The sequence below is a fragment of the Brevundimonas sp. genome (assembly GCF_035999125.1).
Classification (GTDB): domain Bacteria; phylum Pseudomonadota; class Alphaproteobacteria; order Caulobacterales; family Caulobacteraceae; genus Brevundimonas.
Window position 1 is genome coordinate 328,635 of the sequence record NZ_DASYGX010000007.1, and the last position, 52,974, is coordinate 381,608.

Below are 52,974 nucleotides of genomic sequence, written 5' to 3' on the forward strand. Positions count from 1 at the left end.
GCCGTAGTAGCCGGTCTCGCTCTCGGGCTCGACGTGGTCGATGGGCAGTTCGTCGACGAAGCGGCTGGGCAGCTGGCTGGTCCAGCGGCCGTAGACCAGGCGGTTGGCGGCGAAGGAGATGCGGGCGTCGCGCTTGGCGCGGGTGACGCCGACGTAGGCGAGGCGCCGCTCCTCCTCCAGGCCCTTCTCGCCCTTTTCGTCGATGCTGCGCTGGCTCGGGAAGACGCCTTCCTCCCACCCTGGCAGGAAGACCAGCGGGAACTCCAGCCCCTTGGCTCCGTGCAGGGTCATGACCTGCACCGCGTCCTCGCCCGCGCCCCGGTCCAGATCGAGCACCAGCGACACGTGCTCCAGATAGGCCAGCAGGCTGTCGAAGCCCTGCATCGACTGCACCAGCTCCTTCAGGTTCTCCAGACGCGTCTGCCCCGAGGTGCGGTCGGCCTTCTGCATCTCCGTGTACCCGCTCTCCTCCAGGATGGTCTCGGTCAGGGTCCAGTGCGGCGTGTCCTGCGCCAGCGCCCGCCAGCGGTCCAGATCGCGCACGAAGCCGGCCAGGGCCGTGCGCGTGCGGGCCTGCAGTTCGTCGGACGTGATCAGCTCGCGCACCGCCGTCATGGCCGAGACGCCGGACAGGCGGGCCATGTGCAGGATCTTCTGCACGCTGGTGTCCCCGATGCCGCGCTTGGGCACGTTGACGATGCGCTCGAACGCCAGGTCGTCGTCTTCCGACAGGATCAGGCGCAGATAGGCGTGGGCGTCGCGGATCTCGGCGCGTTCGAAGAAGCGCGGGCCGCCGATGACCTGATAGGGGATGGCCAGCATGACGAAGCGTTCCTCGAACGCCCGCATCTGAAACGACGCGCGAACCAGAACGGCCATGTCCTTGTAGTTCAAGCCGGTTCGACGCGTGGTCTCGATCTCGTCGGCGATCAGTCGGGCCTCGGCCTCGCCGTCCCAGACGCCGCGCACCCGCACCTTCTCGCCGCTGTCGTCCTCGGTCCACAGCGTCTTGCCCAGCCGACCCTTGTTGGCGGCGATCAGGCCGGACGCCGCGCCGAGGATGTGGCGGGTGGAGCGGTAGTTGCGCTCCAGCTTGACGATCTTCGCGCCGGGGAAGTCGCGTTCGAAGCGCAGGATGTTGTCCACCTCCGCGCCGCGCCAGCCATAGATCGACTGGTCGTCGTCGCCCACGCAGCAGACGTTGCCGTCCGACGACGTCAGCAGGCGCAGCCACAGGTACTGGGCCACGTTGGTGTCCTGGTACTCGTCCACAAGGATGTAGCGGAACCGTCTTCGATATTCCTCAGCCACGTCCGCATGTTGCGACAGGATCGTCAGGTTGTGCAGCAGCAGGTCGCCGAAGTCGCAGGCGTTCAGCGTGCGCAGCCGCGCCTGATAGAGGCCGTACAGCTTCTGCCCCTTGCCGGCGGCGAAGTCCTCGCCCGGCGGCAGCTTCTCGGGGGGCCAGCCGCGGTTCTTCCATCCGTCGATCACGCCGGCGAACGAGCGGGGCGTCCAGCGCTTCACGTCGACGTTCTCCGCCTCCAGCACCTGCTTCAGCAGCCGCTCCTGATCGTCCGTGTCCAGGATGGTGAAGGTCGACTTCAGCCCGACCAGTTCGGCGTGGCGGCGCAGGATCTGCGCGGCGATGGAGTGGAAGGTGCCCAGCCAGCGCAGCCCCTCGGCCGAGGGGCCGATCAGATGGGTGATCCGCTCGCGCATCTCGCGCGCGGCCTTGTTGGTGAAGGTGACGGCCAGCAGCTCCCACGGCCGGGCGCGACCGGTGGCCAGGATGTGCGCCAGCCGGGTGGTCAGGACGCGCGTCTTGCCGGTGCCGGCGCCGGCGAGCACCAGCACCGGCCCCTCGGTCGTCTCCACCGCCTCGCGCTGCTCGGGATTGAGGCCGGCCAGCCAGTCGGAGGGCGCACCCTCGGGCGGGCGGGCGCGGGCGAGGTCGGAGATGCGGGGGGCGGAATCGGTCATGCGAGCCCCCGGAACATAAGGAGCACGACGGCAAAAGTCAGCCGAAAGCCCGCGCCGGGCTGCCGGGGAACCGTGGCCGTCCCCTGCCGTTACGGCGGACAGTCAACATCTGGAGGGAGACACCCCATGGCGGAACAGTCCAACAGCAGCGGCGGCGGCAACACCGGCCTGGCCTTCATCGTCGGCGCGGTCGTGGTCGTGCTGGCCATCGTGGCCTACTTCGTCTTCGCCCGCGGCGGCATGGGCGGCGAGACCAAGGAGGTCAACGTCGACGTCGACCTGCCGGAGGTTTCGGCCCCGGCGGTTCCCGGCGGGAACTGATCCATGACCGATCCCAACGTCCCCCCGCCCCGCGACGACCGGCCCGAGGTCGTGCATCACACCACGATCAACAATCCGCCGCCTTCGAGCGGCGGCGGGGGAGGCGGCGGCTGGCTGGCCTTTCTGATCGGCGGGATCGTGGTGGTGCTGATCATCGTCGCGGTCGTGCTGTTCAACGGCGGCGGAATGACCGCGCCGGACGAAACCAACGTAGACCTCGACGTGGACGTGCCCGCGCCCAGCATGCCGGACCTGCCGGAGCCCAAGCTGCCGGAGGCGCCCGAATTGCCGACGGTGGAGCCGCCGACCGCGCCGCAGGGCTGAACGGTCAGCGCAGGCCGTAGGTGATGGTCGTGACGACCCGCACCTTCTTGTCCGGGGTCGAGGTCTCCGCGTCGATCTCATCCCGGGCCAGAATCTCGAACGATCCCTGCGTCGCCTGGCGGATCGGCCCCAGCGACGCGCCCGAGTCCTGGGCGAAGCGCTGGGCGCCGGTGCGCGCGGCCGTCGTCGCCTGGCCGATCATCTCCGGCCGCACCTTGTTCAGGCCGGTGAAGACGTAGGTCGGACCGGCATAGTCCTGAAGCACCACGCCCTGACGCACCAATTCGCTGAGGGCGCGGCTGGTGGTCTGGACGCGCGCGACGTCCGACGTGCGGACCACGACGGTCTGACTGAGGATGAAGCGAGGACCGCCCTGCGGGCTGCCCCACTCGCGCGACTGGGTGTCGGCGACCGACAGCTGACCCAGGGTCACCGCCTCGGCCGGATAGCCCTGCGCCGCCAGGAACCGGCGCACCGTGACCAGATCTGCGTCGATCCGGGCCTGAACGTCGCCCAGCACGTCGCCGGACGCCGCGAACTTCAGCGGCAGGACGGCGAGGTCGGCGCGCACGTCGCGCTCGGCCAAGCCGCGGACGGTGACGGTGCGGTCGCCGACGCGCGCGTTGACCAGTCCCTGGCCGATCAGACCGCCGGCGACGGCGGTTCCGACGGCGATGGCGCCGCCGACGGCGAGCGCGGGAAGCAGGCGTGGATCGGTCGGCATGGTCAGTCTCCCCCAGACCCGCCGAGAGAGCGCCCGAAAGTCGTCGCCGTCAATCGTCCACGAAACGTCGATCGCCGGAGGCCCAGGCCAACGCCAGCAGACGACAGGCCGAGGCAAGCGGCGTGCGGCCGCGGCGTTCGTCGACGCGCTTCATCAGACCGGAAAGCGGCAGCGCCATCTCGGCTGCGACGACGTCCAGAACCGCCCAGAACTCGGGCTCCAGCGCCACGGACGTGGCGTGGCCGGACAACAGGATGGAGCGCTTGCGGAGCATGTCGATGGATTTAGCACCGACGGCCGACGGCGAAAGCCCTGTCCGATCAGACATAAGGCAGGCTTGTGCCGGGCGTCCGCCGATCCAGGTTGCCGGTCCGGCCGCGCGGGCGCATGTCCCGGATCATGACCTCCCTGTCCGACAAGCTGGACCCCGTCCGCGCGCCGCGTCTGCCCAAGGCGACCCTGATCGCCATAGGGGCCGTAGGCCTGTGCGCGGTCATATGGGGCACGACCTGGTACGGGATCACCTGGCAGCTCGGTGTCGTTGAGCCGATCGTGTCCGTCACATGGCGGTTCGGTCTGGCCGCGCTGGTGCTGTTCGCCGGCATCGGGATCGCGCGGCAGCCGATGGGGTTGGGCCGGCGCCAGCATCTGGAGGCCGCGGGGCAGGGAGCGTTCACCTTCGCCGTCTCCTATGCCTTCACCTATCAGTCCGAGCAGCACGTGCCGTCGGCCATCGTGGCGGTGATCTTCGCGGCGCTGGCCTTCCTGAACCTGAGCCTGTTCCGCGTGGCCGAGCGGCAGAAGGCGCACGCCTTGTCGTGGGCCGGGGCGGCGCTGGGCGTGGTCGGGGTCGCGGTGCTGTCGGGATCGGAACTGCTGAGCGCGAGACTGGGCCCGCAGGCGGCGCTGGGCATCGGCTTCGCCGTGATCGCGGTGACCAGTTCGGCGTTCGGCAACCTGTTCGCCTGGCGGGCGCAAAGAGCCGGAGCGCCGCTGCTGGCCTCCACGGCCTGGGCCATGGCCTACGGCACGGCGATGCTGGCGATCTGGGGCCTGGCCACGGGAGCCGAGTTCCGGGTCGAGCCGACGGCGGGCTATCTGATCTCGCTGGTCTATCTGGCCGTGCTGGGCTCGGTCGTGGCCTTCGTGGTCTATTTCTGGATCGCCCGCACTCGCGGCTATGCCTTGGCCAGCTACATTTCGGCCCTGACGCCGCCGATCGCCATGCTGGTGTCGGTGACGTTCGAGAACGCGCGGTTCGGGATATGGGCCCTGGTCGGCCTGGCGGTCGTGATCGCCGGGCAGGCGCTCATGATCCGCGCGGCGCGGGCCAAGGCCGCCTGAGCGGTCACCAGATCCAGCCTCGCCTCTTCTTCGGCCGCGGTTCTTCGTCGGCGCCTTCGGGCAGAGGGACCTCGGCGGCCTCGCGCCGGCGCTGAGCCTCCAGGAAGCGCTTCTTCCGTAGCACGGCCATCAGGGGGATCAGGCCGTGGACGATGCGCGGGTCCTTGCGGGGATCAGTCGCCATCGGGTCGCTCCGGGTCGCGGTCACGACGGTGTCCGTCCAGGGCGCGCTCACGGGCGAGGCGTTCCAGCAGGCTCTGCTGCGTCTCCGCCTTGGGGCGGCCATGCGCGGCGCGGTTCTGAACGGCCTGCGCCTTCGCCGCCGCCTTGTCGCGCGCCTTCTTCGCCTTGTTGAAGTTCACGATCTCGGCCATGCGGCGAAATCTAGACCAAAGTGTCCGCGAATTCACTGCAACCGTGTGGGGCGTGATCGTATTCGTCCAGTGCGGGCCATCGGGGTCCGCATGAGGAGACCGAGTTGATCGCGCTGATCCTGAACGTCCTGTGGCTCATCTTCGGCGGCCTGATCGCCGGCATCGGCTGGCTGATCGGCGGGGCGATCCTGGCGCTGACGATCGTCGGCCTGCCGTGGACCTTCGCCGCCTGGCGCATCGCCGCCTACACCTTCTGGCCTTTCGGGCGCGAGGTGGTCTGGCGGACCGACGACGGCGTCGACCCCGGGCGCGGCCCGCTGGGCACGGTGCTGAACGTGATCTGGTTCGTCTTCGCCGGCTGGTGGATCGCCCTGACCCATCTGATCGCCGCCTTCTTCGAGGCGATCACCATCATCGGCATCCCCTTCGCCCTGAAGGACCTGGAACTGGCCAAGTTGGCGCTGGCGCCGGTGGGACGGACGATCCGGGACAAGTGAGGGATCAGTCCTTCATCAGGACGTCCAGCATCATCTCGCGACGCAGCAGGAAGTTGCGCGTGACCTGATAGTGGTCGGTGTCTTCGTACTCGATCCGGTCCACCCCATGCTCGGAGACCTGATAAATCCAGGCGTTCGGGTAGCCGAGGATGATCGGCGAGTGAGTGGCGACGATCAGCTGCGAGCGGGCCAGCACCAGTTCATGCATCTTGGCCAGGAACGACAATTGGCGGCTGGGCGACAGCGCCGCCTCCGGCTCATCCAGGATGTAGAGTCCGTCGCCGATGAAGCGGTTTTCGAACAGGGCGAAGAAGCTCTCTCCGTGCGACTGCTCATGCAGGCCGCGGTCGCCGTAGCGCTGGGCCCCGGCGGCCTCGAGATAGCTGGCTGTCGTGAAGAAACTCTCCGCCCTGAGAAAGAAACCGTCCTGAACCCGCGCGGGCGAGCGGACGGGACGCACGAACCGATGCAGGGGCGAGTGGCTGTCGCGGGTGCCGAAGCGATGCTCGCGCCCGCCGCCTTCGGGGTTGAACCCCCAGGCCACGGCCAAGGCCTCGATCAACGTGGACTTGCCCGACCCGTTCTCGCCGACCAGGAAGGTGACGTTCGGATGGAAGGTCAGGCTGTGCAGGCCGCGGACGGCCGGGAGGCTGAACGGATAGACGCCGTCGTCCCATCCCTCCCGCCGCTCGAACCGCGCCTCGATCCAGTAGGGGCGGTCGAGCGCCGTCATCAGAAGCCGGTGAACAAGCGGTCGAGCGCGCGGCGGATCTCGAATTCTTGGTTTCTAAGGGAGGCGACACGCCGCCGGAGTTCACCTGCCCGGAGCGTCGACAGCTCCACGACGACCAAGGTAAGGGCTTCGCCGGACAGGTCGACCGCGATTTCCAGATCGGAAACCAGCCGGGTGGCGTCGTTCACCAAGGGAGCGACGACCGCGTCGTCGAAGTCCATCAGCAGATGCGACGACAGGACCACGACATAGGGAGCGTAGTGCCGCGCGCCCGACGCGGGGTTCTCGAACACATCGAACTGTTTCAAAGCCAGCGAGGCCGGATGTAGTCGGACAGCAATCCGCGCTCCGCGATGCGGCGATTGTGATCGGCGATCGCCTCGGCGTTCTCTTGGGCCCAGCGTTTCGCCCGTGTCTCGGCCCCGGTGGGATCGACCTTTTGCAGGTGCAGCCGCAATGCGCGCTCGTCCATGCCGGCGGTGGATATTCCCAGGGCCCTGGCCTGTTCGATCAGTTCGGGGTCGATGCCGAAGTTGGGTTCGATTTTGCCCATGGGCGCAGCCTACCGCGAAACCCTCACCCCGGCGAGATCATCTTCTCGGGCCGCACGGCCTCGTCGAACTCCGCGTCGGTCAGATAGCCGCCGCCGACCGCCTCCTGGCGCAGCGTCGTGCCGTTCCTGTGCGCCGTCTTGGCGATCTTGGCGCAGGCGTCATAGCCCAGCCTGCCATTCAGGGCCGTGACCAGCATCAGGGAGTTGTTCAGGCCGCGTTCGATATTGTCGATCCGGGGCTCGATGCCGACGACGCAGTTCTCCGTGAACGACACCGCCGCGTCGGACAGCAGCCGCACCGACTGAAGGAAGTTGTAGGCCATCACCGGGTTGAAGACGTTCAGCTCGAAATGCCCCTGCGACCCCGCGAAGGTTAGGGCGGCGTGGTTGCCGAACACCTGGACGCAGACCTGGGTCAGGGCCTCGCATTGGGTCGGATTGACCTTGCCGGGCATGATCGACGACCCCGGCTCGTTCTCCGGCAGGGCCAATTCACCCAGTCCCGAACGCGGGCCGGACCCCAAAAAGCGGATGTCGTTGGCGATCTTGAATAGGCTGGCCGCGACCGTGTTGATCGCCCCGTGGCTGAACACCATGGCGTCGTGGGCGGCCAGGGCCTCGAACTTGTTCGGGGCCGTGGTGAAGTTCAGACCGGTGATCTGGGCGATCTTCTCGGCCACGCCTTCCGCGAAGCCGATGGGCGCGTTCAGGCCGGTGCCGACGGCCGTACCGCCCTGGGCCAGCTGCATCAGGTCGGGCAGGGTGCTTTCGATGCGTTCGATGCCCTTGGTTACCTGCTGAACGTAGCCCGAGAACTCCTGACCCAGCGTCAGAGGCGTGGCATCCTGGGTGTGGGTGCGGCCGATCTTGATGATGCCCTTCCACGCCTCGGCCTTGTCGTTCAGCGCGTTCCGCAGCTTGGCCAGCGCCGGCAGCAGGCGGTGCGTCACCTCCTCGGCGCAGGCGACGTGCATGGCCGTGGGATAGGTGTCGTTGGACGACTGGCTCATGTTGACGTGGTCGTTGGGGTGGACGGGTTTCTTCGACCCCATCTCGCCGCCCAGCAGTTCGATCGCCCGGTTCGAGATCACCTCATTGGCGTTCATGTTGGATTGGGTGCCCGAGCCCGTCTGCCAGACCACCAAAGGGAAGTGGTCGTTCAGCTTGCCCTCGATGACCTCGTCGGCGGCCTGGATGATCGCCTTGCCGATCGCGGGATCGAGCCGACCCAGCGCCATGTTGGTCTCGGCCGCCGCGCGCTTGACGATGCCCAGCGCCCGCACGATCGGCACAGGCTGTTTCTCCCAGCCGATCTTGAAGTTCCCCAGCGACCGTTGCGCCTGGGCCCCCCAGTAGCGGTCGTCGGCGACCTCGATGGGGCCGAAGGTGTCGGTCTCGGTGCGGTGGGCGGTCATGGTCGGCGGGCTCTTCAGGCGTGACGGAAAGGTGCGCGGGGGTGTAGCACGGAGGGATGGTCGGACAAGGCGGAGCGCGGGCGATGCGGGGCGTGATCTTGGGGGTTGTGGCGCTGCTTGCGGCGGCGCCGTCGGCTGTGGCGCAGGACGCCGCGCACGATGTGCTGCTGGACACGGACGCGGGGGTGATGATCCTCGATCTGGACTATGGCCGCGCGCCGATCACGGCCTGCAACTTCGCGCGCAACGTCCAGTATGGCGACTACGGTCACGGCAGCTTCTTTCGCTCCGTCGTGGCGGCGACCAACGCCAATCCCAACCCGATCGACGTCATCCAGGCCGCGACGCCGCGCGGATCCGACGACGCCCTGCGTCCGGCCATTCCTCTGGAGCGGACGTCCGTCACCGGACTGCGGCACGTGGCCGGAGCCGTGTCGATGGCGCGGGACGGGCCGGACACGGCGACGACCAGCTTCTTCATCGTGACGCGGGACACGCCGTCGCTGGACTTCGGCGGCGGGCGTAATCCGGACGGTCAGGGTTTCGGCGTCTTCGGCCACGTCGTGGTCGGGCTGGAGGTCGCGCGGGACATCCAGATGCGCCCGACAGACGGTCAGGAGGCGCTGACGCCGCCGGTGCGCATCAGTGCGGCCGTCATGCTTGCGCCCCCGCCCGCGGTCTGCGCCGCTTGACCGCCGGCTGGATCGGGACGGGTAAGGTCCGCGCGCGCGAGGTCGGCGAAGCGGTGGAGATCACCATCGAGGGCCTGACCACCCAGGCGAAATACTACAAGCCGCTGGTCTATGAGTTCATGCGCAAGGAGTGGCGCGGGTCACGCCCCTCCTACGGCGACTATTCCGTCGAGATCGTGATGGAGCACGTCGGCGATCCGCCGTGGATGGACCTCGACAATCTGGCGAAGGCCCTGCTGGACGCCATCAAAGGGTATCTGTTCCACGACGACGCCCAGGTGGCGCGCCTGCTGGTCGAGCGGCACGAAGGCGAGCGCGAGCGGATCACGATCCGCGTCCACCCGCGTCAGCCGTCGGGCATCGGGGGATAGCGCTCGAAGCTGGGCCGGTGATGCAGGTCGGCCATCCAGCCGATGCGCTCCGCCGTCTGGATCTGGCCCTGCAGCGGAATGGAATCCGGATCGTCCAGCGTCGCGCTCTGCACATCGGTCAGGCCGGGGAAGATCTCGGCGTTGGTGTAGAACAGGCCGGTCCCGCATGTCGGGCAGAAGTGCCGACGGCCGTTTTCCGACGAAGCGTACTCGGTCGTCCGGCCGGTGATCTTCACCTGATCGGTAGGCGCCAGAGCCCAGGCCACGGCCGGCGCCCCCGCGCATTTGCGACAGTCGACGCAGTGGCACAGCGCGTGGTGCGCGACCTCGACCGGCATCGAATAGCGCACGGCGCCGCAGTGACATCCGCCCTCGGGCATGCCGACCTCCCTGAATGTTCCGTCTATGTTCACGCCTCACGACGGCGGCGTCAAGACCGGAAGATCAGCCGCGGAAGGCGTAGGTCGTCGTCAGCAGCGGCCGGATGTCGCCGCCGACGAAGACCTGGGGCTCGGACGCCGGGCGCAGGCCCTCGGCGGTCTCTCGTCGCGACACGCAGGCGCGGGTCATCTCGGCCAGGTTGATGAAGTCCGTCGCGTTCGGCAGGCTCTCGAGCACGCAGCCGTCGAAATAGGGGTAGACGGCGTCCTGACTGCAACCGAACGACGAGCGGTCGCGGCGGGCGGCGGTCATGATCATGCGGTTGGGGCCTTGCAGCTCCGGGATGAAAACGCCGGAGAAGCAGGCGGAGACGACGACCACGGTCGGGCGCTCGCCGCACCATTCGTCGACCAGCTGGCCCATGCGGGTGGGACTCAGCTGACCCTCGGTCCCCCAGGTGATGCCGCGCGTGTTGCCGTGCGAGGTGAAATACAGAAAACACCCGACCGTGGCGCGGCGGGCCGCCTCGCCGATGCCGGCCAGCACCTGAGCGCCCGTGGCGGCGTCCGACGCGGTGGGGCGCAATGTGTAGTCGACGAAGTGCCGACGCTCGAAGCCCTCTTCCAGGAAGGACGCCGTAAGGTCGCGACGGGAGTTGTCGAAGGCGACGATGGGCTCGCCGCGGCTGGTGCGCCAGTCGGCGGCGACCACGGCGCCGGCCCAGCCGTCGAAGGGGCTGCGCGGTCCCTGAGCAGCGGGCGCGGTGGCGCAGGCTGAGAGCGTCAATGCGGCGACGGCGGCGACGGCGAACGTGCGGATCATTAAACGGCCCCTTCAGCTTCCGGGACCATTGATCGCGACGCGGGGGCGGGGGTCAAGCCGCCCGAACCTGACGGCCCTATTTCTTACGGAATTGGTCCAGCGACACGACCTTGGGCCCGTCGTCCCCGGCCGGCGGCGGCGGCGCGGGTTCGGGCTCCGGCTCCGGCGCGGCGGCCGGCGCTTCGAACTGCAGGATGAACTGCACCGACGGATCATAGAAGCGGGTGACCGCCGCATAAGGCACGGTCATGACCTTGGGCAGGCCGCCGAACTTCAGCATGACGGTGAATCGGTCCGGCTCGACCGCCAGATCCCAATACTGGTGCTGCAGGACGACGGTCATCTCCTCCGGGTACTTGGCCAGGATGTCCGGCGGCAGGGCGACGCCCGGGGCCCGGGTCACGAAGGTGATGTAGAAATGGTGGGCGCCCGGAATGCCTTCGGGCAGAGCGGCGCGTTCCAACGCGGCCCGGATCACGCCGCGCAGGGCGTCCTGGGCCAGGCCCTCATAGTTCATCTCGTCGACCGGCGGGGTCTGGTCGGCCATGCTCACCTCGGCTGGGATGCGCACGACATAGCGGGCCGCGCCCGACGAAGGAAGCGCAAGAGAGCGGCAATGGGGGGAGAAAGTCCCGGGCTTCTGTTGCCAGGCGCCCGGGGAGCCCCGCCCCGGGATCTGAACCCCGAGGACTTAAGTGTTCGAAATCACCCGAACCGCTTACGCGGCGAGAGCGACTTCTCCAGCGAAGTTATCGTTCGCAGTTAGTCAAAGGCCCGATACGGTGGGCCAGGACGGGCGAAAGCAACCTCTTTACACGTCCGTCGATGCTGGTCGGCCCCGCGCGCCCCTTTGATGACGAAGGGGAGATTGGTGGAGCCGCCGGGAATCGCACCCGGGTCCGGTCCGCTTATTGCAGGCACGTTTATCGCCATAGTCCGGGCGAACCCGAACAGGAGGAATATAGGTTCAGCGGCTTAAGGTTCCAATAGCGGGCGTCGCGCTCACGCGCGCGGCCAGTCCGGCGCCTGGTTTCGGAACCAGGTCAGTTGGCGCTTGGCGTAGTTGCGGGTGGCCTGACGGACGGCGTCCATGGCGTCTTCAAGCGCGACCTTGCCCTTGAGATGCGCCTCGAAGTCCCGGACGCCGACGGCCTTCATCGCAGGCAGGTCGGGGTCAAGGCGGCGGCGCATCAGGGCGCGCACCTCGTCCAGGGCGCCCTGTTCGACCATCAGGGTCACGCGGCGGTCGCAGCGGTCGTAAAGCGCCGCGCGATCCGGTTCGATCACCAGCCGATCGTAGCCGTCGGGAGAAAGAAGCGGCCGGGTTTCGGCCTGCCAGTCGGTGAGGGCCCGTCCAGTGGTCTCAGCCACGGCCAGGGCGCGGGTCAGGCGCTGACGGTCGCTCGGCGCGATGGTGGCCGCCGCACGGGGATCGCGCTCCGCCAGGCGCGCGCGGAAGGCGTCCTCGCCCAGGAAGTCGTAAGCCTCCTGCGTCGCTTCGCGCGCGGCGATGGGCACGTCCGGAATGTCGGCGATGCCCTTGGTCAGGGCGGTGAAATACAGACCGGTGCCGCCGACGATCAGGGCGTGGCGATCCTGCGCCTTCAACTCGTCCAGCAGGGGCGCGACCGAGCGGGCCCAGCGACCGACGGACCAGGCGTCGGCGGCGTCCGCGACGCCATACAGGCGATGCTCGGCCAGCGTCTGGTCCTCCGGCGACGGCCGGGCGGTCAGCACGCGCAGGTCGGCGTAAAGCTGCTGACTGTCGGCGTTGACGATCACCGCCCCGGTCTCCTGCGCGCGCTCGAGCGCGAGGGCCGACTTGCCCGAGGCCGTCGGGCCGGCGATCAGGGTGACGAGGGGGGCGGGCATGGCGACGGCTTAGCCCCTCCCGCCGTCGCGGGGAAAGCGCTAGACGCGGCGCATGTTCAGCAAAGACGACGTCCTCGCCGCCCTCGACCGGATAGTCGACCCCAAAACAGGCCAAGGGCTGGTGAGCTCAGGTCGGGTGCAGGGGCTCGTGGTCGCCGAGGACCGCGCCGGTTTAGCGCTCGACGTGCCCGCGGCGGACGCGGCGCTGTATGCCCCGGTGCGCGACGCGGCCGAGGCGGCGCTGAAGGCCTTGCCGGGGATGGCGCGGACGTCGGTCGTGCTGACGGCCGAAGCGTCGCCCGCGTCCCCGCGCCGCCGGACGGCGTCGCTGTCGAACGAAGCTGTGGACCAGACGCGCCCACGCGCGCCCGTCCCCACCGAGCGGCCCGCCCACGTCCGCAAGGTGCTGGCCGTCGCCGGCGGCAAGGGCGGCGTGGGCAAGTCCACCGTCGCGGTGAACCTGGCCGCGGCGCTGGCGGCGCGGGGGCTGTCGGCAGGCGTGCTGGACGCCGACGTCTACGGCCCGTCGCTGCCGACGCTCCTCGGCATCTCGGGCAAGCCGGACTACGTCGACGGCGCCATCGAGCCGCATCGGGCGCACGGGCTGAAGGCCATGTCGGTGGGACTGCTGACCCAGGCGTCCGACGCCATGGTGTGGCGGGGGCCGATGGCGTCGCAGGCTCTGACCCAGATGCTGACCCAGACGCGCTGGGGCACGGAAGCCGAGCCATTGGATGTGCTGGTCGTCGACCTGCCGCCCGGCACCGGCGACGTACAGCTGACCCTGATCCAGAAGACCCCGCTGGACGGGGCCGTGATCGTTGCGACGCCGCAGGAGCTGGCCCTGGCCGACGCGCGACGGGCGCACGCCCTGTTCGAGAAGGTCGGCGTGCCGACGCTGGGCCTGATCGAGAACATGACCGGCGAGGTCTTCGGTCGTGGCGGCGCGGAGGCGGAGGCGGCGCGTCTGGGCGTCACCTTCCTCGGCGACCTGCCGCTGGACGGGGCGCTGCGCCGGGCCAGCGACGCGGGCGGGCCGCTGGTGGTCGTGGAGCCGGGCGGCGAGACGGCGCGGCGGTTCGCGGCCTTCGCGGCGGCGGTGGCGGTGGCGGGCCAGCTTGGGCTTTAAGCCGCCTCGGTCTTCACCGCCGTGCCGTAGCACAGCACCTCGGTGATGCCCGGCATGATCTCGTTGGCGTCGTAGCGCATGGCGATCACCGCGTCGGCGCCGGCGGCGCGGGCCTGTTCCAGCAGGTGGTCATAGGCCTCGGCGCGGGCGGTCTCGGCCAGTTTGACGTAGGCGCCGACGCGGCCGCCCAGCATGGACTGGACGCCGCCTATGGCGTCCGAAACCAGGTTGCGCGAGCGCACCGTGATGCCGCGCACCACGCCGATCGTGCGGGTGATGCGCAGGCCGGGCAGGTCGTTGGCGGTGGTCACCAGCATGGCGAATGTCCTCTAGCGGCGTTCCAGGGTGCGGAAGGTGAAGGCGTGGTCGTCCTTCTCGCCCGGTTCGTGCCGTTCGGAAAAGATCTCGACCCAGGCGGCCTCGTCGAACGCCGGAAAAAAGACGTCGCCGGAGGGTTCGGCCTCGACCTCGGTGACGTGCAGAAGGCGCGCGCGTGGCAGGGTCTCGGCATAGATTTTCGCCCCCCCGATGACGCAGATCTCGTCGACGACGTCCTCCGCCGCCTGCTCGCGCGCGATCTCCAGCGCCTCCTCCAGCGAGCGGCTGATGAGGGCCTGCCCCATGGCGGTCCTGGCCTCGCCGTCCTCGCCCCAAGCCTCGTCGCGGGTCAGCACGATGTTCAGCCGACCGGGCAGCGGCTTCAGCGGCAGGCTCTCCCACGTCGCGCGCCCCATCAGGCACGGCTTGCCCATCGTCAGCGCCTTGAACCGCTGCAGGTCCGACCGCAGCCGCCACGGCAGGCCGCCGTCCCGCCCGATCACGCCGTTGCGGGCGCGCGCGACGACGAGAGCTAGCCGCATTCCAGCACCTTGAAGTGGCCACCACGACGCATCATCAGGCGAATTTCGGTGTAGGTTTCTGGCGAGCTGCAGTGCTCGCGGAAGCATTTTTGGAAAGCTGGTCCGTCCCAGTTCCGAGACAGTGTCTCGACCATTTGCTGAGTTAGCCCTTTTAGACTTCTTGACCGCATTACACGCACGCTGTTCACGTACATCGCAGCCCGCTCGTAGTGATTTAGAACGTCCACCAAGCGGTCGTAATACTTTTCAGAGTCGGATTCAGCATGGAGCAAGTTCCAGCGCGTCTCGATCTCTTCCGACAGCCCACGACAGAGCGTGAAATCATTGGTGAGATAGGTTCGCCGAAAGGCGATTGCCGCAACGAACAGCGACAGCGACGTCACAATCGCTGATACTATGGCAGCCACATCTCTTGCTTCCAACGTCAACCGCCAGATTTGGTTGGCGGCTTAGCAATCTGGCTCGTCGTGGATACGCTCCCCCTCACCTCGACAGGTGAGTGTTGGGCGGCAGGTTTGGGCCCGATCGCCGTCTGACGTGCCGTAGATACGGAGTCGCCGACAAACACTCGATGTCCATAGGAACTAGTTGGGGTCTTCGCCAAATCAGCCTCCAAGTTTCTTGCTTTGTTCTAACACAACCTCGTGCAAAGCGCCATACACGTTCGAGTCACACCGCCACCGCGGCCTTGATGTGCGGCCAGGGCTCATAGCCGTCGATGGTCACGTCGTCGCGCGCGAAGGCGAACAGATCGTCGCGGGGCGTGAGCGACAGGCGGGGCAGGGGGCGCGGCGTGCGGCTCAGCTGCTCCCGCGCCTGCTCGACGTGGTTCAGATACAGGTGGGCGTCGCCGAAGGTGTGGACGAACTCGCCGGGCTCCAGCCCCACGACCTGCGCCATCATGTGCGTCAGCAGCGCATAGCTGGCGATGTTGAACGGCACGCCCAGGAAGACGTCGGCCGAGCGCTGGTACAGCTGGCAGCTCAGCTTGCCGTCGGCGACGAAGAACTGGAACAGGCAGTGGCAGGGCGGCAGGGCCATGTCGTCGACGTCGGCCGGATTCCACGCCGTCACGATGTGACGCCGGCTGTTGGGGTTGGTGCGCAGCGACTGCACGACCTTTTCGATCTGGTCGATCACGCGGCCGTCGGGCGCCGACCAAGACCGCCACTGCTTGCCGTAGACCGGCCCCAGCTCGCCCTCGGCGTCGGCCCACTCGTCCCAGATGCGGACGTCGTTCTGCTTCAGCCAGGCGATGTTGGTCTCGCCGCGCAGAAACCACAGCAGCTCCACGATGATGCTGCGCAGATGCAGCTTCTTGGTGGTCAGCAGCGGGAAACCCTTCGACAGATCGAACCGCATCTGGCGGCCGAACACGCCCAGCGTGCCGGTGCCGGTCCGGTCGCCGCGCTCGGCGCCGTTGTCGAGAATGTCGGAGAGCAGGTTCAGATACTGCCATTCCGGATGGTCGGCCGGAGCGGCATGGGTCTCGGCTTCGATCAGGGCACGGGGGGCGAGGGCGGTCATGGACGAGCAGTGTGGCTGAGATTCCCCGCACTGGCGATGATCCGCCACCGGGTCTTCCACAAAAGCTTCGCAGAACGGCAGTTGACTCATGCTCGGCGAATGATGTGATTTCATTCAGGCTGCAGGGGGGGGTAACTGTGTTCAATGGGATTTTGGCGCGCGCATGTGCGCCACTGATGCTGTTTGTCTGGTCGGCGCCGGAAGCTGCCGCCCCGTCCCCCGTCGCCGACGCGGACGTCGAGTACAGGCGCGACCAGGACGCCTGCGAGCGAGATACCGGGCGAGGAAGGAACCGAAACGACCGGGGTCTCGGCGGGCTGGTCGGCGACATCGCGGGAGACTGGGTCGGCAGAGAACTGCGCGGAAGCGGCCTGTCCTACTCGACGCGCCGGAACGTTCGATCCTTCGTTTCGGACTCGATCGCCTGCATGCTCACTCCGGGAGAGCGACAAGCTGCTGAAGAGGCGACCACGCGGGCTCTGGAAGGCGGCGTCGGCTCCAACGTCGGTTGGGAGAGCGCCGACCGCGCGGGAGTGTCGGGCAGCAGTTCTGTGACGCGCGAGAGAGTGCTCAGAAGTGGGACGGTCTGTCGGGACGTCACCGAGGTTGCGATCGCCGACGGCGAAGAGGTCACGGTGATCGAGAACTACTGCCTGGGCGAAGGTGGTCGCTGGCTGAAACAGGAGCGGGCGTGAGCGCTCGGTGGAGCGCGGCCGCCATTCTCGTCCTCTGGGGCAGCCAGGCCGTCTGCGCGGGGGCACAAGCGTGGCCGAATTGCCCACAGATGCCGGCCTCCCAGTTCCCGAGCGGCAACTCGACGATCTATCGAATCGACTACAGGACGGGCCAGAAGATCTTGATCGTTGAGGGGAGGGTGGACGCCACCGCCTCTTTCAATCTCGACGCCGCGATCAGAGCCAACATTCCGATCGATGAGATCTGGTTCAACTCGCCCGGCGGCATCGCCGTGGAAGGCCCGCGAATGGGCAAGATCATCCGCGATTGGGGAATTCCGACGCGAGTTCCATCCGGTTGGTGGTGCGTCAGCGCGTGCAATTTCGCGTTCTTGGGCGGACCCATCCGAAGTGTCGACGAAGGCGGCCAGTACGCAGTTCACATGTTCTCCGCCACCCGCAACGACATCGAGACCGGGCGAACCGAGCGCGCCATTCGCGAGCGAGGCCAAGCCGGTTTGGCCGCTTCATTGACGGAGTACGAGGAGTCGTCGGCGCTTCTGGCGACGGATCAGAACGACTTCATGATCAGGATGGGGGTTTCGCGCCGGCTTCTCAGCGAAGTCATGTACCAGCAACCGGCCGCCGGAATCCGATGCCTGACACAATCCGAAATGCGGTCGTACAACGTCGTGAATTTCTGAACTCAGCCTCTGAACCCATCGCCTTCCAGAAAAGCCGCCTCTTCCGCCGTCGTCTCGCGTCCGAGCGCGGCGTTTCGGTGGGGGAAGCGGCCGAAGCGGGCGACGACGCCGTGGTGATGCTCGGCCCAGCGGTCGTCCGGCTTCCGCTCCATGCGGGTCTGGAACAGCTCCACCTGGCGCTCCTGATCGACCATGTCCTCGGAGTGCTGCAGCGGCAGGTAGAAGAAGCGGCGGACGTCGCCCTCGATTTCGAGGTCATGGCCGGCGTCCAGCGCGCGGCGGGCGAACATGCGGGCCAGCGGATCGGTGGCGAAGGCGTGGCCGGTGTCGCGGAAGGCGTTCCGGGGAAACTGGTCCAGCAGGATCAGCAGGGCCAGCGATCCCTCCGCCGTGTCGGCCCACCCGTCCAGCTCCCGCCGAGCAGCCGCGACGTGGGCGTCGTGGAAGCGGCGGCGGAACAGGGCGTCGAAGGCGTCGTCCTTCCTGAACCATTTGGCAGGGCCCGCCTCTTTCCAGAAGGCGACGACGTCGGAAGGCGATATGTCTGGGGTCATGACCCATTACCTAGACGCCCCTTTGCCCGTCTTCCATGACCGCGACTGCGATCTCTCGATCGTCAGGAGCAAGCGCGTCGCCGTGATCGGCTATGGCAGCCAGGGACGGACGCATGCGCTGAACCTGCGCGACTCGGGCGTGAGCGACGTCGTGGTGGGGCTGAAGGCGGGATCGGCGACGCGGGCGAAGGCCGAGGCGGACGGCTTCACGGTCATGACCGCCGGCGAGGGTGCGGCGGGGGCAGACGTCGTCGCCGTCATGGTCTCGGACGAGGCGCACCGCGACCTGTGGCGCGACGAGCTGGAGCCGGCGATCAGGCCCGGCGCGGCCCTGGTGTTCGCCCACGGCCTTTCGGTGCGGTTCGGCTTGGTCGACCCGCGGCCGGATCTGGACGTCATCCTGGCCTCGCCCAAGGGCATCGGCCCGCGCATCCGCGACCTGTACGAGGCGGGCGAGGGGGTGTTCTGCCTGTTCGGCGTGCATCAGGACGCGACCGGCGGGGCGCACTCGCTGGGTCTGTCCTATGCGGCGGCGCTGGGCTGTGGGCGCAAGGGCATTCTGGAGACGACGTTCAAGGACGAATGCGAGAGCGATCTGTTCGGCGAGCAGGTGGTGCTGTGCGGCGGGGTGGCCGAACTGATCGACGCGGCCTTCGTGAAGCTGGTCAACGCCGGCTATCCGCCCGAGGTGGCGTGGTTCGAATGCTTCTATGAGGTCAAGCTGGTGACCGACCTGATGTTCGAACGCGGCGTGGCGGGGGCGTTCGAGAAGATCAGCAACACGGCGGAGTACGGCGCCTATCTGACCGGGGGGCGCGTGATCGGCGAGGCTTCGAAATCGGCGATGGATCAGGTTTTACAGGAGGTTCAGTCTGGCGACTTCGTGCGTCGCCTGATGACGGATCGGGACGCCGGATCGCCCGACCTGCTGGCCCGTCGCACCGCGCTTCGCGAGCGCCGGATCGAGGCGGTGGGGACCCATCTGAAGGCCGTGGCGGAAAGGGCGAAGTCGCCTTAGGAGCGCGGACCTCCAGGTCCGCGAAGTCGCGTATGACTGACGACCTGCCGGCGACGCCGCCAAGACGCGGACCTGGAGGTCCGCGCTCCTGTTCGAGGTCAATCGGCAACCACTGTGGCCTTCGAAAGATCGGCCCGGATCCTGACCACGTCGCCGGGGCGGGCGATCACGCCGGGGACGTGCAGGTGCACCCGGTCGTCGCCAAGGCGGGCGCCGACCTCGCTGAAGGCGCCGCCGAAGCGGGTGGTCTCGACCGTCGTCTCCAGGCCTTCGGCGCCCGGCGTCATGTGCTGCGGCCGGATCAGCAGGGCGGCGGGGCCGTCCGGCAATCCGGGTGCGGGCACCGGGCCCAGCGGGGTGCGGGCCACGCCGGCTGCGACCTGGGCCGGCAGGCGGTTGACCTCTCCCAGCAGGCGGGCGGCGGCGGTCGAGGCGGGCCGGGCCCAGCACTCCTGCGGATCGCCCGACTGGATCACCCGTCCCCCGTCCATCAGCACCAGATCGTCGGCCATCATCAGCGCCTCGCCCGCGTCGTGGGTGACCAGCAGCACGGCAGCGCTCGCGGTCTTCAGCGTCTCCAGCAAGCCCTCGCGGACCTCCGACTTCAGATGGGCGTCAAGGCCCGAGAAGGGCTCGTCCAGCAGGACCGTGTGCGGTTCGCGCACGAGGGTACGCGCCAGCGCCACGCGCTGCTGCTCGCCGCCCGACAGAGAGTGGGGCCAGGACTTCGCCCGGTCGGCCAGCTTCACGTCGGTCAGCGCCTTGTGGACGCGGGCCTTGCGGTCGGCGGCAGGCAGGTGGCGCAGGCCGAAGCCGACGTTGTCGCGCACGGTCAGATGCGGGAACAGGGCGTAATCCTGGAAAACCAGCCCGACGTCGCGCGCCTCCGGCGGCACGGTGCGGCCGGCGGCGGACAGCACCCGCTCGCCCGAACGGATCTCGCCGGCGTCGACCGGCTCCAAGCCGGCGATGAGGCGCAGCAGGGTGCTCTTGCCGGATCCCGACGGTCCCAGCAGGCAGGTGATGCGGCCGGCGCGCAGGTCCAGATCCGCGCCCTCGACCGCGGTCTTGAGGCCATAGCAGCGGGTCGCGCCCCGCACGGTGATCGTCGCCTGCTCGCTCATGAACTTCCCGGACGCGCGTGCGCCACCTTGCGGCTCAGCCATATGACGGGAGGCAGGGCCAGCGCCACAAGGATCAGCGAAGGCCAGCCGGCGTTGGCCAGCCGCTCGTCCCGCCCATAGTTGTCTGCGATGACGGCCAGGGTGTCGAAGTCGAACGGCCGCAGGATCAGCGTGGCCGGCAGCTCCTTCAGCACGTCGACCAGCACGACGATGGCGGCGGTGAACAGGGCCGGGGCGGCGATCGGCAGCTGGACCCGCCAGGCCGCCGCGCCCTCGCTCGCGCCGAGGCCGCGCGCCGCGTGGATCATCGACGGCGTGATGCGCGACAGGCCGGCGTCCACCGGCTCCAGCGCCGCGGCCATCAGCCGGGCGGCATAGGCGTAGAGCAGCAGGGCCAGACCGGCCACGACGTTGCCCGACCCGCCGGGCACGACGCTCCAGATCCAGGCGGCGGGCAGCAGCAGGCCGATGGCCATCACCGCGCCGGGGGTGGCGTAGCCCAGGCTGGCGACCCGCGCCGTCAGCGGCAGGCTGCGGGCGGCCAGCGCGAGGGCCGTGGCGAGGACCACGGTGACCACGGCGCCGCCGACGCCGAGGGTCACGGTGTTGCGGGTCGCCGAGATCAGGCGGGGCCAGTCCGGCTGAACGTCGATCGAGGACCAGGCCAGCCAGCCGGCGGGCAGAAGCAAACCCAGCGTCAGGAGCAGAAGACAGTAGCCGAAGGCCGCCGCCGCCCGGGCGCCCGTCAGGCGGGTGACGGGAAGCGGCCGCCATTTCGCGCCGGCGGTTCCATAGGCGCGGCTGCGGCGACCGGCACGCTCGATCCACAGCAGCAGGGCGGCGGCGCCCAGCAGGGGCAGGGCGAACTGGGCGGCCGAGGCCAGAGAGCCGTAGACGAACCAGGCCCGCACCACGCCGGTCGTCAGCGTCTGAACGCTGAGGAACTGAACCGCGCCGTAATCGGCCAGGGTCTCCATGACCGCCAGGGCGACGCCTGCCGCCAGCGCCGGTCGGGCCATGGGCAAGGCGACGGACAGGAAGGCGCGTCGCGGCGAGGCGCCCAGGCTGCGCGCCGCCTCCAGCGCGTGGACCGGCAGGTTCACGAAGGCCGCGCGCATGGCCAGGTAGACGTAGGGAAAGAAGGCGAACCCCAAAATGAAGCCCGCGCCCCACAGGCTGCGCATCTGGAAGGGCAGGGCGAACCCGGCGGTCGCGCGCAGCCAGGTGTTCAGCTCGCCCGCCACGTCGAACAGGTCGGCATAGGCATAGGCGACCGCGAAGGCCGGCATGGCGAAGGGCAGGGCAAGGGCCCAGGCGAAGACGCCGCGTCCCGGAAACTCATGCATCACCACCAGCCAGGCGGCGACGGAACCCAGCACGGCGGTGATCGCCCCCACCAGCGCCGCGAGGGCGACCGACGTCAGGGCGTAGCGGCCGAGATCGGTCGCGGCGATGTCGGCCGTCTGGCCCGAGGCGGCGGCGACCCCCACTCCGATAAGCGGCAGAACCGCGACCAGCGCCGCCAGAAGGCCGAGGACGCGCAAAGGAGACGGCCCCCGCCTGACGACGGGAGCTGTTCCGGGATCGATGCGGGTCGTCGTCAGCGCCACCCTGCCGCGGTCATGATCGACTGGGCCGCCGCCTGACGCCGGCCATAGACCGAGACGTTCATCGGATTGGCGGTGAAGCCTTCGAACTCACGCACGCCGGCCGGGGCCTGGACGCCGTTCGCGGCGGGGAATTCATTGTTCAGTTCCGAGTTCAGCACCTGTGCCTCGGGCGAGGCCAGGAACTCCAGGAAGGCGATCGCTTCGGCGCGATGCGGCGCATTCTTGGCCACGCCGCCGCCCGACACGTTCACGTGCGCACCCTGGCCGTTAAGCGAGGGGAAGCCCAGCTTGACCCGGTCGGTCAGCGCCACGTCGGCCGCGTCGGTCGAGCGGTCCATGCGGATGAAATAGTAGCTGTTGGTGATCGCCACCTCGCAGACGCCGGCGCCGACGGCGCGGATCTGGTCGCGGTCGCCGCCCTCGGGCGGGCGGGCCATGTTGGCGACGACGCCCTCGACCCACTGGCGGGTCTTCTCGGGGCCCCAGGCCTCCAGCAGGGCGCCGACCAGCGACAGGTTGTAGACGCTGTCCGACGAGCGGACGCACAGCTTGCCGCGAAAGCGGGGCGAGGCCAGCTCCTCATAGGTGTCGACCTCTTCCGGGCGCACCTTGGTGGAGTCGTAGGCGACGACGCGGGCGCGGCGGCTGGCGCCGAAGAAGTGGCCCTCGGGCTCGCGCAGGGCGGCGGGGATGGCGGTCATCAGGGTTTTTGACGTGATCGGCTGCAGCAGGCCGGCGTTCTGGGCCCGCCACAGGGCGCCGGCGTCGGCGGTGATGAAGACGTCGGCCGGGCTGGCCGCGCCTTCCGCCTGCATGCGGGCGATCAGCTGATCGGCGTTGCCCTCGATGCGGTTGACCTTGATGCCCGTGGCCTTCTCGAAGGCGGCATAGACCTGCAGGTCGCCGTCATAGTGGCGCGCCGTGTAGAGGTTCAGCACGCGCTCGCCGCCCGCGCCGTCGGTCTTGGCCTTGTCCGCCTGATCGCCGCAGGCGGCCAGGGGCAGGGCGAGGGCGGCCATGCAGGCCATCAGGGTCCGACGCAGCGTCATGGGCATCTCCTTTGCTGACGTCGGCCTAAGCCTTTTGCGAATTGATCGCAAGAGCAGATCGCAAAGTCGCGACCGCGTGGGCGCCGGCCCGATCCTGCTTCACGTGTTGGAAAATCGCCCTCAAGCAGCGAGGCGCCGCGCGCCGAGCGATAGGGCGGGAAAGATGGTCGGAGTGGCAGGATTCGAACCTGCGACCCCTGCGTCCCGAACGCAGTGCTCTACCAGACTGAGCCACACTCCGACTTGGAGGCGGGCTTATAGCGACGGCCCCCATGCCCCGCAAGCGACCATTGGACGGGTTTCGGAGATTGTTCGGGCAGTGCGCCGAAAGATGCGTGCGGCGCCCTGTTGCATCCCGAAAACGCTTGGCGTATCTGACCGCCCTCCCGCCGCTCGGCGGGTTGCGCCGGACCTGCTGGGGAATGGTGTAATGGTAACACTCCGGTTTTTGGTACCGTCATTCTAGGTTCGAGTCCTAGTTCCCCAGCCACCGCCTCTTCGTCAGATTGAATCGGTGTCCTGGGCCGCGCGCGCGTGGCACCGTCGGCGCGTTCGAGGAGGGAGTGCCGACATGAAGATCTTGTCCGCCGTCGCCGCCGCCGTTTCGTTGATCGCATCATTGGCCACGCCCGCCCCGGTTCGGGCGCAACAGGGTCCGTATTGGTCGGTCACGGTAGGCGGGGTGCCGCTGAGCTGTCGGGACTACCGCAACATGGCGGTGCCGATCTGGTTCGACCGCAACATCGGCGACGCGGCCATCGCCCGGCGCTATCCGAACGGGTCGATGTTCATCGCCTTCAATCCGGACGCCATGCGTCGGATGACCCCGCTGGTGCAGGTGTTCGTCTTCGCCCACGAATGCGCGCACCACGCCCTGCTGCCTGGGCACAGCGAGAGCCAGGCCGATTGCTGGGCCGCCTCGGTCGTGAGGCGGCAGGGGTTCGTGCGCTCCAACGCCCAGCTTTCGGAGATCATGCGCGCCTTCGCGGGCAACCCGGGCTCGGCCATGGGACATCTCCCTGGACCGCAGCGCGCGGCGCTGATCGCGCAGTGCTCGACCTACTGAGGCGTCTGTCCCTTTCTTCATTTGACGGCGCCGCTTGCGGGGCGGAAACCTGAGGTCACAGCTAGGGGGACTCCGTCATGAACCGTCGCGATCTGATCGCCTCGACCGCCGCCGCCGCCGGCCTCGCCGTCGCGGGGCCCGTCCTTTCCCGCCCGTCCGGAGCGCAGATGCCCACCCCACCCGTCGCCAAGAAGATCCCGGTCACCATCGAGCAACTTGGGCGGACCCGGGTGGACGAGTACCAGTGGATGAAGGACGACAACTGGCAGGCGGTGCTGCGTGATCCGACCCTGATCAAGGCCGATGTGAAGGAGAACCTGCTGGCGGAGAACGCCTATCGCGAGGCGATGATGGCCTCGACCGTGCCGCTGCAGACCCAGATGTTCGAGGAGATGAAGGGCCGGATCAAACAGGACGATTCGTCCGTGCCCTCAGCCCGCGGTCCGTGGGAGTATTTCACCGAGTACCGCACCGGCGACCAGCATCCCCGCTACATGCGCGTGGAGCGCCAGGGCACCTGGATGCAGGACGGGCAGGTCGTGACGAAGACCTTCGTCACCGCGCCGACGCCGCAGCTGCTGCTGGACGCCAACGCCCTGGCCGAGGGCAAGGCCTATTCCGACGTGGGGCAGGCCGGCGCCAGCCCGGACCATGCGCTGTTCGCCTATTCCGAAGACGCGCAGGGGTCGGAGGTCTATCGCATCTACATCAAAGACCTGGCGACCGGACAGCTGGTGGGTGAGCCGATCGAGTCGGCGACCGGCGGCTTCACCTTCTCGCCCGACGGCCGGTGGATCTTCTGGACCAACCGCAACGACAACGGCCGGCCGGACAAGATCTTCCGCCGTCCGGCCCGCGGGGGCGAGACGACCCTGGTCTATGAAGAAGAGGACGAGGGCATGTTCATCGGCGTCGGGCGCACGTCCGACGACCGCTTCATGATCATCGGCATCCAGAATCAGGAGACGTCCGAGAGCCGTTGGATCCCCGGCGACGACCCGACGGCCGCGCCGCGGGTGATCGAGCCCCGGGTCGAGGCGCGCAAGTACGACGCCGACCACTGGGGCGACCGCTGGATCATCCACACCAACGCCGACGGCGCCCAGGACTTCAAGGTCTGCGAGGCTCCGACCGACGCACCGGGCAAGGCGAATTGGATGGACCTGATCCCGCACATGCCCGGCCGCTACGTCGAGAGCGTCGCCCTGGTGAAGGACTTCATCGCGCGGCAGGAGCGGGCCGACGCCAACACCCGCATCGTCATCCGCGACCGCGCGGGCGCCGAGCACGAGATCGCCGTCGACGAGCCGGCCTATTCCCTGTCGCTGGGCGGGGCGTCGGAGTTCGAGACCACGGTCATGCGCTATGGTTACAACTCGCCGTCCACGCCGACCTCGACCTACGACTATGACCTGAAGACGCGCGAGCGGACCCTGCGCAAGGTGCAGGAGATCCCCTCGGGCCATGATCCGGCCAACTACGTCGTCGAGCGGGTCAATGCCCCGGCGCCGGACGGCGAGCTGGTGCCGGTGACCATCCTGCGCCGCAAGGACACCCCGGTGAACGGCACGGCGCCGCTGCTGCTGTACGGCTACGGCTCCTACGGCATCCCCATGGCGGCGGGCTTCTCGACCAACCGGCTGAGCCTGGTCGACCGCGGCTGGATCTACGCGATCGCCCACATCCGCGGCGGGTCGGACAAGGGCTGGGGCTGGTTCCTGGCCGCGCGGCGGATGACCAAGAAGAACACCTTCACCGACTTCATCGCGTGCGCCGAGCACCTGATCCGCACCGGCCACGGCTGCGCGGGCAAGATCGTCGCCCACGGCGGCTCCGCCGGCGGCATGCTGATGGGGGCGGTCAACAACATGAGGCCGGACCTGTGGGCCGGGGTGATCGGCGACGTGCCCTTCGTCGACGTGATCAACACCATGTCGGACACCTCCTTGCCGCTGACGCCGCCGGAATGGCCCGAGTGGGGCAATCCGATCGAGGACCCCGAGGCCTACGACTACATGTTCAGCTACAGCCCGTATGACCAGGTAAAGTCGCAGGCCTATCCGGCCGTGCTGGCCACCGGCGGGCTGTCGGACCCGCGAGTCACCTATTGGGAGCCGCAGAAGTGGGTCGCGCGCCTGCGCCCGGCGACGATCTCGGGCAAGCCCGTGCTGCTGAAGATCAACATGGAGGCCGGCCACGCGGGCTCGTCAGGCCGGTTCGACTATCTGAAGGAAGTCGCCCTGGTCTACGCCTTCGCCATCTGGTCGATCGAGGAAGGGTGGCGGGCCTGATCCCGACCATACGCCCCGCGACGGTCGCCGACATGGCCGCGGTCGCGGCCCTCTACGGGCGCGAGGTGACGGGCGGCACGGCCAGCTTCGAGCTGGAGCCGCCGTCGGTTGCGGAGATGGCGGCGCGCTTCGACGCCGTGCGCGACAAGAATCTGCCGTGGCTGATCGGCGAGATCGACGGCGCCTTCGCCGGCTACGCCTATCTGTCGCCCTTCCGCCCACGCGCGGCGTATCGCTACGGCGTCGAGGTCTCTGTCTATGTGGAGGAGGCGGCGCGGGGCCGGGGCGTCGCCCGCGCCCTGATGACCGCCCTGATCGGCGCGGCGCGCGACAAGGGCCTGCGCCACGTCATCGCCGCCATCAGCCAGTCGGCCACCAGCGACGCCTCGATCGCCCTGCACCGGTCGCTGGGGTTCGGGACGGCCGGCGTCTATCGCCAGGTCGGCTGGAAGCACGACCGCTGGCTGGACGTCACGCTGATGCAGCTCGACCTGTCGACCGACGGCGCGCCGCCGACGGGGGAGGGGTTGAGTCTTGGGGGCGGGCTGGCGTGATTGCCCGGCATAACGTTATGCGTTATGGTGGTCACCGATGATCCGCAGCTTTCGTGATCGCGAAACGGAAAAGGTTTGGTCAGGCGATCGGTCTCGTCGCCTGCCCGGAGACATCCAAGAGGCGGCGTTGCGGAAGCTGCGTCTGCTGAACCGGGCCGCGAAGGTCGACGATATGAAAGTTCCGCCGGGAAATCGGCTGGAAGCCTTGTCCGGCGACCGACGTGGCCAGCATTCGATCCGGATCAATCAACAGTGGCGGATCTGTTTCCGCTGGAGCGACGGAGGCTGCGACGATGTCGAAATCTGCGACTACCACTGACCGGTTTCCCGACATTGGCCATCCCAGCGGCTGGCTGAAGAATCCGACACCGGGCGACATTCTGCTTGAGGATTTTCTCAAGCCTTTGGGCATGAGCCAGACGGCGCTGGCCAAGGCCATCGGCGTGCCGCCGCGCCGCATCAACGAGATCGTGCTGGGCAAGCGCGCGGTCACGGCGGACACGGACCTGCGGCTGACGCGCTACTGGGGCCTGACGCCGGGGTTCTTTCTGGGACTACAGGCGGACCACGACCTGATGGAACAGCGACGCAAGCTGGGGCCGGCGCTGGAGATGATCACGCCGAGGGCGGCGTGACGATCTGGATGAATCTCGGGACTGCAGCCGCAACTGTTCTGGCAAGCGGTACGATCGCGGCCATTGTCAGCCATCTTTTGGTGGGTGTGCGCGAGCGTCGAGGACTGCTGCGGCAAAAGGCTGAATATCTCTACGTCTCGATCGAGGCGCTAGAAAATTCTTGGTCGATCAATGTAGTGGCTCTGCACCGATGCGTCACAGGAGCGATTGACTATAACGGATATCTTGATGCCGTCATTCGGAATGCAGACGCGGCCGATGGCACCTTGAATAGACGGGTCGAGATGTTGACCCGCATCTACTTTCCCACCGCGACAGCGGAGTTAGCAAGGGTCCGGGCGGCTCTAGACACGCTCAACCACATGACGGCAGTCCACAAAGCCGCTTATTTGGAAGGGCACGACAACAAAATATCTTGGAAAGAGCACTTCGAGCCGCTGGTAAACGGGGCGACGGCTTCATTTCACGCATACAAAGACGCCGTCGTGCGGTGCGCCCAGGCGAGCTTCACGCCGCTTCGGCTCAAGACTTAACCGACCTTCACCCGCGTCGCCGCCTCCGGCAGGTCTTCCCCGAACGCCCGCTGATAGAACTCCGCGATGGTCGGGCGTTCCAGCTCGTCGCACTTGTTGAGGAAGGTCAGGCGGAAGCTGAGGCCCAGGTCGCCGCCGAAGATCTCGGCGTTCTGGGCCCAGGTGATGACGGTGCGGGGCGACATGACGGTGGAGATGTCGCCGTTCATGAAGGCGTTGCGGGTCATGTCGGCGACGCGGACCATGGCGGCGATGCGGCGGCGGCCCTCGGCGTCCCGCCAGGCCGGGACCTTGGCGGCCACGATCTCGGCCTCCACGTCGTGGTCGAGGTAGTTCAGCGTGGTGACGATGGACCAGCGGTCCAGCTGGGCCTGATTGATCTGCTGGGCGCCGTGGTACAGGCCCGTGGTGTCGCCCAGGCCCACGGTGTTGGACGTGGCGAACAGCCGGAACCAGGGGTTCGGGCGGATCACCCGGTTCTGGTCCAGCAGGGTCAGGCGGCCCGACGCCTCCAGCACGCGCTGGATGACGAACATCACGTCCGGACGGCCGGCGTCGTACTCGTCGAACACCAGGGCGACCGGGCGCTGCAGCGACCAAGGCAGCAGGCCCTCGCGGAACTCGGTGACCTGTTTGCCGTCCTGCAGGACGATGGCGTCCTTGCCGATCAGGTCGATGCGGCTGACGTGGCTGTCCAGGTTGATGCGGATGGTCGGCCAGTTCAGGCGCGCCGCCACCTGTTCGATGTGCGTCGACTTGCCGGTGCCGTGGTAGCCCTGGACCATGACGCGGCGGTCGAAGGCGAAGCCGGCGCAGATGCTGAGCGTGGTCTGGGGGTCGAACTGGTAGGCCTCGTCGATCTCCGGGACGTGGCTGTCCTTCGAGTCGAAGCACGGCACGGTCATGTCGCTGTCGACGCCGAACGCTTCGCGCACGGTCACCCTCCGGTGCGGTTCCAGCGTCAGCAGGGGGTCGGGCGTGGCGTCGAGCGGGAAGGTCATGCGCCTCCCATAATCAGCCACGTCCCCCCGGTCCAGCGGGCGATCAGGCCGCCCCCAGCCGCACGTCGACGTTGCCGCGCGTGGCGTTGGAATAGGGGCAGACGGCGTGCGCTTTCGTGATCAGGTCGTGAATGGTCGCGGCGTCCAGGCCGTGATCGACGACGGTCAGGTCGATGTCGAGGTTGTAGCCCTCTCCGCGCGTGTTGGGGCCGAAGCCGACGGTGGCGTTGACCTTGGTGTCCGGCCCCACGGGCGTGCCGGCCTTGCCCGCGACCAGACGCAGGGCGCCGAGGTAGCAGGCGGCATAGCCGGTGGCGAACAGCTGCTCCGGATTGGTGCCCTCGCCGCCCTTGCCGCCCATTTCGGTCGGCACCGACAGACGCACGTCGATCTTGCCGTCGTCGGTGTGAGAGCGGCCCTCGTCGCGGCCGCCGCCGCTGGCCGTGGCGTGGGCTCGGTAAAGAACGTCCATGTTTTCAATCCTTCAAGAGAATGTGTTGGGTTCGTCCGGCAGCGTACATTAGGGCGCCCCGAATTCGTGTGCTAAGACTTGGGCGTGCGGTCGGCGGGGTCAAGCCCGTGGACGGCCGCCCTAAGCTCCGATGGGGCGACGCCCCAAGGAGGGCCTCATGGCCACACAATGGTTCTGTTACGTGCACGTCGGCGACGACACGCCGCTGATGATGCCCCTGGACGCCGACGACCGGACGGCGGCGCTGCGCCTGGCGCACGACCTGCTGATCGAGCGCCCGACCGCCACCCACGCCGAGGTGTGGGACGGCGACCTGACCGAACGGATCGAGCGCGCGGCGGCGCTGTAGGCGTCAGTCCGCCTTCTTTTTCGCCGACGCCTTCTTCTTCGCCGCCGTCTTCGCGGGAGCCTTCTTGGCCGCCGCCTTCTTCGGCGCGGCCTTCGCCTTGCCCTTGGGCGCCGCCGCGGCGCGCGCGGCGAGCAGGGGCAGGGCGGCCTCCAGCGTCAGATCCTCGGGCGCCGTGCCCTTGGGTAGGGTGGCGTTGACCTTGCCGGACTTCACATAGGGTCCGAAGCGCCCGGCCATGACGTGGACGGGATCGCCCGTCTCCGGGTGGACGCCCAGATCCTTCAGCGGCGTGGTCGCGGCGCCGCGACCGCGCGCGCCGCCGGCCCGCTTCTCGGCCAGCAGAGCGACCGCGCGGTTCAGGCCGATGTCGAAAACTTCTTCGATGTCGGAGACGTTCGCATAGGTTCCCGCGTGCAGGATGAAGGGCCCGTACCGGCCCAGGCCCGCCGAGATCGGCTTGCCGTCCTCCGGATGCACGCCCACCTCGCGCGGCAGGGACAGCAGGCGCAGCGCCCGTTCCAGATCCATGCCGGCCGGCGACCACCCCTTGGGCAGGGAAGATCGCTTCGGCTTGTCGCCGTCCCCGGCGGTTTCGACGTAGGGCCCGAAGCGGCCGATCTTCAGGTGCACCGGCTGACCGGTGACGGGATCGACGCCCAGCTCGCGATCGCCGCCGTCGGCGGAGCCATCGGCCGCGTCCGGAGACGCCACCGGCCGCGTGAACTTGCAGTCCGGATAGCGCGAACAGCCGATGAAGGCGCCGAAGCGGCTGGTCTTGAGGCTCAGCTGGCCCTGATGGCACAGGGGGCATTCGCGCGGGTCGGACCCGTCGCCCTTGTCCGGGAAGATGTGCGGGCCCAGCGACTCGTTCAGCGCGTCCAGGATGGCCGTGGTGCGCAGCTCGCCCGCGGCCTGGGTCGCCGCGTGGAAGTCGGTCCAGAACTCGCGCAGCAGCGCCTTCCAGTCCAGATCGCCGGCCGAGACCTCGTCCAGACGCGTCTCCAGCGCGGCGGTGAAGTCGTACTCGACCCACTTGGCGAAGAACTGCTCCAGGAAGGCCGTGACCAGCCGCCCTTTGTCCTCCGGATGGAAGCGGTTCTTGTCCATGCGGACGTATTCGCGGTCGCGCAGGGTCGTCAGGATCGAGGCGTAGGTGGAGGGGCGGCCGATGCCCAGCTCCTCCAGCTTTTTGACCAGGGTCGCCTCGGAATAGCGGGGCGGGGGTTCGGTGAAGTGCTGGTCGGCCCGCACGTCCTGAACCGCCGCGGTCGCGCCTTCCTTCAGCGCCGGCAGGCGGGCGCCGTCGTCGTCCTCGTCGTCGCCGCCGTCCTTCGGCCGTTCGTCGCGGCCTTCCTCGTACACGGCCATGAAGCCGTCGAAGGCCACGACCTGGCCGGTGGCGCGCAGGCCGGTCTGGCCGTCGTCGCTCTCGACCTCCACGACCGTCCGATCCAGCCGGGCGGCCTCCATCTGGCTGGCGACCATGCGCTTCCAGATCAGTTCGTACAGCCGCTGCAGGTCGCTCTCGAGACGCAGGCTGTCCGGGTGTCGCGCGAGGTTGGTCGGGCGGATCGCTTCGTGCGCCTCCTGGGCGTTCTTGGCCTTGGTCTTGTAGTGGCGCGCTTCGGCGGGGACGTAGGCGGGGCCGAACCGGTCCTTGATGACCTCCCGCGCCTGGGCGATGCCCTCGGGGCTGACCTGGACGCCGTCGGTCCGCATGTAGGTGATCAGGCCGCCCGTCCCGTCGACGCCCTCATAAAGCTTCTGCGCCGCCTGCATGGCGCGCTGGGCGGTGAAGCCCAGCTTGCGCGAGGCCTCCTGCTGCAGGGTCGAGGTGGTGAAGGGCGGCGAGGGGTTGCGCCGGACCGGCTTCTTCTCGATCGACCGGATCGTGAAGGCGCCGGACTGGATGGCGGCGCGTGCGGCGGTGGCCGTCGCCTCGTCCTTCACGTCCAGGCGCTGGACGCGCTTGCCGGCGTGCTTGACCAGGCGCGCGACGAAGGGCGGGCTGTCGGCCGTCACGTCGGCCTCGATCGACCAGTATTCCTGCGGCTTGAACCGCTCGATCTCCATCTCGCGGTCGACGACGATGCGCAGGGCCACGGACTGGACGCGGCCGGCCGAGCGCGCGCCGGGCAGCTTGCGCCACAGCACCGGCGACAGGGTGAAGCCGACCAGATAGTCCAACGCGCGGCGGGCGAGGTAGGCCTCGACCAGCTGCATATCGAGCTCGCGCGGCGCGGCCATGGCGGCCTGCACGGCGGACTTGGTGATGGCGTTGAAGGTGACGCGCTGGACGGTCTTGTCCTTCAGGGCCTTTTTCTTCGTCAGGACGTCCAGCACGTGCCAGCTGATCGCCTCGCCCTCGCGGTCAGGGTCGGTGGCCAGAACGACGCGGTCGGCGCGCTTGGCGGCTTCGGCGATCTCCGACAGCCGCTTGGAGGCCTTGGCGTCGACCTCCCAGCTCATGGCGAAGTCCTCGTCGGGTTTCACCGAACCGTCTTTCGAGGGCAGGTCGCGGACGTGGCCGTAGGAGGCCAGGACGGTGAAGTCCGAGCCCAGGTAGCCGTTGATGGTCTTGGCCTTGGCCGGGCTCTCGACGATGACGAGGTTCATGCGGTGCGGGTCTCGGGAGGGGGCGGGAACGTGGTTCGGCACGGGCCGCATGTCAAATGGCGACCGAAACGACGGTCGACTGGGCGTCAGGAGCTGACCAGTCCACCGGGCAACAGACTGGCACGACCGACCAGGCTGAGCTCCAGCAGCGCCGCCGCCACCGCTCCGACCGGCGCGCTCACGGCACGGGCCAGCTCGTCACGCGGGGTCGGTGTGGGGGAGAGCAGAGCGGCGACCCGTTCGATCAGGACGTCGTCGGGCTCTTGATAATCGGGCGCGTCGACCGGCGGCTCGGACAGGGTGCGGATGGAGGCGAAGGCGCGCTCGACGTCCTCCAGCCCTTCGCACAGGGCCGCGCCGTTGCGGATCAGGTCGTTCGTGCCGCGCGAGCGGGGATCCAGCGGCGAGCCGGGTACGGCGAACACCTCTCGCCCTTGGTCGGCCGCCTGTCTCGCGGTGATCAGGGAGCCGGAACGCAGTTCGGCCTCAACCACGATGACCCCTCGCGACAGGCCGGAGATGATCCGGTTCCGGCGAGGGAAGTCGGCGGCTTGGGCGCGCGCACCGGGCGGGCGTTCGGAGACGATGCAGCCGCGCTCGGCCACCTGTCGATGGAGGTCGCGGTGATCGGGCGGATAGACGTCGTCGACCCCGCCACCCAAGACCGCGACCGTGCCGGTTGGAAGGGCGCCCTCGTGGGCCGCGCCGTCCACGCCGCGCGCCAGGCCGGACACCACGATCCATCCCGCTTCGCCGAGTTGGGACGCGAGACCGCGCGCGATGCGCACCCCCCCGGCTGAGGCCACGCGCGCCCCGACGACGGCGATGCAGGGCCGCTCGATCAGCAGCCGGGGGTCACCCAGGGCCCACAGCAGGGGTGGGGGTGGATCGACGGCCGCCAAGGCTGTCGGGAAGATGGCGTCGCCAAGCATGATCAGCTTGGCTCCGACCGCCGCCCCAGCCTCGACTTCAGCCTCGACCTTCGCCGGATCGCACAGAGGAGCATCTCGGCCGGCGCGGGCGGTCAGGTGGGGCCAGGCATCAACCGCCCGCTCGGCGGAGCCGAATCGCTGGAGCAACTGGCGAAAGGCGACGGGACCGACGCGGTCGGTGCGGGCCAGGCGCAGGCGGGCGAAGCGCTCGCCGTCCGACAGGCTCACGCCGCCTTGGCCCCGATGCGCGGCTCACGACCGGTCAGCAGGCGGCCGATGTTGGCGGCGTGCCTGATCCAGATCAGCACGGCGGTGACGGCCGCCAAAGCGGTGATCGGCGCAGGGGTCGGCAGGTCCAGCGCGGGCAGCGGCGCAAGCGACAACGCCGGGGCGACGGCCGAGGCCACCAGCGCCGACAGGGAGGAGATGCGGAAGACCAGGGCGATCAGGATCCACGTCGCCCCCGCCAGAAGGCCCAGCGGCCACCAGGCGGCGATCAGCAGTCCGAAGAAGGTCGCCACGCCCTTGCCCCCCTTGAAGCCCAGCCAGACTGGAAACAGGTGGCCCAGAAAGGCCGCGCCGCCGGCGATCGCGCCCGCTGCCTGACCCGCCTCGCCCGGGATCAACTCCCGCGCCACCAACAGAGCGACGGCGCCTTTGCCGGCGTCCAGGATCAAGGTGGCGAAGGCGAGGTCCTTGCGCCCGGTGCGCAGCACGTTGGTGGCGCCGATGTTGCCCGAGCCGATGTTGCGGACGTCCCCGGCCCCGGCGGCGCGCGTCAGCAGCACGCCGAAGGGGATGGAGCCCAGCAGATACCCGCCCAGCGCCAGCAGGCCGAGAGTGCTCAGGGCCGGGACGGCCAGATCCTGCAACTGATTCGCTCCCCTCGGAATGCCCGCGCCACGATGGCGGCGCGGACCTTGTCAGGCAAGGCCCCGCGCCGTCGAGCGCCAGCGCGTCAGGGCCGCTTGCGCAGGGCGGCGTCCAGACTCCACGGGCCGGGGCCTGCAGTGAAGATGTACAGGAAGACGAAGCAGTAGAGGGCGATCAGTTCACCGCCGTTCAGGATCGGATAGAAGCCGCCCATGCCGTGCGCGATCCAGTAGCCTACGGCGCAGAAGCCGGCGGACAGAAAAGCCACCGGACGCGTGAAGAGGCCCAGCACCAGCAGGACGCCGAAGATAAGTTCCAGCGGCCCGGACAGGCCGGGCAGGCTCAGCCCCGGCGGCGGCACACCCTCCACGGCCGGAAAGCCCAGAACCTTGGCCGTGCCGTGCTGCAGGAACAGCAGGCCGGACATGATGCGCAGCACGCTGAGGAGTTGCGGACGCCAGTCGGACGCACGATCGAACATTGCGGAAGCCTCCCTGTCAGTGAAAGATCGAGACTGCAACGCTCGCGGTTTCAGTTCAAGCGGCCGCCCGGTCGTCCTCGACCATGCGTTGGATCGAGACGTAGTCGGTCTTGCCGGTGCCCAGCACTGGAACCTCGACGACGCGCATGATCTTCTTGGGCACGGCCAGTTCGGGTGCGCCGTGCTCGCGCGCCCATTCGGCCATCCGGGCCACGTCGGCATCCTTGCGGTCGGTGACCAGGACCAACTTCTCGCCCTTGCGGGCGTCGGGCACGGAGACCACGGCGTGCCGGTTTTCCGGCCAGACGGCGCCGGCCAAGCCTTCGACCGCCGTCAGGCTGACCATCTCCCCACCGATCTTGGCGAACCGCTTGGCCCGCCCCAGAATCGAGACGTAGCCGTCCTTGTCGATGTCGACGATGTCGCCTGTGTCGTGCCAGCCGCCGGGCAGGGGATCGACCTTTTCGGGATCGTCGGGCGACAGATAGCCCTTCATCACGTTGGGCCCGCGCAGGAACAGCCGACCGCCGTCGGCGATGCCGTCCACGGGGTCCAGCCGCCATTCCATTCCGGGCAGCATCTGGCCGACGGTGCCGGGACGGTTGCGGTCCGGGTGGTTCACCGCGACGACCGGCGCGGCCTCGGTGGCGCCGTAGCCCTCCAGCAGCTTCAGGCCCCGGAACTTGGTGTTGTAGAGGTGATAGGTCTCGTCCTTCACCTTCTCGGCCCCCGCGACCACGAACTGCAGCGTCGAGAAGTCGTCCGGTGCGGCGACGCGAGCCCACTGGTTCAGGAAGGTGTCGGTGGCGAACAGGATCGACGCCTTCACCTCCGGCAACAGCTCGACGATCTGCTTGGCGTGCAGCGGCGAGGGGTACTGAAAGGCCTTCATCCCCGTCAGCATGGGCAGCAGCACCCCGCCCGTCAGCCCGAAGCAGTGGAAGGTCGGCAGGGGATTGAACACCACCCAGTCGGGGTCCAGCGCGATGTGCTGGGCGACCTGACGGCAGTTCGACACCAGGTTCCACTGGCTGAGGAAGACGCCCTTGGGCGCGCCGAAGCTGCCCGAGGTGAACAGGATGACGCCGGGCGAGGACGGCTCGGTCTTCACGCGGAACCGTTTGGGCATCATGCCGGCCATCAGGCCGTAGACCTTGTCGGGCAGGCCGATGGTCTTGCGCACGTCGTCCAGCCAGACGACCTCGGCCACCCTGGCGATCTCGGTCATCAGATCGTCCAGCTTGGCCTGATCGACGAAGCGCTTTGCCGACAGCACGCGCTTCACGCCCGCCGCCTGGATCGCCGCTTTCACGTTCCGCTCGCCGGAGGTGAAGTTCAGCATCACGGGCACGCGGCCGTGGGCGTGCAGGCCGTAGTAGGTGACCACGACGCCGGCCGACGACGGCAGCAGGATGCCGACGCGCTCGCCCGGCTGGGTCATCGCCGCGATCTTGCGGCCCAGCACGAAGGCGGCGCGGATCAGGCCGGTGTAGGTCAGCGGCTTGCGGTCCTGGTCCTCCAGGATCTCCTTGTCGCCGAAGCGGTCACGGGCCGCGATCAGGGCGTCGAAGACCGTCTCTTCGGACTTGGCGTCAAGGGGCAGGCGCAAGCGAAACTCCTCCCGCCGGCGCGGCCCGCCGGTCTGGTTTACGCGGCGCAAACTAGGGCCCGGTTTCATCATTGAAAAGATGCGTAACGGGGCGTGAGGTTCCCGCCGGGCTTGCCTTGCGTCGGACAAGCGACGACATAGCCGGTTCCATGGTCACCCTGATCGACAGCCTGACGAAGTCGCCGGCCGAACTGCGGCATCCGGAAAAAGCCAACCGGCCCGAGACGGCGGTGCTGCGCAAGCCCGACTGGCTGAGGGTCAAGGCGCCCGGCTCGGGCCAGTACAACGCCACCAGAGCCATCGTGAAGGACAAGGGCCTTCACACCGTCTGCGAAGAGGCGGCCTGCCCGAACATCGGCGAGTGCTGGAGCCAGAAGCACGCCACCCTGATGATCATGGGCGACACCTGCACGCGGGCCTGCGCCTTCTGCAACGTCAAGACGGGGCTGCCCCAGCCGCTCGATCCGGAAGAGCCGGCCAAGGTCGGGCTGGCGGTGGCGCAGTTGGGTCTGAACCACGTCGTGATCACCTCGGTGGACCGGGACGACGTCTCGGACGGCGGCGCGGCGCATTTCGCCGAGGTGGTGCGGGAAATCCGTCGCCAGGCGCCGGCGACGACCATCGAAATCCTGACGCCCGACTTCCTGCGCAAGGACGGCGCGGCCGAGACGATGATCGACGCCAAGCCCGATGTCTTCAACCACAACCTGGAGACCGTGCCGCGGCTCTATTTGAAGATCCGCCCCGGCGCCCGTTACTTCCACTCCCTGCGGCTGCTGCAGCAGGTCAAGGAGCGCGACCCCAACCAGTTCACCAAGTCCGGCATCATGGTCGGCCTGGGCGAGACCAAGGAGGAGGTCATGCAGGTGATGGACGACATGCGGTCGGCCGGCGTCGATTTCATCACCATCGGCCAGTACCTCCAGCCCACCCGCAAGCACGCCGCCATCGAGCGCTTCGTCACGCCCGAGGAGTTCAAGGCCTATGAGGCCATCGCCCGCGCCAAGGGCTTTCTGATGGTGTCGTCCTCGCCGCTGACCCGCTCGTCGCACCACGCGGGCGAAGACTTCGCCCGGCTCAAGGCGGCCCGCCTGGCCCAGACCGCGCGCTGACAGCCGCTTGGCCGTCCACCGCGTCACCCGCATCCTGCCCTATGCGCCCGAACAGTTGGCGGCGCTGGTCGCCGACGTGCGGGCTTACCCCGAGTTCGTACCGTGGGTCACGGCGATGCGGACATGGAACGCAAGGGAGGAAGCGGCGGGCGTCGATCTGGTCGACGCCGAGGCGCAGGTGGGGTTCAGTTTTCTGAAAGAGCGGTTCGCCACCTGGGTGCGGCACGATCGAAACCGTCATATGGTCGAGGTAGGGCTGCTGAGCGGGCCGTTCAGGCACCTGAAGAACAGGTGGGAGTTCCTTCCCGACCCGCGGGGCACGCGCATCGAGTTCATGATCGACTTCGCCTTCAAGTCCCGCCTGCTGGACGCCATGCTTCACGCCAATTTCGAACGGGCCGTGGGCCGGCTGATCAGCTGTTTCGAGGGCGAGGCGGCGCGGCGGTACGGACGGGCCGCATGAGCTTCGACTTCGACGCCGTGGTGGTAGGCGCGGGCGCCGTAGGCCTGGCCTGCGGGCGGGCCCTGGCCGTGCGCGGCCGGTCCGTGCTGGTGCTGGAGAAGGAGGGCCACATCGGCCAAGGCGTCTCCAGCCGCAACTCCGAGGTCATTCACGGCGGGCTGTATTATCCTACCGGGTCGCTGAAGGCGCGGCTGTGCGTTCAGGGGCGGCGCGCGCTCTATGCCTATCTGGACAGCCGCAAGATCGATCATCGCAAGTGCGGCAAGGTGGTCGTCGCCGCCGAGGCGGACCAGTCGCAAAGGCTTGAGGCCATTTTGGCGCAGGCCCAAGCCAACGACGTCGAAGGCATGGCGCGGCTGACGGCGGCTGAGACCCAGGCGCGCGCGCCCGGCGTGCGGGCCGTCGAGGCCCTGTGGTCGCCCGAAAGCGGCCTTCTGGACAGCCACGGCTACATGCTGGCCTTGCAGGGCGAGATCGATGATGCGGGCGGGGCGGTGGTGACCGGCGCACCATTCGAGGGGGCCGAGCCCCTAGGCGGCGGCGGATTTTCGGTGCGCGTGGGCGGGGAGGGGGCCATGACCGTGACCTGCGCCCGGCTGGCCACCGCACCCGGCCTGTCGGCCCAGGCGGTGGCGGAGAAGATCGAGGGGTATCCGACGGCGCGCATCCCGGCCGGTCATTACGGCAAGGGCATCTATTTCCGGTTGGCGGGCAGGGCGCCGTTCGAGCCCTTGGTCTATCCCCTGCCCATACCCGGGGCCCTGGGCATTCACTATCGCCGCGACCTGGGCGGCCAGGCGGTGTTCGGACCGGACCTGACCTTCGTCGAGACTGAGGACTATTCAGTCGATCCGTCTCAGGCGGCGGAGTTTCAGGCCTATGTGCGGCGGTTCTGGCCTGGCCTGCCGGACGGCGCCCTCGTTCCCGACTATGCCGGCATCCGGCCCAAGCTGCACGGGCCGGGGGAGCCGCAGCCGGATTTCCAACTGCGCGGCGCCGACGACCACGGGATCGAAGGTCTGGTCGCCCTGTTCGGCATCGAAAGCCCCGGCCTGACGAGCTCTCTGGCCATCGGCGAGGCGGTGACGGAGATGCTGGACCATGGATGACGTCCGTTTCCGGCATGCGACGCTGGCGGACGTCCCGGACCTTCAACCGCTGGTGCATCACGCCTATCGCGGCGACCGGGCGCGTGTGGGCTGGACGCACGAAGCTGACCTGCTGGACGCCGCCCGGATCGACTCGGACGCCCTGGCCGAAAGCGTGGGCGATCCCGCCCAGGTGATCCTCCTGGCCGAAAAGGCCGGAGAGTTGATCGGCTGCGTCCATGTGACGGACAAGGGCGAGGGCCTGTCCTATCTGGGCATGCTGACGGTCGCGGCGCCGCTTCAGGCGATGGGTCTGGGCCGGCGGCTGATCGCGGAAGCCGAGTCGCTGGCGAGGGAGCGCTTCGGCGCGACCCGAATGGAGATGACGGTCATCGTCCAGCGCGACGAATTGATCGAATGGTATCAGCGTCGTGACTACCGTCTGACGGGCGAGCGAAGGCCGTTTCCGGCGACCGATCCGCGCTTCGGGATTCCGCGGCGCAGCGACCTGGCCTTCGTGGTGATGGAAAAGGTCCTGGCGTGACGTCGAGCGAGATGCGGACGGAGCGCCTGCTTCTGAGGCCGGCGCGCGAAGACGATCTCCGCGCGCTGCACGCCGTGTTCACGCGCCCGCGGGCTATGACCTGGTGGTCGTCGCCGCCGCACGAGACGCTGGATCAGACGCGGGAGTGGCTTGCGTCGATGATGGCGCGGCAGGGGTCCGGGCTGGACTTCCTCGTCGAGTTCGAGGGCCGCGTCGTCGGCAAGGCGGGATTCTGGAAAGGACCGGACGTCGGCTACATCCTGCATCCCGACGTCTGGGGGCGGGGGCTTGCGACCGAGGCCGTCACGGCCGTTCTGGACCGGCTGTTCGCGATCACGGATCATCCGGCCGCGACCGCCGACGTCGATCCGGCGAACGCGGCCTCGATTCGGCTGCTGGAGAAACTGGGCTTCGTCCGCACCGGCTTCGCGGAGCGGACCTGGAACGTCGGCGGGGAATGGAAGGACAGCTTTTTCTACGCCCTTTCCCGCGAAGACTGGGCGGCGCGCGGCGAGGCTTGAAATCGCCATGACGTTCCGGCATAAGCCCGCCTCCCGCGGCGGCCCGGTTCGGCCACCGCCCCCTTTTTCGCGTTCCGGACCCGCTCCGGTGCGCCCAGCCCGAAGATCGAGACGGACATGGCCGTTCCCAAGCGCAAAGTATCGCCGTCGCGTCGCAACATGCGCCGCGCCCATGACGCCCTCGGCACGAACGCCTACGTCGAGGACAAGGACACCGGCGAGCTGAAGCGCCCGCACCACATCGACCTGAAGACCGGCACCTATCGCGGCCGTCAGGTGCTGACGCCCAAGGAAGACTAGGTCTTTTCAGGACGTCCGACGTTTTTTTGAACGGCGCGCGGTGGCCCCGCGCGCCGTTTTCGTGCGTTGATGCGGCTGCCGAGCTTTGGGAGCCCTCCATGCGCCTGATCCTGATCACCGTCGCCGCCTCCGCCCTCGCCCTCGCCCTCGCCGCCTGCGGCGCACCGCCCGCCGAGGAAACGACCGCTGCGAAAGAGCCGACGGCGCCCGTCGCACCGACTGAGCCCACGCCCCCGACGACGCCGGCCGACGGCAATGCGCTGACGTCGATCGGTCTCGGGCCGCTGAGGATCGGCATGACGCGCGCCGAGGTCGTCGCCGCGTGGGGCGACGACGCCAACCCGGACGCCGTCGGCGGCGCCGATCCGGCCCAGTGCGACGAGTTCCGCCCTGCCCGCGCGCCGGAGGGCACGCTGATCATGATCGAGAACGACCGGCTTACGCGCATCTCGCTGATCCGCGGCTCGACCCTGAAGTCCGATCGCGGCTTCGGCCTGGGCGACGAGGCGTCGGCGGTTAAGGCGGCCTACGGTCCCGCCGCGGTGGCCAGTCCCCACAAATACAGCTCGGCCCCGGCGGAGTATGTGACGGTGTGGAGCCCGCCGACCTCTGCGTCGGCCTATGTGCAGGATCCGAGCGCACGAGGCCTCGTCTATGAGATCGGCATGGACGGCCGGGTGGCGGCGATCCGCGGCGGCGGGCCGTCGATACAGTACGTCGAAGGCTGTTCCTGACCCTAGAGCCTGATCGGCATCAGTGGAATCGCTTCGCGATTCCACTGATGCCGTGAATCACGCTCTAGGCCGTGAAGGCGATGCGGCAGACCGCGCCGTCGGTTTGCCACTCCAGCGCGACGTCCCCGCCGAGGTCCGCGCCCATGGACTGAAGCAGTCGTGAGCCGAAACCACTTCGTGTGGGAATGCCCACTGGCGGGCCGCCACGTTCCTTCCAGACCAGGACGACGTCGCGGTCGTTAACCTGCCAGCTGATTTCGACGTGACCTTCCGGCGCGCCCAGCGCGCCGTATTTGACCGCGTTCGTGGCCAGTTCGTGGAAGGCCAGCGACAGGGCGAGCGCCGTTCGCGGCCCCAGGACGAAGGGCGGCCCGGAGAGGCGGAGTCGCCCCTCGCCATATGCGCCCATGGCGCAGTCGATCACCTCGTTCAGGGTCGCGTCCGTCCAGTGCCTGCGCGTCAGCAGGTCGTGAGCCCGCGAGAGGGAGATCAGCCGCTCCTGGAACCGCGCCACGAAGGTTTCAAGGTCGGGACACGAGCGGGCCGACATCATGGCGATGGACTGGACGGTGGCCAGGGTGTTTTTCACCCGATGATTGATCTCGTCCACCAGCACTCGAAGGCGGGCCTCGCCCTGCTTGATCGCGGTGACGTCGATGGTCGTGCCGATCACGCGCGCGGGCCGACCTTCGTCGTCGTAGACGACGCGCGCCCGGTCGATGACGTCGATCCAGCGGCCGTCGGCGTGGCGGACGCGATACTCCTGCTCGCTCCAGGCTTCGGCGTGATCCGGCGCCTTGCTCGCCAAGATGTGCGCCAGGTCGTCGGGATGGATCCGATCGCGCCACCACTCCGCCCGTGGCGACGTTTCGGCGAGCGGAATGCCGATGAGCTGTTGCAGACCCGCGGATCGGACCACCAGGTCGGTCTGCAGATCCCAGTCGTAGGCCACGCCAAGGACCGCGTCGGCCGCCACCGCCAGCCGGCGTTCCCTGTCGGCCAGTTCGCGCTCCGCCCGACGCCGCTCGGTGACGTCGCGCGCGTGGATGCCCAGCCCTTCTTCCAGGGGAAAGATGCGCATCTGCAGAATGCGCTCGGGTGCGACGGTGGAGGGCATCTCCCGTTCCAACGTCTTCTGTGTGCTGAGCACTTCGTGCAACAAAGATTGGCGTTCGGGTGGGAAGCGCCCGCTCAAGTCTGCGCCGATCTCAAGCGCTCCGGACGGCATGAAGCGACGCGAGGCCGGGTTGGCGAAGGTCAGGCGCAGCGCCTCGTCCACGGCTATGAAGGGATCGGGCAGGGCGTTCAGGATGTCCTCTGCACGGCGCTCGTTGCGCCGCACCTCGGTCACGTCGTCAACGACGGCGTAGAAGCCGTCGCCCGCGATCGGAATGTAGCGCGCGACGATGACTCGCGCGCCGCCGTCGCGATAGGGCACGGCGGACTCGAAGCGCACCGTTCGACCGCTCAGTGCCGCGGTGACGTGCGGTTCCAACCGGGCGAAGGCGGCCGGTCCCAGCACCTCCGTCATCGTTCGGCCAAGCAGCCGCTCGCGATCCTGGCCGAACCAGGCTTCATAAGCGCGGTTCATGAAGCGATAGGTCAGATCCGCGCCGATGTGGGAAATCAGCAAGGGCAGGGCGTCAAGCACCGCAAGGCTTGGCCCCTCGGATTGCGGCGAGCGGTCGCTGGGCTGAACCTTGGCCATGTGCCTCCCCGCGCCTGAACGCACCCGAACCTTCGGCGTTCCCGAAGGTTGGCGCGACGCACGCCGCGGGTTAAAGCCCCGGCGACAACAGGAGCCCATCATGACCGACATCGCCGACATCGTCGCCCGCCAAATCCTCGATTCCCGCGGCAATCCGACGGTCGAAGTGGACGTGGTCCTGGACGACGGCAGCTTCGGTCGTGCGGCCGTGCCCTCGGGCGCCTCCACCGGCGCGCACGAGGCCGTCGAGCTGCGGGACGGCGACAAGGATCTGTGGGGCGGCAAGGGCGTGCAGAAGGCGGTCGACGCCGTCAACGGCGAGATCTTCGACGCCCTGTCCGGCATGGACGCCGAGGACCAGCGCCGCATCGACGAAGCCTTGATCCAGCTGGACGGCACGGAGAACAAGGGGCGGCTGGGCGCCAACGCCATCCTGGGCGTATCGCTGGCCTGCGCCAAGGCCAGCGCCATCTCGGCCGGCCTGCCGCTGCACCGCTATGTCGGCGGCATCTCGGCCCGCATCCTGCCGACGCCGATGATGAACATCATCAACGGCGGCGCCCACGCGGACAATCCGATCGACATTCAGGAGTTCATGATCCTGCCGACCGGCGCCGAGAGCTTCTCCGAGAGCCTGCGCATGGGCACGGAAATCTTCCACGCGCTGAGGAAGGCCCTGAAGGACGCGGGCCACAACACCAACGTCGGCGACGAGGGCGGCTTCGCTCCCAACCTGGCCTCGGCGAAGGAAGCGCTGGAGTTCATCACCAAGGCGGGGCAGGCGGCAGGCTATCTGGCGGGCGAGGATTTCCACTTGGCGCTCGACGTCGCCGCGACCGAGTTCTTCAGAGACGGCAAGTACGTCATGGCGGGCGAGGGCAAGACCTTCGACCACGAGAGCATGGTCGGCTATCTGGCCGACCTGTGCGAACGCTTCCCGATCGTGTCGATCGAGGACGGCTGCGCCGAGGACGACTTCGACGGCTGGAAGGCCCTGACCGAGCGTCTGGGCGACCGGGTCCAGCTGGTCGGAGACGACCTGTTCGTGACCAACCCGGTGCGTCTGGCGGCCGGCATCGGCGAGGGCCTGGCGAACTCGATCCTCATCAAGGTCAACCAGATCGGCACGTTGTCTGAGACCTTGGATGCGGTCGACATGGCCCATCGCGCCGGCTACACGGCGGTGATGAGCCACCGGTCGGGCGAAACCGAGGACTCGACGATCGCCGACCTGGCCGTGGCCACCAACTGCGGGCAGATCAAGACCGGCTCTCTGGCGCGTTCGGACCGCACGGCGAAGTACAACCAGTTGCTGCGCATCGAGGAAATGTTGGGCGACCAGGGGCAGTACTACGGAGACGGCATGCTTTTGCGGTAGATTTTGCGGCCAAGCTACGGTTCGTTAGGCATTTTCGCTCACTGCTGAGCAGGGAATCCCCCGCGCTCAGAAGGAGCGTCCGAGTTGCTGGACCGCATGAAGCCGTACCGCGTGACCGCCTTTTTGTTCCTGGCGGTCGTTTATCTGTCCATTCAGGCGCTGACGGGCCAGTTGGGTCTGCTCTCCGCCCATGCCCGGGCCCAGGCGCTGGACGCCAGGGAGGCGGAGGCGCTGCGGCTCGACCGTGAGCGTGCCGACCTGGAAACAAGGGTGCGTCACCTGAGCGACGACAACCTGTCCCGCGACCTTCTGGAGGAGAGGGCCAGGGCTCTGCTGGGCTATTCCGACCCGCGTGACGTCGTCGTCGAAGTGCAGGCGACGTCGGCTCCGAAAGCGGATCGACGGGCCGCCGCCTGAACTGTTGTTACAGGCCGTGATCCCGGCTTTGCCTTTCCGGAACCAAGGCTGCTAAAGCCCCTTTCCGTAAAGTCAGAAGGCCCCGGCCCTGGGGTCCAGCCGGGAGATGGCGGATGGCGAAAGCCCCCTCCGATAAGACTGCCCCCAAGAAGCTTCCGAACGCCCCGCAGGCGTCGAAAGAGGACCTTCTGCGCTTCTATCGCGAGATGCTGCTGATCCGCCGGTTCGAGGAGCGGGCGGGCCAGCTTTACGGCATGGGCCTGATCGGCGGCTTCTGCCACCTGTACATCGGTCAGGAGGCCGTGGCGGTGGGCGTTCAGGAGAGCGTCAAACAGGGCCACGACAAGATCATCACGGGCTATCGCGACCACGGTCACATGCTTGCGGCCGGCATGGACCCGAAAGAGGTCATGGCCGAACTGACCGGCCGCATCGGCGGATCGTCAAAGGGCAAGGGCGGCTCGATGCACATGTTCGACGTGCCGACCGGATTCTTCGGCGGGCACGGCATCGTGGGGGCGCAGGTGTCGCTGGGCGCCGGCCTGGCCTTCGCCGGCAAATACCGCGGGGACGATTCCGTCAGCTTCATCTACTTCGGCGACGGCGCGGCAAACCAGGGCCAGGTCTACGAGAGCTTCAACATGGCCCAGCTGTGGAAGCTGCCGGCCATCTTCATCATCGAGAACAATCAGTACGCCATGGGCACCTCGATCGAGCGCGCCTCGGCGACGACCGAGCTGTACATGCGCGGCGCCAGCTTCGGCATCCCGGGCGAGCAGGTGGACGGCATGGACGTGCTGGCCGTGCGCGACGCCACGGCGCGGGCCGTGAAGCGCGCCCGCGAAGGCGGCGGCCCCTTCATCCTCGAAGTGAAGACCTACCGCTATCGCGGCCACTCCATGTCGGATCCGGCCAAGTACCGGACCAAGGAGGAGGTCGACGAGGTCAAGACGACCCGAGACCCGATCGAGCACGTGAAGAAGCTGCTTGCCGACGCGAAGGCGACCGAGGACGAGATCAAGGCCATCGACGCCGAGATCAAGGCGATCGTCGCCGAAGCCGTGCAGTTCGCCCAGGAAAGCCCGGAGCCGGACCCGTCCGAGCTCTACACCGACGTCTATGTGGAGGCCTGACCGTTGACCGACATTCTGATGCCGGCGCTGTCGCCCACGATGGAAGAGGGCACGCTGACCAAGTGGCACATCAAGGCGGGCGACACGGTGTCGGCCGGCCAGGTGATCGCCGAGATCGAGACCGACAAGGCGACCATGGAGGTCGAGGCCGTCGACGAAGGCGAGGTGCTGGAAATCCTGGTCGCCGAGGGGACCGAAGGCGTTAAGGTCAACGTGCCGATCGCGCGCCTGTCGGGAGACGAACCGGCGGCGACGAATTCGACTACGGCCGAGGGAGGGAAAGCGACGACGCCGCCCCCTGAAAGTGAGAAAGCGGCCCCTGAGGAAGACGCCGATCATCCGGCCAGGGCCGCCGCGCCTGCCGCGCCGAAGAGCGAGCTGCGCGACCCGGAGATTCCGGCCGACGCCAAGTTGGTCAAGACCACGATCCGCGACGCCCTGCGCGACGCCATGGCCGAGGAGATGCGGCGCGACGAGGCCGTCTTCCTGATGGGCGAGGAAGTCGCCCAGTACCAGGGCGCCTACAAGGTCAGCCGCGAACTGTTGCAGGAGTTCGGCGAGCGGCGGGTGATCGACACGCCGATCACCGAATATGGCTTCGCCGGCGTCGGCGTGGGCGCGGCCATGGCGGGCCTGAAGCCCATCGTCGAGTTCATGACGTTCAACTTCGCCATGCAGGCCATCGACCACATCATCAACTCGGCGGCCAAGACCCTGTACATGTCGGGCGGCCAGATCCGTGCGCCGATCGTGTTCCGCGGCCCGAACGGCGCCGCCAGCCGCGTCGGGGCCCAGCACAGCCAGGACTATTCCGCCTGGTACGCCAACGTTCCCGGTCTGAAGGTCGTCGCCCCTTATGACGCCGCCGACGCCAAGGGTCTGTTGAAGGCGGCGATCCGCGACCCGAACCCGGTCGTCTTCCTCGAGCACGAGATGATGTACGGGCTGGAGTTCGACGTGCCGGACGTCGAGGACTGGATCGTGCCGATCGGCAAGGCCAAGGTTCGGCGCGAGGGGACCGACGTGACGATCACGGCGCACAGCCGCATGGTCGGATTCGCCCTGCAGGCGGCAGAGAAGCTGGCGGAGGAGGGGATCAGTTGCGAGGTGGTCGATCTGCGGACCCTGCGGCCGCTGGACACCGACACGATCGTCGAGAGCGTGAAGAAGACCAGCCGACTGGTCTCGGCCGAAGAGGGCTGGGGCCCGATGGGCGTCGGCGCCGAGGTGGTGGCGCGGGTGATCGAACACGCCTTCGATTATCTCGATGCGCCGCCCCTGCGGGTGCACCAGGAGGACGTGCCGTTGCCTTATGCCGCCAATCTTGAGGCCCTGTCCCTTCCGGGCGTCGACAAGATCGTCGCGGCCGTGAAAGCGGTGACGGCATGAGCGAAGAATTCCTGATGAAGACGCCGGACAGCGTGGCGTCGGACCCCGAGGCGATCGAATTCACCCGGATGTGGTGGTCGCGCGGCGAGCCGGTCATGTCGGTCAAGCCCGCGTTCGACGACCCCCGAACCTATGGCCAGATGCTGGCCTATGCGGCCAAGCACATGGCCCACGGCTATGCCGTTCGGCACGGCATGGACGAGAAGCAGGCCTACTCCAAGATTCTGGCCGGCATTTCCGACGTTCTGCAAAGCCCGGGAGTGGAGACCGTGACCGAGGAGGGGGCACAATGACCGACATCCTGATGCCGGCTCTGTCGCCCACCATGGAAGAGGGCGTGCTGGCCAAATGGCATGTGAAGGTCGGCGACGTGGTCAAGGCCGGCGACGTGATCGCCGAGATCGAGACCGACAAGGCGACCATGGAGGTCGAGGCCGTCGACGAAGGCGAGGTGCTGGAAATCCTCGTGGTCGAAGGGACCGAGGGCGTGAAGGTCAATGTGCCGATCGCCCGCCTGAAGGACGAGGGCGGCGCGGCCGCAGCGGCGCCCGCCAAGGCTCCGACCGCTGTGGCGGAAGCGCCAAAGGCCGCCGACGCGAAGCCGGCCGAACCCAAGGCTGAGGCGCTCAAGGCACCGACGGCTGTCGCCAAGTCCGACGGCAAGCGCGTGATCGCGTCTCCGCTGGCGCGACGCATCGCGGCGCAGAACGGCGTCGACCTGTCGTCGATCAAGGGCACCGGGCCGCATGGCCGCATCGTCCGTCGCGACGTCGAGGGCGTGAAAGGCGGGGTCGTTCCGGCGACCGCTCCGGCCGCCGCCAAGGCCGAGCCGCGTCAGGTCCTGTCGCTGGAGCAGCAGGGCATTCCGCCCGGCAGCTACGACCTGATCCCGCTGGACGGCATGCGCAAGGCCATCGCGCGGCGCCTGACCGACAGCTTCCGCGACGTGCCGCATTTCCCCCTGACCATCGATTGCGAGATCGACGGCCTTCTGGCCGCGCGCGCCAGGGTCAATGCGATGCTGGAGAAGGACGGGATCAAGGTCTCCGTCAACGACTTCGTGCTGAAGGCTTCGGCCATGGCCCTAAAGGCGGTGCCGGAGGCCAACGCCAGCTACACCCCCGAGGGCATCGCCATGCACCATCATGCCGATGTGGCGATGGCGGTGGCGATCGACGGCGGCCTGATCACGCCAATCGTCCGCGCCTGCGAGACCAAATCCCTGCGCCAGATCGCGACCGAGGCCAAGGACCTGGCCAAGCGGGCCCGCGACCGCAAGTTGAAGCCGGACGAATTCCAGGGCGGCACCTTCAGCGTCTCGAACCTGGGCATGTTCGGCATCAAGGCCTTCGCCTCGATCATCAACGAGCCGCAGGGCGCGATCATGAGCGTGGGGGCAGGGGAACAGCGCCCGGTCGTCAAGGACGGCCAGCTGGCCGTCGCCACCGTCATGACCGTGACCCTGACCTGCGATCACCGCGTGGTCGACGGCGCCGTGGGCGCGCGCTTTCTGCAGGTCTTCAAGGCGATGATCGAAGACCCCGTGACCATGCTGGCGTGAGGACGAGACCGTGGCTGAATTCGACCTTATCGTCATCGGCTCGGGTCCAGGCGGCTATGTGGCCGCCATCCGCGCCAGCCAGCTGGGCCTGAAGACCGCGATCGTGGAGCGCGAGAATCTGGGCGGCATCTGCCTGAACTGGGGCTGCATCCCCACCAAGGCCCTGCTGAAGTCGGGCGAGAAGTACGAGAGCCTGTCGCACCTCAAGGACTACGGACTGTCCGCCGAAAAGGTGGGCTTCGACTTCGACGCCATCATCCAGCGGTCGCGCAGCGTCGCCAAACAGCTGAACAGCGGCGTCGGCTTCCTGATGAAGAAGAACAAGATCGAGGTCATCGAGGGCACGGCGAAGCTGGAGAAGGGCAAGGACGCGCCGAAGGTCGTGATCGCGCTGAAGGCCGGCGGGTCGCGCACGGTCGAGGCGAAGTCCGTGATGCTGGCGGTCGGCGCGCGCGCCAAGGCCATCCCGCAGATCGGCCTGGAAGCCGACGGCGACCGCATCTGGGCCTATCGCGAGGCCATGGCGCCGAAATTCATGCCGAAATCCATCGTGGTGATCGGATCCGGCGCCATCGGCATCGAGTTCGGCAGCTTCTATCGCGCGCTGGGCGCCGAGGTGACCGTGGTCGAGGCCGTCGACCGCATCATGCCGGTCGAGGACGAGGAAGTGTCCAAGGCCGCACAGAAGGCCTTCGAGAAGCGCGGCATGAAGTTCCGCACCGGCTGCAAGGTCACCCAGCTGGCCAAGGAGAAGTCCGGCGTGAAGGTGTCGATCGAGGCCGGAGGCAAGGCCGAGACGCTGGAGGCTGAGGTCTGCATCTCGGCCGTCGGCATCACCGCCAACACCGACGGCATCGGGCTGGAGGAGCTGGGCGTGAACATGGACCGCGGCCACATCACGATCGACGGCCACTGCGCCACGAACGTGAAGGGGCTGTACGCCATCGGCGACTGCGCCGGCGCGCCCTGGCTGGCGCACAAGGCCTCGCACGAGGGCATCCACGCCGCCGAGCACATCGCCGGCTTCAAGACGCCGAACGTCCATTCGCCCATCGCCGGCTGCACCTACGCCCAGCCGCAGGTGGCCTCGGTCGGCGTCACCGAACAGCAGGCAAAGGCCGAGAAGCGCGAGGTGAAGATCGGCCGCTTCCCCTTCCGCGTGAACGGCAAGGCCATCGCCTCGGGCGAGACCGAGGGCTTCGTGAAGACCATTTTCGACGCGAAGACGGGCGCCCTGATCGGCGCCCACATGATCGGCGCCGAGGTCACCGATATGATCCAGGGCTACGTCACCGCCATCGCCATGGAGGCGACGGAAGAGGACATCCACGGCATCGTCTATCCGCACCCCACGATGTCCGAAGCCATGCACGAGGCGGCGCTGGACGCCTACGGACGCGTGATCCACATTTAGGGCTACACGGGGGGCAGCCCATGTCGCCGTCATATGTGCCGCCTTGGGTTCGGCTGGCCCTGGTGGCGGGACCGGCGCTGATCGCCGTTTACTTCGGTGCGCAGCTCATCGCGGTCGGGGCTCATCCGGGTTACGACGCCACGCGCCAAGTCGCGAGTGAACTGGGCGCCGTCGGCGCTCCAAACGCCGCCGCATTCAACGCCGCCGTCATGTTGGCCGGCGGACTGGCGATGATCAACGCGGCGGGGCAGGCTGCGGCCGTCAGGATGATCGGGCGGTCGTGGGTCTGGGCCCTCGTGTTGGCCCTTCCCGTCGCGAGCTTCGGCGTCGCGACGCTGCTGGCCGCGCTTTTTCCTTTGCCCGATCCCCGCCATGCGGCCGGCTCGTTCCTCGTCGCCCTCTGCCTTGCGTACTCCGGACCGGCCTTGGCCGTCTTCTGGCGAGTGCGAGCCTGGCGCTGGGCCTTTGTGGGCTGCCTGATCGCTATCGGCGGCGCCGTATGGGTGATGAGCGGCGCGGCGGGCATCGACAGGGGCCGCTGGGCCGGGGCGATCCAGCGTCCGGTTGCTCTGGCTCTTCTGACGCCCATGGCTCTCGGAAGTCTCGCTTTGCTCGGCAAGGTCAGGCGTCGGCAAACATGAACTATCGGACATGCATTCGCGCTTGCTCCCCGCCGGGAGGCCGCCCTAGTCTCCGGCCCGACGTCGTTCGGAGTTCGTGACTTGCCGCATCTGCTGGGCCTCGCCGCATCGGCCCTGACCCTGATCCTTCACGATCCTCTCGTCGCCGGCGCGGTCCAGGACCCGCCGGCGTCGCCGCCGATCTTCAACCCCGGCGCTCCCGGCCAGCCCTCGCGCGTCGTGACCGCGGAACAGGCGCGCGAGATGGGGCGGACCAGCTTCATCGACGCCGACGTCCAGTTCATGCGCCACATGATCGTCCACCACGCCCAGGCGGTGGAGATGGTCGAGCTGCTGGAGACGCGGGGACAGTCGCCGCAGATCAAGGCGCTGGGCCGACGCATCGCCATCGGGCAGGCGTCGGAGATGGCGCTGATGACCGGCTGGCTCGAGGCGCGCGGTCAGGCGGTGGAGGCGCACGACCTGCATGCCGGCCACGGAGGTCAAGACGCTCATGCGGGCCATGCCCAGCACGCCGCCGCGCCGTCCGAGACGCCCCTAATGCCGGGCATGCTGTCGCCGGCGCAGATGGCCCGGCTGGCCGCCGCGTCGGGACCTGACTTCGACCGGCTGTTTCTGGAAGGCATGATCCAGCACCATCAGGGCGCGCTCGACATGGTCGACGCCCTGCTGGCCATCCCGGACGCCGCCCAAGACACGCTGATGAGCGACTTCGTCTCTTCCGTCGTGGGCGACCAGGCGGCTGAAATCCTGCGCATGCGCAGCCTTCTCGCTGAATTCTGAACCCTCACTTCAAGGAGCGGCCATGTTCGTTCGAAAGACCCTGCTTTCCTCCGCCGCCGCGCTGGCCATGCTGGCCTGCGCCGCGACCGCTGCCGCCCAGGCCCAGACGCCGACGGTCGCGCCCGATGAGCGGACCGCCCTGTCGGACGGCATCCTTAACGCCGGACAGGCGGCCAAAGGGCTGGCGCTGGAGAGCGCCACGCCGCCGCCGCCGGGCTTCTTCGATCCAGACATGATCTTCGCGCCGCCGACGACGGCGGAAGAGGGCCAGGCCCTGAACGCGCGCATTCAGGCAAGCCCGGACACCTTCAGCCCGCTGGCTCTGTCGAACACCGACATGGCGATGTCGAACGGGCGTCTGTTCGTCGGCAACTTCAACGGCTTCAACGCCTATGACGTGACGGGCGCCGAGCCGAAGCTGATCCTGTCGGTCGTCTGTCCGGGCGGGCAGGGCGACCTGTCGGTGCACGGCAATCTGCTGTTCATGTCGGTGGAGGAGAACCGCGGCCGCGTCGACTGCGGCACCGGCGGGGCAGGGGGCGCGGTGAACGCCGAGCGCTTCCGCGGCGTGCGCATCTTCGACATTTCCGACCTGTCGAACCCGCGCCAGGTGGCTGCGGTCCAGACATGCCGCGGCTCGCACACCCACACCCTGGTGCCCAGCAGTGAGGAGAACGTCCTCTACGTCTACAACTCCGGCACCTCCGGCGTGCGCCGCACCGAAGAGCTGTCGATCTGCTCCGGCGGAGCCCCGGGCCGCAACCCGGACACCGCTCTGTTCTCGATCGACGTGATCAAGGTGCCGCTGGACCGTCCGCAGGACGCCGCCATCGTCAACCGGCCGCGCATCTTCGCCGACGCCGCCGGCCGCGTGGACGGCCTGTGGACCGGTGGACGCATCGGCGTGACCAGCCAGGAAGCCGCCCAGACCGACCAGTGCCACGACATCACCGTGTTCCCGGGGATCAACCGGGCGGCGGGCGCGTGCGCCGGGAACGGCATTCTGCTGGACATCAGCGATCCGCAGAACCCCAAGCGGATTTCGGAGCTGTTCGATCCGGACATGGCCTACTGGCACTCCGCCACCTTCGACAACACCGGCGAGCGCGTCGTGTTCACCGACGAATGGAGCGGGGGCATCGGCGCGCGCTGTCAGGCTTCCGATCCGACGACCTGGGGCGCCAACCTGATCGCCACGATCGGCGGCGACGGCAAGCTGCGCGGCCGGGCCTTCCACAAGCTGCCGTCGGCCCAGAACGCCAGCGAGAACTGCGTCGCGCACAACGGCAACCTGATCCCGGTCCCGGGCCGCGACCTGATGGTCCAGGCCTGGTACCAGGGCGGCATCTCGATCATGGACTTCTCGGACCCGATGAAGCCGGTCGAGATCGCCTATTTCGACCGCGGCCCGCTGGACGCCGACAAGCTGATGGTCGGCGGCTCCTGGTCGGCCTATTGGTTCAACGGCCGGATCTATTCCAGCGAGATCGCGCGCGGTCTGGACGTGTTGAAGCTGGCGCCGTCGGATCAGCTTTCGGCCGCCGAGATCGCCGCGGCCGAGGCCGTGCGGATGGACGTGATCAACCCGCAGACCCAGACCCGCGTCGAATGGGCCGACACGCCCGACGTGGCCATGGCTTACGTCGACCAGCTGACCCGCACCGGCGCCGACGCCGCGCTGATGGGCGAGGCGAAGACGGTGATCGACGGCTGGCGCCGGG

63 protein-coding genes, 2 tRNA genes and 1 other RNA gene (2 of these 66 running past the window's edge) are annotated in these 52,974 nt (G+C 68.2%); 35 read left to right on the forward strand and 31 right to left on the reverse strand.

Annotated features, from left to right (window positions below; translation table 11 throughout):
* Nucleotides 1–1,983, reverse strand: the 5' portion of a protein-coding gene (locus VGN45_RS07240) for an ATP-dependent helicase (RefSeq protein ID WP_327460835.1). The gene continues 336 nt to the left of window position 1, outside the view; only the first 1,983 of its 2,319 coding nucleotides appear in the window; its start codon is at nucleotides 1,981–1,983; the stop codon falls past the left edge of the window.
* 126 nt (nucleotides 1,984–2,109) lie between these two features.
* Here VGN45_RS07240 and VGN45_RS07245 point away from each other — a divergent pair, with 126 nt between their 5' ends.
* Entirely contained in the window at nucleotides 2,110–2,304 is a 195-nt protein-coding gene (locus VGN45_RS07245) for a hypothetical protein (RefSeq protein ID WP_327460837.1), read from the forward strand.
* A gap of 3 nt (nucleotides 2,305–2,307) precedes the next feature.
* A complete protein-coding gene (locus VGN45_RS07250; protein ID WP_327460839.1) occupies nucleotides 2,308–2,628 on the forward strand; it encodes a hypothetical protein in 321 nt (106 codons plus the stop codon).
* Between the two features lie 4 nt (nucleotides 2,629–2,632).
* Here the strand turns inward: VGN45_RS07250 and VGN45_RS07255 are convergent, their stop codons facing one another.
* Together VGN45_RS07255 and VGN45_RS07260 are read right to left on the reverse strand one after the other, a co-directional pair.
* A complete protein-coding gene (locus tag VGN45_RS07255; RefSeq protein WP_327460842.1) occupies nucleotides 2,633–3,352 on the reverse strand; it encodes an SIMPL domain-containing protein in 720 nt (239 codons plus the stop codon).
* A gap of 49 nt (nucleotides 3,353–3,401) precedes the next feature.
* The gene (locus VGN45_RS07260) at nucleotides 3,402–3,626 is read right to left on the reverse strand and encodes a ribbon-helix-helix domain-containing protein (protein ID WP_414643403.1); all 225 of its coding nucleotides are present in this window, start codon (nucleotides 3,624–3,626) and stop codon (nucleotides 3,402–3,404) included.
* A 125-nt stretch (nucleotides 3,627–3,751) separates the two neighbouring features.
* Between VGN45_RS07260 and VGN45_RS07265 the strand changes: the two genes are divergently transcribed.
* Nucleotides 3,752–4,696 carry a DMT family transporter gene (locus VGN45_RS07265; protein WP_327460844.1) on the forward strand — a complete coding sequence of 315 codons (945 nt, stop codon included), beginning with the start codon at nucleotides 3,752–3,754 and terminating at the stop codon, nucleotides 4,694–4,696.
* Between the two features lie 4 nt (nucleotides 4,697–4,700).
* On the opposite strand, the gene VGN45_RS07270 is transcribed toward VGN45_RS07265, so the two are convergent.
* Entirely contained in the window at nucleotides 4,701–4,880 is a 180-nt protein-coding gene (locus VGN45_RS07270; RefSeq protein ID WP_327460846.1) for a hypothetical protein, read from the reverse strand.
* Nucleotides 4,870–5,070 carry a DUF4169 family protein gene (locus tag VGN45_RS07275; RefSeq protein ID WP_327460848.1) on the reverse strand — a complete coding sequence of 67 codons (201 nt, stop codon included), beginning with the start codon at nucleotides 5,068–5,070 and terminating at the stop codon, nucleotides 4,870–4,872. The genes VGN45_RS07270 and VGN45_RS07275 overlap by 11 nt, the downstream gene beginning before the upstream one ends.
* A 104-nt stretch (nucleotides 5,071–5,174) precedes the next feature.
* On the opposite strand from VGN45_RS07275, the gene VGN45_RS07280 reads away from it, so the two are divergent.
* Complete coding sequence (locus VGN45_RS07280) at nucleotides 5,175–5,567, forward strand: YccF domain-containing protein (RefSeq protein WP_327460850.1); 393 nt, start codon at nucleotides 5,175–5,177, stop codon at nucleotides 5,565–5,567.
* 4 nt (nucleotides 5,568–5,571) lie between these two features.
* Here VGN45_RS07280 and VGN45_RS07285 read toward each other — a convergent pair whose 3' ends face one another.
* Genes VGN45_RS07285 through fumC form a run of 4 tightly spaced genes read right to left on the reverse strand, consistent with a single transcriptional unit; the run spans nucleotide 5,572 to nucleotide 8,268 of the window.
* Nucleotides 5,572–6,300 (reverse strand): AAA family ATPase, encoded by a 729-nt coding sequence (locus VGN45_RS07285; RefSeq protein WP_327460852.1) that lies wholly within the window; start codon nucleotides 6,298–6,300, stop codon nucleotides 5,572–5,574.
* Entirely contained in the window at nucleotides 6,300–6,593 is a 294-nt protein-coding gene (locus VGN45_RS07290) for a CcdB family protein (RefSeq protein ID WP_327460854.1), read from the reverse strand. Before VGN45_RS07290 ends, VGN45_RS07285 begins: the two co-directional genes overlap by 1 nt.
* A gap of 11 nt (nucleotides 6,594–6,604) precedes the next feature.
* On the reverse strand, nucleotides 6,605–6,853 hold the full coding sequence (locus VGN45_RS07295; protein ID WP_327460856.1) for a type II toxin-antitoxin system CcdA family antitoxin: 249 nt from the start codon (nucleotides 6,851–6,853) through the stop codon (nucleotides 6,605–6,607).
* Between the two features lie 23 nt (nucleotides 6,854–6,876).
* On the reverse strand, nucleotides 6,877–8,268 hold the full coding sequence (fumC, locus tag VGN45_RS07300; protein WP_327460858.1) for a class II fumarate hydratase: 1,392 nt from the start codon (nucleotides 8,266–8,268) through the stop codon (nucleotides 6,877–6,879).
* A gap of 83 nt (nucleotides 8,269–8,351) precedes the next feature.
* Here fumC and VGN45_RS07305 point away from each other — a divergent pair, with 83 nt between their 5' ends.
* Complete coding sequence (locus tag VGN45_RS07305) at nucleotides 8,352–8,960, forward strand: peptidylprolyl isomerase (RefSeq protein WP_327460860.1); 609 nt, start codon at nucleotides 8,352–8,354, stop codon at nucleotides 8,958–8,960.
* Entirely contained in the window at nucleotides 8,957–9,331 is a 375-nt protein-coding gene (locus tag VGN45_RS07310; RefSeq protein ID WP_327460862.1) for a RusA family crossover junction endodeoxyribonuclease, read from the forward strand. Before VGN45_RS07305 ends, VGN45_RS07310 begins: the two co-directional genes overlap by 4 nt.
* On the opposite strand, the gene VGN45_RS07315 is transcribed toward VGN45_RS07310, so the two are convergent.
* From VGN45_RS07315 to miaA, 5 genes are all read right to left on the reverse strand, one after another.
* Nucleotides 9,307–9,711 carry a GFA family protein gene (locus tag VGN45_RS07315; RefSeq protein WP_327460864.1) on the reverse strand — a complete coding sequence of 135 codons (405 nt, stop codon included), beginning with the start codon at nucleotides 9,709–9,711 and terminating at the stop codon, nucleotides 9,307–9,309. The two genes, VGN45_RS07310 and VGN45_RS07315, sit on opposite strands and share 25 nt — an antisense overlap.
* A gap of 64 nt (nucleotides 9,712–9,775) precedes the next feature.
* Nucleotides 9,776–10,534, reverse strand: a complete 759-nt coding sequence (locus tag VGN45_RS07320; protein WP_327460867.1) for a C13 family peptidase — start codon at nucleotides 10,532–10,534, stop codon at nucleotides 9,776–9,778.
* A 76-nt stretch (nucleotides 10,535–10,610) separates the two neighbouring features.
* Nucleotides 10,611–11,081 (reverse strand): SspB family protein, encoded by a 471-nt coding sequence (locus VGN45_RS07325; RefSeq protein WP_327460869.1) that lies wholly within the window; start codon nucleotides 11,079–11,081, stop codon nucleotides 10,611–10,613.
* An 81-nt stretch (nucleotides 11,082–11,162) separates the two neighbouring features.
* Nucleotides 11,163–11,525: a transfer-messenger RNA gene (gene ssrA / locus VGN45_RS07330) on the reverse strand.
* Nucleotides 11,526–11,536: 11 nt separating this feature from the next.
* Nucleotides 11,537–12,406: a tRNA (adenosine(37)-N6)-dimethylallyltransferase MiaA gene (gene miaA / locus VGN45_RS07335; RefSeq protein ID WP_327460871.1), complete on the reverse strand. Its 870-nt coding sequence runs from the start codon at nucleotides 12,404–12,406 to the stop codon at nucleotides 11,537–11,539.
* Between the two features lie 52 nt (nucleotides 12,407–12,458).
* Between miaA and VGN45_RS07340 the strand changes: the two genes are divergently transcribed.
* Entirely contained in the window at nucleotides 12,459–13,535 is a 1,077-nt protein-coding gene (locus VGN45_RS07340; RefSeq protein ID WP_327460873.1) for a P-loop NTPase, read from the forward strand.
* Here VGN45_RS07340 and VGN45_RS07345 read toward each other — a convergent pair.
* The 4 genes from VGN45_RS07345 to VGN45_RS07360 form a co-directional block, all read right to left on the reverse strand.
* Nucleotides 13,532–13,852, reverse strand: coding sequence for a YbjQ family protein (locus VGN45_RS07345; RefSeq protein ID WP_327460876.1), 321 nt, complete (start codon nucleotides 13,850–13,852; stop codon nucleotides 13,532–13,534). The genes VGN45_RS07340 and VGN45_RS07345 overlap by 4 nt on opposite strands.
* A 12-nt stretch (nucleotides 13,853–13,864) precedes the next feature.
* The gene (locus VGN45_RS07350) at nucleotides 13,865–14,395 is read right to left on the reverse strand and encodes a dihydrofolate reductase (RefSeq protein ID WP_327460878.1); all 531 of its coding nucleotides are present in this window, start codon (nucleotides 14,393–14,395) and stop codon (nucleotides 13,865–13,867) included.
* Nucleotides 14,386–14,778 carry a hypothetical protein gene (locus tag VGN45_RS07355; RefSeq protein WP_327460880.1) on the reverse strand — a complete coding sequence of 131 codons (393 nt, stop codon included), beginning with the start codon at nucleotides 14,776–14,778 and terminating at the stop codon, nucleotides 14,386–14,388. The genes VGN45_RS07350 and VGN45_RS07355 overlap by 10 nt, the downstream gene beginning before the upstream one ends.
* Nucleotides 14,779–15,064: 286 nt before the next feature.
* Nucleotides 15,065–15,922 (reverse strand): thymidylate synthase, encoded by an 858-nt coding sequence (locus VGN45_RS07360; protein ID WP_327460883.1) that lies wholly within the window; start codon nucleotides 15,920–15,922, stop codon nucleotides 15,065–15,067.
* Nucleotides 15,923–16,098: 176 nt separating this feature from the next.
* Here VGN45_RS07360 and VGN45_RS07365 point away from each other — a divergent pair, with 176 nt between their 5' ends.
* Both VGN45_RS07365 and VGN45_RS07370 read left to right on the forward strand, forming a co-directional pair.
* Nucleotides 16,099–16,617: a hypothetical protein gene (locus VGN45_RS07365; RefSeq protein WP_327460885.1), complete on the forward strand. Its 519-nt coding sequence runs from the start codon at nucleotides 16,099–16,101 to the stop codon at nucleotides 16,615–16,617.
* Between the two features lie 89 nt (nucleotides 16,618–16,706).
* Nucleotides 16,707–17,300: a hypothetical protein gene (locus VGN45_RS07370; protein ID WP_327460887.1), complete on the forward strand. Its 594-nt coding sequence runs from the start codon at nucleotides 16,707–16,709 to the stop codon at nucleotides 17,298–17,300.
* A gap of 2 nt (nucleotides 17,301–17,302) precedes the next feature.
* Here the strand turns inward: VGN45_RS07370 and VGN45_RS07375 are convergent, their stop codons facing one another.
* On the reverse strand, nucleotides 17,303–17,854 hold the full coding sequence (locus tag VGN45_RS07375) for a DUF924 family protein (protein ID WP_327460889.1): 552 nt from the start codon (nucleotides 17,852–17,854) through the stop codon (nucleotides 17,303–17,305).
* Here VGN45_RS07375 and ilvC point away from each other — a divergent pair.
* Nucleotides 17,853–18,872 carry a ketol-acid reductoisomerase gene (gene ilvC, locus VGN45_RS07380; RefSeq protein WP_327460891.1) on the forward strand — a complete coding sequence of 340 codons (1,020 nt, stop codon included), beginning with the start codon at nucleotides 17,853–17,855 and terminating at the stop codon, nucleotides 18,870–18,872. The genes VGN45_RS07375 and ilvC overlap by 2 nt on opposite strands.
* 98 nt (nucleotides 18,873–18,970) lie before the next feature.
* Here ilvC and VGN45_RS07385 read toward each other — a convergent pair whose 3' ends face one another.
* From VGN45_RS07385 to VGN45_RS07400, 4 genes are all read right to left on the reverse strand, one after another.
* Nucleotides 18,971–19,996 (reverse strand): ABC transporter ATP-binding protein, encoded by a 1,026-nt coding sequence (locus VGN45_RS07385; protein ID WP_327460894.1) that lies wholly within the window; start codon nucleotides 19,994–19,996, stop codon nucleotides 18,971–18,973.
* Nucleotides 19,993–21,540, reverse strand: a complete 1,548-nt coding sequence (locus tag VGN45_RS07390) for an iron ABC transporter permease (protein ID WP_327460896.1) — start codon at nucleotides 21,538–21,540, stop codon at nucleotides 19,993–19,995. The genes VGN45_RS07385 and VGN45_RS07390 overlap by 4 nt, the downstream gene beginning before the upstream one ends.
* Nucleotides 21,541–21,596: 56 nt before the next feature.
* A complete protein-coding gene (locus VGN45_RS07395; protein WP_327460898.1) occupies nucleotides 21,597–22,655 on the reverse strand; it encodes an extracellular solute-binding protein in 1,059 nt (352 codons plus the stop codon).
* 164 nt (nucleotides 22,656–22,819) lie between these two features.
* A tRNA-Pro gene (locus VGN45_RS07400) sits at nucleotides 22,820–22,896 on the reverse strand.
* 175 nt (nucleotides 22,897–23,071) lie between these two features.
* Here VGN45_RS07400 and VGN45_RS07405 point away from each other — a divergent pair.
* From VGN45_RS07405 to VGN45_RS07435, 7 genes are all read left to right on the forward strand, one after another.
* Nucleotides 23,072–23,145: transfer RNA gene (locus VGN45_RS07405), tRNA-Gln, on the forward strand.
* An 81-nt stretch (nucleotides 23,146–23,226) separates the two neighbouring features.
* A complete protein-coding gene (locus VGN45_RS07410) occupies nucleotides 23,227–23,721 on the forward strand; it encodes a hypothetical protein (RefSeq protein ID WP_327460900.1) in 495 nt (164 codons plus the stop codon).
* A 77-nt stretch (nucleotides 23,722–23,798) separates the two neighbouring features.
* Nucleotides 23,799–26,012, forward strand: a complete 2,214-nt coding sequence (locus VGN45_RS07415; RefSeq protein WP_327460902.1) for a S9 family peptidase — start codon at nucleotides 23,799–23,801, stop codon at nucleotides 26,010–26,012.
* Nucleotides 26,000–26,566, forward strand: coding sequence for an N-acetyltransferase family protein (locus VGN45_RS07420; protein ID WP_327460904.1), 567 nt, complete (start codon nucleotides 26,000–26,002; stop codon nucleotides 26,564–26,566). Before VGN45_RS07415 ends, VGN45_RS07420 begins: the two co-directional genes overlap by 13 nt.
* Nucleotides 26,567–26,603: 37 nt before the next feature.
* Nucleotides 26,604–26,885 carry a type II toxin-antitoxin system RelE/ParE family toxin gene (locus VGN45_RS07425; RefSeq protein ID WP_327460906.1) on the forward strand — a complete coding sequence of 94 codons (282 nt, stop codon included), beginning with the start codon at nucleotides 26,604–26,606 and terminating at the stop codon, nucleotides 26,883–26,885.
* Nucleotides 26,860–27,201 (forward strand): HigA family addiction module antitoxin, encoded by a 342-nt coding sequence (locus tag VGN45_RS07430; RefSeq protein ID WP_327460908.1) that lies wholly within the window; start codon nucleotides 26,860–26,862, stop codon nucleotides 27,199–27,201. The genes VGN45_RS07425 and VGN45_RS07430 overlap by 26 nt, the downstream gene beginning before the upstream one ends.
* Nucleotides 27,198–27,734: a hypothetical protein gene (locus VGN45_RS07435; protein ID WP_327460910.1), complete on the forward strand. Its 537-nt coding sequence runs from the start codon at nucleotides 27,198–27,200 to the stop codon at nucleotides 27,732–27,734. The genes VGN45_RS07430 and VGN45_RS07435 overlap by 4 nt, the downstream gene beginning before the upstream one ends.
* Here VGN45_RS07435 and cobS read toward each other — a convergent pair.
* Both cobS and VGN45_RS07445 read right to left on the reverse strand, forming a co-directional pair.
* The gene (cobS, locus tag VGN45_RS07440) at nucleotides 27,731–28,735 is read right to left on the reverse strand and encodes a cobaltochelatase subunit CobS (protein WP_327460912.1); all 1,005 of its coding nucleotides are present in this window, start codon (nucleotides 28,733–28,735) and stop codon (nucleotides 27,731–27,733) included. The genes VGN45_RS07435 and cobS overlap by 4 nt on opposite strands.
* A gap of 43 nt (nucleotides 28,736–28,778) precedes the next feature.
* Complete coding sequence (locus tag VGN45_RS07445) at nucleotides 28,779–29,207, reverse strand: organic hydroperoxide resistance protein (protein ID WP_327460914.1); 429 nt, start codon at nucleotides 29,205–29,207, stop codon at nucleotides 28,779–28,781.
* Between the two features lie 157 nt (nucleotides 29,208–29,364).
* Here VGN45_RS07445 and VGN45_RS07450 point away from each other — a divergent pair, with 157 nt between their 5' ends.
* Nucleotides 29,365–29,556: a hypothetical protein gene (locus VGN45_RS07450; protein WP_327460916.1), complete on the forward strand. Its 192-nt coding sequence runs from the start codon at nucleotides 29,365–29,367 to the stop codon at nucleotides 29,554–29,556.
* A gap of 3 nt (nucleotides 29,557–29,559) precedes the next feature.
* On the opposite strand, the gene topA is transcribed toward VGN45_RS07450, so the two are convergent.
* The 5 genes from topA to VGN45_RS07475 form a co-directional block, all read right to left on the reverse strand.
* The gene (gene topA / locus VGN45_RS07455; protein WP_327460918.1) at nucleotides 29,560–32,172 is read right to left on the reverse strand and encodes a type I DNA topoisomerase; all 2,613 of its coding nucleotides are present in this window, start codon (nucleotides 32,170–32,172) and stop codon (nucleotides 29,560–29,562) included.
* Between the two features lie 86 nt (nucleotides 32,173–32,258).
* Entirely contained in the window at nucleotides 32,259–33,332 is a 1,074-nt protein-coding gene (gene dprA / locus VGN45_RS07460) for a DNA-processing protein DprA (protein ID WP_327460921.1), read from the reverse strand.
* Nucleotides 33,329–33,976, reverse strand: coding sequence for a glycerol-3-phosphate 1-O-acyltransferase PlsY (plsY, locus tag VGN45_RS07465; protein ID WP_327460923.1), 648 nt, complete (start codon nucleotides 33,974–33,976; stop codon nucleotides 33,329–33,331). Before plsY ends, dprA begins: the two co-directional genes overlap by 4 nt.
* 86 nt (nucleotides 33,977–34,062) lie before the next feature.
* On the reverse strand, nucleotides 34,063–34,458 hold the full coding sequence (locus VGN45_RS07470) for a DoxX family protein (RefSeq protein WP_327460925.1): 396 nt from the start codon (nucleotides 34,456–34,458) through the stop codon (nucleotides 34,063–34,065).
* A gap of 55 nt (nucleotides 34,459–34,513) precedes the next feature.
* On the reverse strand, nucleotides 34,514–36,067 hold the full coding sequence (locus VGN45_RS07475; protein ID WP_327460927.1) for an AMP-binding protein: 1,554 nt from the start codon (nucleotides 36,065–36,067) through the stop codon (nucleotides 34,514–34,516).
* A 149-nt stretch (nucleotides 36,068–36,216) separates the two neighbouring features.
* Here VGN45_RS07475 and lipA point away from each other — a divergent pair, with 149 nt between their 5' ends.
* From lipA to VGN45_RS07510, 7 genes are all read left to right on the forward strand, one after another.
* Nucleotides 36,217–37,179 (forward strand): lipoyl synthase, encoded by a 963-nt coding sequence (lipA, locus tag VGN45_RS07480; RefSeq protein WP_327460929.1) that lies wholly within the window; start codon nucleotides 36,217–36,219, stop codon nucleotides 37,177–37,179.
* 7 nt (nucleotides 37,180–37,186) lie between these two features.
* The gene (locus VGN45_RS07485) at nucleotides 37,187–37,642 is read left to right on the forward strand and encodes a type II toxin-antitoxin system RatA family toxin (protein WP_327460932.1); all 456 of its coding nucleotides are present in this window, start codon (nucleotides 37,187–37,189) and stop codon (nucleotides 37,640–37,642) included.
* The gene (locus VGN45_RS07490; RefSeq protein WP_327460933.1) at nucleotides 37,639–38,751 is read left to right on the forward strand and encodes an NAD(P)/FAD-dependent oxidoreductase; all 1,113 of its coding nucleotides are present in this window, start codon (nucleotides 37,639–37,641) and stop codon (nucleotides 38,749–38,751) included. The genes VGN45_RS07485 and VGN45_RS07490 overlap by 4 nt, the downstream gene beginning before the upstream one ends.
* Nucleotides 38,744–39,274 (forward strand): GNAT family N-acetyltransferase, encoded by a 531-nt coding sequence (locus VGN45_RS07495; protein WP_327460934.1) that lies wholly within the window; start codon nucleotides 38,744–38,746, stop codon nucleotides 39,272–39,274. Before VGN45_RS07490 ends, VGN45_RS07495 begins: the two co-directional genes overlap by 8 nt.
* Nucleotides 39,271–39,795, forward strand: coding sequence for a GNAT family protein (locus VGN45_RS07500; protein WP_327460936.1), 525 nt, complete (start codon nucleotides 39,271–39,273; stop codon nucleotides 39,793–39,795). The genes VGN45_RS07495 and VGN45_RS07500 overlap by 4 nt, the downstream gene beginning before the upstream one ends.
* A gap of 117 nt (nucleotides 39,796–39,912) precedes the next feature.
* The gene (gene rpmF / locus VGN45_RS07505; protein WP_056449735.1) at nucleotides 39,913–40,095 is read left to right on the forward strand and encodes a 50S ribosomal protein L32; all 183 of its coding nucleotides are present in this window, start codon (nucleotides 39,913–39,915) and stop codon (nucleotides 40,093–40,095) included.
* Nucleotides 40,096–40,193: 98 nt separating this feature from the next.
* Nucleotides 40,194–40,829 carry a hypothetical protein gene (locus tag VGN45_RS07510; protein ID WP_327460938.1) on the forward strand — a complete coding sequence of 212 codons (636 nt, stop codon included), beginning with the start codon at nucleotides 40,194–40,196 and terminating at the stop codon, nucleotides 40,827–40,829.
* A gap of 64 nt (nucleotides 40,830–40,893) precedes the next feature.
* On the opposite strand, the gene VGN45_RS07515 is transcribed toward VGN45_RS07510, so the two are convergent.
* A complete protein-coding gene (locus tag VGN45_RS07515) occupies nucleotides 40,894–42,537 on the reverse strand; it encodes a PAS domain-containing sensor histidine kinase (protein ID WP_327460940.1) in 1,644 nt (547 codons plus the stop codon).
* A gap of 100 nt (nucleotides 42,538–42,637) precedes the next feature.
* Here VGN45_RS07515 and eno point away from each other — a divergent pair, with 100 nt between their 5' ends.
* The 10 genes from eno to VGN45_RS07565 all read left to right on the forward strand — a co-directional run.
* On the forward strand, nucleotides 42,638–43,915 hold the full coding sequence (gene eno, locus VGN45_RS07520) for a phosphopyruvate hydratase (protein ID WP_327460942.1): 1,278 nt from the start codon (nucleotides 42,638–42,640) through the stop codon (nucleotides 43,913–43,915).
* Between the two features lie 84 nt (nucleotides 43,916–43,999).
* The gene (locus tag VGN45_RS07525) at nucleotides 44,000–44,332 is read left to right on the forward strand and encodes an FtsB family cell division protein (RefSeq protein ID WP_327460944.1); all 333 of its coding nucleotides are present in this window, start codon (nucleotides 44,000–44,002) and stop codon (nucleotides 44,330–44,332) included.
* A 113-nt stretch (nucleotides 44,333–44,445) separates the two neighbouring features.
* The gene (gene pdhA / locus VGN45_RS07530) at nucleotides 44,446–45,465 is read left to right on the forward strand and encodes a pyruvate dehydrogenase (acetyl-transferring) E1 component subunit alpha (RefSeq protein WP_327460946.1); all 1,020 of its coding nucleotides are present in this window, start codon (nucleotides 44,446–44,448) and stop codon (nucleotides 45,463–45,465) included.
* 3 nt (nucleotides 45,466–45,468) lie between these two features.
* Nucleotides 45,469–46,854 (forward strand): pyruvate dehydrogenase complex E1 component subunit beta, encoded by a 1,386-nt coding sequence (locus VGN45_RS07535; protein WP_327460948.1) that lies wholly within the window; start codon nucleotides 45,469–45,471, stop codon nucleotides 46,852–46,854.
* Nucleotides 46,851–47,147, forward strand: a complete 297-nt coding sequence (locus VGN45_RS07540) for a DUF5076 domain-containing protein (protein WP_327460950.1) — start codon at nucleotides 46,851–46,853, stop codon at nucleotides 47,145–47,147. Before VGN45_RS07535 ends, VGN45_RS07540 begins: the two co-directional genes overlap by 4 nt.
* Nucleotides 47,144–48,415 carry a pyruvate dehydrogenase complex dihydrolipoamide acetyltransferase gene (locus VGN45_RS07545; RefSeq protein ID WP_327460952.1) on the forward strand — a complete coding sequence of 424 codons (1,272 nt, stop codon included), beginning with the start codon at nucleotides 47,144–47,146 and terminating at the stop codon, nucleotides 48,413–48,415. The genes VGN45_RS07540 and VGN45_RS07545 overlap by 4 nt, the downstream gene beginning before the upstream one ends.
* Nucleotides 48,416–48,425: 10 nt before the next feature.
* Nucleotides 48,426–49,829: a dihydrolipoyl dehydrogenase gene (gene lpdA, locus VGN45_RS07550; RefSeq protein ID WP_327460954.1), complete on the forward strand. Its 1,404-nt coding sequence runs from the start codon at nucleotides 48,426–48,428 to the stop codon at nucleotides 49,827–49,829.
* 20 nt (nucleotides 49,830–49,849) lie between these two features.
* Nucleotides 49,850–50,470, forward strand: a complete 621-nt coding sequence (locus tag VGN45_RS07555) for a DUF998 domain-containing protein (RefSeq protein ID WP_327460956.1) — start codon at nucleotides 49,850–49,852, stop codon at nucleotides 50,468–50,470.
* Between the two features lie 81 nt (nucleotides 50,471–50,551).
* Nucleotides 50,552–51,253 (forward strand): DUF305 domain-containing protein, encoded by a 702-nt coding sequence (locus tag VGN45_RS07560; protein ID WP_327460958.1) that lies wholly within the window; start codon nucleotides 50,552–50,554, stop codon nucleotides 51,251–51,253.
* Between the two features lie 22 nt (nucleotides 51,254–51,275).
* Nucleotides 51,276–52,974 carry the 5' portion of a hypothetical protein gene (locus tag VGN45_RS07565; protein ID WP_327460960.1) on the forward strand. Its footprint extends 131 nt past the window's final position, so the window shows 1,699 of its 1,830 coding nt (coding positions 1–1,699); the start codon lies at nucleotides 51,276–51,278; its stop codon lies off the right edge, out of view.

Bases quoted from the DNA above. Each gene is read 5' to 3' on its own strand.
- topA (WP_327460918.1), bottom strand. From the start codon at position 32,172: ATGAACCTCGTCATCGTCGAGAGCCCGGCCAAGGCCAAGACCATCAAC.
- ilvC (WP_327460891.1), top strand. From the start codon at position 17,853: ATGACCCATTACCTAGACGCCCCTTTGCCCGTCTTCCATGACCGCGAC.
- VGN45_RS07245 (WP_327460837.1), top strand. From the start codon at position 2,110: ATGGCGGAACAGTCCAACAGCAGCGGCGGCGGCAACACCGGCCTGGCC.
- VGN45_RS07410 (WP_327460900.1), top strand. From the start codon at position 23,227: ATGAAGATCTTGTCCGCCGTCGCCGCCGCCGTTTCGTTGATCGCATCA.
- VGN45_RS07345 (WP_327460876.1), bottom strand. From the start codon at position 13,852: ATGCTGGTGACCACCGCCAACGACCTGCCCGGCCTGCGCATCACCCGC.
- VGN45_RS07395 (WP_327460898.1), bottom strand. From the start codon at position 22,655: ATGACGCTGCGTCGGACCCTGATGGCCTGCATGGCCGCCCTCGCCCTG.
- VGN45_RS07270 (WP_327460846.1), bottom strand. From the start codon at position 4,880: ATGGCGACTGATCCCCGCAAGGACCCGCGCATCGTCCACGGCCTGATC.
- VGN45_RS07370 (WP_327460887.1), top strand. From the start codon at position 16,707: ATGCCGGCCTCCCAGTTCCCGAGCGGCAACTCGACGATCTATCGAATC.
- VGN45_RS07250 (WP_327460839.1), top strand. From the start codon at position 2,308: ATGACCGATCCCAACGTCCCCCCGCCCCGCGACGACCGGCCCGAGGTC.
- VGN45_RS07555 (WP_327460956.1), top strand. From the start codon at position 49,850: ATGTCGCCGTCATATGTGCCGCCTTGGGTTCGGCTGGCCCTGGTGGCG.
- VGN45_RS07305 (WP_327460860.1), top strand. From the start codon at position 8,352: ATGCGGGGCGTGATCTTGGGGGTTGTGGCGCTGCTTGCGGCGGCGCCG.
- cobS (WP_327460912.1), bottom strand. From the start codon at position 28,735: ATGACCTTCCCGCTCGACGCCACGCCCGACCCCCTGCTGACGCTGGAA.
- VGN45_RS07260 (WP_414643403.1), bottom strand. From the start codon at position 3,626: ATGCTCCGCAAGCGCTCCATCCTGTTGTCCGGCCACGCCACGTCCGTG.
- VGN45_RS07510 (WP_327460938.1), top strand. From the start codon at position 40,194: ATGCGCCTGATCCTGATCACCGTCGCCGCCTCCGCCCTCGCCCTCGCC.
- pdhA (WP_327460946.1), top strand. From the start codon at position 44,446: ATGGCGAAAGCCCCCTCCGATAAGACTGCCCCCAAGAAGCTTCCGAAC.
- VGN45_RS07285 (WP_327460852.1), bottom strand. From the start codon at position 6,300: ATGACGGCGCTCGACCGCCCCTACTGGATCGAGGCGCGGTTCGAGCGG.
- VGN45_RS07255 (WP_327460842.1), bottom strand. From the start codon at position 3,352: ATGCCGACCGATCCACGCCTGCTTCCCGCGCTCGCCGTCGGCGGCGCC.
- VGN45_RS07385 (WP_327460894.1), bottom strand. From the start codon at position 19,996: ATGAGCGAGCAGGCGACGATCACCGTGCGGGGCGCGACCCGCTGCTAT.
- VGN45_RS07360 (WP_327460883.1), bottom strand. From the start codon at position 15,922: ATGACCGCCCTCGCCCCCCGTGCCCTGATCGAAGCCGAGACCCATGCC.
- VGN45_RS07470 (WP_327460925.1), bottom strand. From the start codon at position 34,458: ATGTTCGATCGTGCGTCCGACTGGCGTCCGCAACTCCTCAGCGTGCTG.
- VGN45_RS07495 (WP_327460934.1), top strand. From the start codon at position 38,744: ATGGATGACGTCCGTTTCCGGCATGCGACGCTGGCGGACGTCCCGGAC.
- VGN45_RS07340 (WP_327460873.1), top strand. From the start codon at position 12,459: ATGTTCAGCAAAGACGACGTCCTCGCCGCCCTCGACCGGATAGTCGAC.
- VGN45_RS07515 (WP_327460940.1), bottom strand. From the start codon at position 42,537: ATGGCCAAGGTTCAGCCCAGCGACCGCTCGCCGCAATCCGAGGGGCCA.
- lipA (WP_327460929.1), top strand. From the start codon at position 36,217: ATGGTCACCCTGATCGACAGCCTGACGAAGTCGCCGGCCGAACTGCGG.
- eno (WP_327460942.1), top strand. From the start codon at position 42,638: ATGACCGACATCGCCGACATCGTCGCCCGCCAAATCCTCGATTCCCGC.
- VGN45_RS07320 (WP_327460867.1), bottom strand. From the start codon at position 10,534: ATGATCCGCACGTTCGCCGTCGCCGCCGTCGCCGCATTGACGCTCTCA.
- rpmF (WP_056449735.1), top strand. From the start codon at position 39,913: ATGGCCGTTCCCAAGCGCAAAGTATCGCCGTCGCGTCGCAACATGCGC.
- fumC (WP_327460858.1), bottom strand. From the start codon at position 8,268: ATGACCGCCCACCGCACCGAGACCGACACCTTCGGCCCCATCGAGGTC.
- VGN45_RS07430 (WP_327460908.1), top strand. From the start codon at position 26,860: ATGTCGAAATCTGCGACTACCACTGACCGGTTTCCCGACATTGGCCAT.
- VGN45_RS07490 (WP_327460933.1), top strand. From the start codon at position 37,639: ATGAGCTTCGACTTCGACGCCGTGGTGGTAGGCGCGGGCGCCGTAGGC.
- VGN45_RS07315 (WP_327460864.1), bottom strand. From the start codon at position 9,711: ATGCCCGAGGGCGGATGTCACTGCGGCGCCGTGCGCTATTCGATGCCG.
- VGN45_RS07445 (WP_327460914.1), bottom strand. From the start codon at position 29,207: ATGGACGTTCTTTACCGAGCCCACGCCACGGCCAGCGGCGGCGGCCGC.
- VGN45_RS07275 (WP_327460848.1), bottom strand. From the start codon at position 5,070: ATGGCCGAGATCGTGAACTTCAACAAGGCGAAGAAGGCGCGCGACAAG.
- VGN45_RS07295 (WP_327460856.1), bottom strand. From the start codon at position 6,853: ATGGGCAAAATCGAACCCAACTTCGGCATCGACCCCGAACTGATCGAA.
- VGN45_RS07365 (WP_327460885.1), top strand. From the start codon at position 16,099: ATGCTGTTTGTCTGGTCGGCGCCGGAAGCTGCCGCCCCGTCCCCCGTC.
- VGN45_RS07375 (WP_327460889.1), bottom strand. From the start codon at position 17,854: ATGACCCCAGACATATCGCCTTCCGACGTCGTCGCCTTCTGGAAAGAG.
- VGN45_RS07350 (WP_327460878.1), bottom strand. From the start codon at position 14,395: ATGCGGCTAGCTCTCGTCGTCGCGCGCGCCCGCAACGGCGTGATCGGG.
- miaA (WP_327460871.1), bottom strand. From the start codon at position 12,406: ATGCCCGCCCCCCTCGTCACCCTGATCGCCGGCCCGACGGCCTCGGGC.
- VGN45_RS07545 (WP_327460952.1), top strand. From the start codon at position 47,144: ATGACCGACATCCTGATGCCGGCTCTGTCGCCCACCATGGAAGAGGGC.
- VGN45_RS07450 (WP_327460916.1), top strand. From the start codon at position 29,365: ATGGCCACACAATGGTTCTGTTACGTGCACGTCGGCGACGACACGCCG.
- VGN45_RS07265 (WP_327460844.1), top strand. From the start codon at position 3,752: ATGACCTCCCTGTCCGACAAGCTGGACCCCGTCCGCGCGCCGCGTCTG.
- VGN45_RS07415 (WP_327460902.1), top strand. From the start codon at position 23,799: ATGAACCGTCGCGATCTGATCGCCTCGACCGCCGCCGCCGCCGGCCTC.
- VGN45_RS07325 (WP_327460869.1), bottom strand. From the start codon at position 11,081: ATGGCCGACCAGACCCCGCCGGTCGACGAGATGAACTATGAGGGCCTG.
- VGN45_RS07425 (WP_327460906.1), top strand. From the start codon at position 26,604: ATGATCCGCAGCTTTCGTGATCGCGAAACGGAAAAGGTTTGGTCAGGC.
- VGN45_RS07540 (WP_327460950.1), top strand. From the start codon at position 46,851: ATGAGCGAAGAATTCCTGATGAAGACGCCGGACAGCGTGGCGTCGGAC.